Source organism: Bacillus cereus group sp. MYBK5-2 (assembly GCF_051915685.1).
Lineage (GTDB): Bacteria > Bacillota > Bacilli > Bacillales > Bacillaceae_G > Bacillus_A > Bacillus_A cereus.
Genome location: NZ_JBQAFE010000005.1, coordinates 57,672 through 115,342 on the forward strand (window position 1 = coordinate 57,672; position 57,671 = coordinate 115,342).

Here is a 57,671-nt window from a genome sequence, read left to right on the forward strand (position 1 = left end):
GAAGTGCATGTTTTTGAAAAAGAGGGTATGGTTCACTTTGAAGTAAAAGATAATGGACAGGGAATTGAGGAAGAACGTTTAGAACAATTAGGAAAGATGGTAGTTTCGTCAAAGAAAGGGACTGGAACAGCTTTATATAATATTAATGAACGTCTTATTGGATTATTTGGAAAAGAAACGATGCTTCATATCGAAAGTGAATTAAATGAGGGGACAGAGATTACTTTTGTTATTCCAAAAAAAGTAGGGGAGGAAGAGCAGATTGTTAAAAGTACTAGTAGTTGACGATGAAATGTTAGCACGTGATGAACTAAAGTATTTATTAGAGAGAACGAAAGAAGTTGAGATAATTGGTGAGGCTGATTGTGTGGAAGACGCATTAGAAGAACTAATGCAAAGTAGACCAGATATTGTGTTTTTAGATATTCAATTATCCGATGATAACGGATTTGAAATCGCGAATATATTAAAGAAGATGAAAAATCCACCTGCAATTGTATTTGCTACTGCCTATGATCAATATGCGCTGCAAGCATTTGAAGTAGATGCGTTAGACTACATTTTAAAACCATTTGATGAAGAGCGTATTGTGCAGACATTAAAGAAGTATAAAAAACAAAAACAAGCGCAAATAGAAACGAAGCACGAAATAAAGGGGACAGATGTAACAGCAGAGATGCATAAATTAGCATTACCAATTGAAGAATCAATCGTACTTGTGAATATTGAAGATATTATATATGTAGGGCTTGTAGATGGGAAAGTAACAGTAAAAACAATGAGGGAAACGTATGTAACACATGATACACTTGTAATTTTAGAGAGGAAGTTACCACAAGCAAGCTTCATGCGCGTACACCGTAGCTTTATTGCGAATATTAATCATATTACTGAAATTCAGCCATGGTTTAATTCTACTTATAATTTAATCATGAAAGAAGGATCGAAAGTACCTGTTAGCCGTACATATGCAAAAGAACTCAAGAAGCTGCTTCGTATTTAAGAAGCAGCTTTTGTATTTCATCCTTTTATATTTGTAACTGATTCTGTATATTTGACGTTCTGTTATGTAAACGCTTACTTATACGTTTTTATCCTATACAATAAAGGTACCAAATCGAAAGAGGTGGCCAAAATGAGTACGAAAAAAGTATATAGTTTCTTATCACAAGCATTCATATTCTCAGCTATTATGTTAATTTCTAATATTATTGCAACATATTTACCAATTCCAATGCCTTCATCGGTAATCGGGTTAGTTATTTTATTTAGTCTATTATGTTTAAAAGTTATTAAATTGGAGCAAGTTGAATCACTCGGAACAGCTTTAACAGGTATTATTGGATTCTTATTCGTCCCATCAGGTATTTCAGTTATTAATTCTCTTGGTGTAATGGGGCAATACTTTGTACAAATTTTAACTGTAATTGTTGTAGCAACAGTTATTTTACTCGCTGTAACAGGGTTATTTGCACAATTTATTTTAGGAAAAGATGAAAAAGAAACAGAAGATACAAAAGAATTGAAAGTAGTAAATAAAGGACGCAAGCACGGAAAGGTTGCGTAACCATTGCATTTATATATTGTTAGGAGGTAATGAACATGGCAAGCACAATGACTCCATATTTCGGAATCGTCGTTTCATTAATCGCATACGGAATCGGAACATTATTATTCAAGCATTCAAAAGGGTTCTTCCTATTTACGCCATTATTCGTAGCGATGGTATTAGGGATTGTCGTTCTAAAGGTAGGTAACTTTACTTTTGAAGAATATAATACTGGCGGAAAAATGATTAGTTTCTTCTTAGAGCCAGCAACCATTGCATTTGCTATCCCACTCTATAAACAAGTTGATAAGTTGAAAAAATATTGGTGGCAAATTTTATCAGCTATCGTGGTTGGATCTATTTGCTCAGTAATTGTCGTGTTCATTGTTGCAAAAGCAATCGGTTTAGATACAGCAGTAATGAATTCAATGCTACCACAAGCAGCAACAACAGCAATTGCGTTACCAATTTCAGAAAGTATTGGTGGTATTCCAGCAATTACATCGTTTGCAGTTATTTTCAACGCAGTTATCGTATACGCATTAGGAGCATTATTCTTAAAAACATTTAGAGTGAAACATCCGATTGCAAAAGGTTTAGCACTTGGAACAGCGGGTCATGCATTAGGAGTTGCGGTAGGAATTGAAATGGGTGAGGTAGAGGCAGCAATGGCAAGTATTGCTGTAACGGTAGTTGGGGTTGTAACAGTAGTTGTCATCCCAATGTTCATACCATTCATTGGATAGTAAAACTTACTTAAAAAACAAGAAAAGCAAGCTATTTGTAGGACAGATTTCTACTGATAGCTTGCTTTTTATGTTACAGTAGTGGTAAGACCTATTTAAAAAAATGTAAGTTTCCTTAAATCTTCATTAATACTATGTAGAATACGTTTTGAATTAGGTCATTGTATTGTAAAATAAGAAGTAAGCTACTGTATACCTGTTAAGGTAGGCATATAATGAGTTTATAAAAATCTTAATATGAATGAATAATTAAAAGTAGAAAAGAGAGAGAAATCTACTTAGTAACGTTTTAGTTTATAGGACAGGAGAGAGTATTCGTCGATTATGCAAATAAAAAACCTGTTTCAAAGTAAAGGATTTCAGAGGTTACTCGTATTAGTAATACTTGCTCTCGTGTTATACGGGCTGCAAAGTATGTTGAATTTAATATTAATTACGTTTATTCTCACGTATTTAATGGATCGATTCCAAAAGTTTATTTCCCGCAAATTAGATCATTTCATGCCTATTAATCGAAAAATTATTATAGCATTTCTATATGTAATGTTAATTGGTGGAATTGCTATTACGCTATTTAAATATTTACCAGTATTGACGATACAAATTTCACAACTGATTTACCAATTCAATGTATTTTTAAGAAACCCACCAGATAGTGAACTAATTAAGTATGCAGTTAATGCTGTCAATCATATGGAGCTTTCTAAATATGTAGGACAAGGCGTAGACATTTTGTATAAATCGATTACGAATGTTGGTAAATTTGGCCTTCAGGTTTTACTTTCTTTAATTTTGAGTTTGTTTTTCTTATTAGAAAAATCTCGTATTGTCGGTTTTACTGCAAAGTTTAAAGAAAGCAGGCTTGCAATTTTCTATACTGAAATTGAGTACTTCGGAAAGAAATTTGCACGTTCATTTGGAAAGGTAATCGAAGCACAATTTTTAATTGCTGTTGTTAACTGTGTTCTTTCAGTTATCGCATTATGGATATTAGGATTCCCGCAATTATTAGGTTTAGCATTAATGATTTTCTTGCTTGGATTAATTCCAGTAGCGGGGGTTATCATTTCGTTATTCCCACTTTGTATGATTGCTTACAATATTGGCAGTATTATGTACGTTGTTTATATTTTAGTTATCGTAACAGTGATTCATGCGCTTGAAAGTTACGTATTAAATCCGAAGTTTATGTCGCAAAAAACAAATTTACCGATTTTCTATACTTTTATGGTATTAATTTTCTCAGAGCACTTCTTAGGTGTATGGGGACTGATTATCGGTATTCCAATCTTCATTTTCTTACTAGATGTTTTAGACGTGACAAGTGATGAAATGGAGAAGGATGTTGGAAAAAATAAAGTGAAGTAAGAAAAAGCATCGATGTTCGATGCTTTTTCTTTTATAACATGATGTTCCTTATGCCATACTGTAAGAAGAACATAGAATAGGGGTGAAAGAATGGCTGTAAATGAAAAGGTAGAGTTAGCTACATTTGCTGGAGGGTGTTTCTGGTGTATGGTTTCTCCATTTGAAGAGATGGAGGGCATTATACAGGTTATTTCAGGTTATACAGGCGGTCATAAAGAGGACCCAACGTATAAAGAAGTGTGCTCAGAAACAACAGGACATTATGAAGCGGTACAAATTACATTTGATGCAAATAAAATGTCGTATGAGGAATTGTTAAATATATATTGGAGACAAATTGATCCGACCGATATTGGAGGACAATTCCACGACCGCGGACAGTCTTATGAAACAGTGATTTTTTATCATAATGAAGAACAACATAAAAAAGCAGAAGCCTCAAAAGAAGAACTTGAGCAGAGTGGGCGCTTTTCAAAACCAATTGCGACAAAAATACTACCAGCAGCTACATTTTATCCAGCTGAAGAATATCACCAAGGATATCATAAGAAAAACACATTCCGCTATGAGTTATATCGTAAAGGCTCAGGACGAGATGCTTTTATTAAGCAACATTGGCCAAAGGATAATGCTCATTTAAAAGAAAAACTCAATGAGATGCAGTTTTATGTAACGCAGGAAAATGGTACAGAACCACCATTTCGAAATGAGTATTGGAACCATAAAGAGGAAGGTCTTTATGTAGACATCGTTTCAGGTGAGCCGCTATTTACTTCTCTAGACAAATTTGATAGTGGATGTGGATGGCCTAGTTTTACAAAACCAGTTATGTCAGCAAGTGTGAAAGAAAAGATGGATGTGAGTCATAATATGACACGTACAGAAGTGAGAAGTAAAGAAGGAGACTCACATCTTGGGCACGTATTTCCAGACGGTCCAGGACCAAATGGCCTTCGTTACTGTATTAATTCCGCAGCTCTTCGATTTATTCCAAAAGAGGAATTAGAGAAAGAAGGCTATGGTGATTTCCTAATCTTGTTTGGAAATAAAAAATAACCTCGCAGTTAGCGAGGTTATTTTTTGTTATTTTGTTTTTTTCTTTTTAAATTTGCTTAATACTTCATAAACGATTGGAACAATAAGAAGTGTTAATAACGTTGAACTTGTTAATCCACCAATTACCGTTACACCAAGTCCTTTAGAAATTAAGCCACTACCTTCAAATCCTAGTGCAAGCGGGATAAGAGCACCGATTGTTGCAATTGCAGTCATTAAAATTGGACGAAGGCGTGTTGCACCAGCTTCTAATAAAGCTTCACGTGTTGATAGTCCTTCATTTTCTTTATGAATAACGCGGTCGATAAGCACGATTGCGTTTGTTACAACGATACCGATTAACATAAGCGCACCAATCATTGCAGACACACTTAATGTTTCACCGGAGATTAATAAGGCAACAAGAGCTCCGATAATTGTAAATGGTAGCGAGAATAAAATTGCGAATGGTGCAAGGGCACCACCAAATGTAACGACAAGAACGAAGTATACAATGGCAATCGCAGCTAACATCGCTAAGCCAAGTTGCTTAAATGATTCTTCAATATCTTTTGTAACGCCGCCCATAGAAACATCTACGCCAGAAGGAAGATCCATTTTATCTACTTCTTTTTGAACAGCGGCAGATGCTTTTGAAACGTCATCAGATGTTAGTTTTGCACTTACTTCTGCATAAACACGGCCATCGCGGTGTTTCACTGTATTCGAAGTTTCACCTTCTTTTACAGTCATAACATCTTTCACAGCCACTTCATTACCAAGTGGCGTTGTAATTTTACGATTTGTTAAGTCATCGATTGTTTCATAATTTTGTTTTTCAGCTTCTACATATACATTGATATCTTTACCGTCTTTTTTAATTGTTGTCAGAACAGGGCGATCATGTTGATTAGAAAGTCCCATTCCAATTTGAGCAGCCGTTAAGCCCATTTTACTCAGCTTTTCTTGATCTGCGACTAAAGTGTACTCTGCATACGTTTTTGCAATACTAGAATCTATATCTTTTAAGTCTTTATTTTTCTTCATGATATTTTGAATATCTTTTACAACAGGCTTAATGTCTTCTGAGCTATCTCCGTAAACGTATAGTTTAATTTCGTTACTACCGCCACTTGCTCCGAAGTCTTGGTTTTTCCATTCGCCTTTGCCAGACATCTTCTGTAAATCTTTAACGACTTGTTCTTTCTCTTTTTCAAAGTTTTTCGTGTCGTTATCATATTGCACGAAGAACATTGCTTGGTTTGATTGACCAGGACTCATTGGGTTTTCGCCACCTAATGAGAATTGAATTGTTTTGACGTCTTTATTATTTTGGAAGTGCTTCTCAGCTTTTGTTGCAATTTTTTCAACGTCTTCTAACGTTTGACCTGGTTCAGGGTTGTATGTTGCGATAATCATTTTTTCTTCTTCAGAAGGTAAGAAACTTACACCGATAACTGGTACAAGTGCAAGACTACCAACTAATAGAAGGACAGCGATACTTGATGTAATAATTTTGTGATTTAAAGCCCATGCAAGTATGCGTTTATACCCATTTGCTAATTTACTTGGTTTTTCTTCATGATGTACTTCTTTTTCCCTCATGCTCTCTTTCTTAAATAAGGAATGAGCTAGCATCGGTACGATTGTAACTGCTACTAGTAATGATGCTAATAAAGCGAAGACGATAGTTAAGGCAAATGGTAAGAACATTTCACCAATCATACCTTTTACTAGTCCAAGTGGTAAAAATACAGCAATTGTTACGATGGTAGAAGACATAATTGGGATAAACATTTCTTTCGTAGCTTCACGAATTAAATCTTTTCCGCGCAATTTCTCTTCTGATAACGACATACGTCGGTAAATATTTTCAATAACAACAATTGAGTCATCGACAACGCGGCCTATAGCAACGGTCATTGCTCCAAGTGTCATAATGTTAAGCGTAATATCCATTTGCTTTATGACTAAAACAGCAATTAATAAAGAAAGTGGTATTGAAACGACAGAGATTAACGTTGTTCGAATATTTCGTAGGAACAGCATGATAATAACGATCGCAAAGATAGCACCGAAAATTGCTTTGCTTAGCATTGTTTCAACTGATTTTTCAATAGGTGCACCTTGGTCGAATGTTGAAATGATCTCTAAATCTTTATATTTTTTCTCAAGATCTTTTACTTTATCTTTTACTGCATTTACAACATCAACTGTATTTGCATCAGAGGCCTTCACAATTTGAATTCCAATTGCTTCTTTTCCATTTGTTCGAGAAATAGATTCTGCTTTCCCAACTTCTTTAATGTCAGCAATTTCTTCTAATGTAACTGTTGGAATCCCGTTCATAGCAGCTGGATTCATTTGCGGCGTTTGTGCACCAGCGCCAGCATTTTGACTACCTTGACCGTTAGGTGAGGAAGGTATAGCTGGGATTTTAAGTTCTTTTAATGCTTTAATCGTTGTAATATTGCCATCTACAACAACTGATTTTTCCGTGTCTTTAAATGTGTATAAGCCAAGTGGTAAAGATACATCCGATCCCTTAATAACATTTTTTACAGTATCTTCACTTAGTCCTAGTTCTTTCATTTTATCTTTCTTGAAGACAAGCTGTACTTCATCTACTTGTTGGCCAGCAATTTGGACAGATGCAACACCATCAAGTCCTTTTAATCCTGGTACAACATTCTTTTCTACATTTTCAGTTAAGGTAGCTAAAGATTCATTCTTGCTTGCTACGCTTAACGAAATAACAGGAAAGGCATTGAAGTTTACTCGTGAAACTTTAGGATCTTTAACACCTTCTGGGAGCTTTACATTTGTGAGAGCTTCTTTAATTTCTGTTTCTGCTTTTTCCATATTTTTATCAAAATCGTATTCTACTTGAATAGAAGATGCGTTTTGAAAAGATGATGAGCTCACAACGTTAACACCACTTAAATTTTGTAGTTGTTCTTCCATCGGCTTTGAAACTTTATCAGCTACTTCTTCTGGTGTAGCACCAGGATAGACCGTAGTTACTGTCACAATCGGTGTTGTAATATCAGGAATTGTTTCCAGCTTCATATTGAGTCCAGAGTAGATCCCGGCAATAGTAACAATAATGGTTAGTAGCCAAACTGCGAACTTATTTTTTAACGAGAAATTGATGATTTTGTTCATGTTTGCGCTCCCTTTTTATTATATTGACCAACTGGTCAGTCTAATACATAATATAACTGACCGTTCGGTCAATCGTCAATAAAAAGAGATGGTATAATACATTTATAATAAGATGCGAGATTAAATTTAGGAGAGAAGATATGAAAGAAAAAGAGCGTTTGATTATAGAATCGGCTATGAAGTTATTTGCTACTAAGGGTGTAAATGCGACATCAGTGCAGGAAATTGTGACAGCTAGTGGTATATCTAAGGGAGCTTTTTACTTATATTTTAAATCGAAAGATGAGCTTTTATTAGCGACACTTCGATATTATTATGACAAAATCCAAAAGAAAATGCTGGATATTGAACAAGAGTCTTTATTACCACGTGAAAAATTTGCAAAACAATTACATTGTCAGTTTAATGATATACAAAAGCATAAAGAATTTATTATTATGCATGCGAGAGAAAATGCAATTCCGTTTAATAAAGAAGTAGAAGAATTTATGATGCGGATGAAGTTAGAGTCTCATGCATTTTATCGGAATAGTTTATTGTCCATTTATGGTGAAAAGGTTATGCCATATTTATTGGATTTAGTAATTATAGTAGAAGGCATATGCCGTGGTTATTTAGAATTAATTATTTTACAAGCACCAGAAATTGATTTATCGTATGTCGCTGCTTTTATTTTAAAAAGAGTAGATCATTTAGTAGATGGTTTGGTAGAATCTTCGGAAGAACCTATTTTACATGAAGAAAAGCTTGGAGAATTCCTTTGTAAATCAGAGCTTATTAAGGAACAAGTTAAAGAGCATTTTTTAAAAGAAATTATTGTATTTAAGCGTAGTTTAGCTGATCAATTAGAGGATGATGAGTTGTTAGTAACGTTAGATGTTTTAGAGGCGGAAATACGATTGCTTAATCCAAGAATTCCAGTAATTAGAGGTATGTTAGCAAATTTAGAGGCGTATCCGGAATTAAAAGAATTTCGATTACGACTTATAGGATACTACAATATAAAAAATTCTTAATAAAAATAAGTAAAAAACTCCTTGTCTACACAAGGAGTTTTTTCTTAAAGACTATTTACTATTTTGAGACCATTCTTCAACATCCCAAACTTTTGTAATCCAATCTTCATAGAAGTCCGGTTCGTGACATACAAGGAGGATTGTTCCTTTATATGCTTTCATAGCCTTCTTAAGTTCCGCTTTTGCTGTAACATCAAGATGGTTTGTCGGCTCATCAAATAGTAGCCAGTTACTTTCCTCACCCATTAGCTTACATAAACGAACTTTTGCTTGTTCTCCACCACTTAATTGACTTAATGGGCGAGAAATATGTTCATTTTTTAATCCGCATTTTGCTAACATCGCACGAATTTGATGCTGGTCTAAACCAGGGAATGTATTCCATACATCATCAATTGGTGTTATATTGTCAGCTTTAACTTCTTGCTCAAAGTATGCAGGCTCTAAGAAGTCACCAAGGCTTGTTTTACCGCTTAAAGGCTTAATTTTACCTAAGATTGTTTTTAGTAACGTTGATTTACCAACACCGTTACATCCAACAATAGCAATTTTTTCACCACGTTCGATCGTCATTGATAGCTTTGGTAGTAGCGGATGTGTATATCCGATTTCTACATTTTCACCTTCAAAGACGAAGCGACTACTTGCGCGACTTTCTTTAAATGAGAATTCAGGTTTAATTGCTGTTTCTGGGCGATCAATAAGTTCCATGCGATCAAGTTGCTTTTGACGACTCTTTGCACGACCTGTCGTTGAATAACGAGCCTTGTTTTTTGCAATGAAGTCTTCTTGCTTTTTGATAAACTCGCGCTGCTTTTCATAAGCGTTTATATGTTGATTTTTATTGATTTCTGCTAGTTCTAGGAATTTTTCATATGTCGCTGTATAGCGTGTCATTTTTGTGAATTCTAGATGGAAAATAACATCAACACATTTGTTCATAAATTCTGTATCATGAGAAATTAATAAGAATGCATGTGGGTATTCTTTCAAATAATTTGTTAACCAATGAATATGTTCAACGTCTAAATAGTTAGTAGGTTCATCAAGCAATAACACTTCTGGCTGTTCAAGTAATAGCTTTGCAAGCAATACCTTTGTACGTTGTCCACCACTTAGTGCTGAAACATCACGATCTAAACCAATAGCATCAATTCCAAGACCACGTGCAGCCTCTTCAATTTTCATATCTAGTAAATAGAAACCACCTGCTTCAAGTGCATCTTGTATTTCTGCCATTTGTTCAAGAAGTTCTTCTAGTTCTTCTGGTGTAGCAGTTCCCATTTTTTCTGTAACTTCATTTAAAGCTTTTTCCTTTTCGAATAACGGTAAAAATGCATCCGCTAGTACGTCACGGATTGTACGTCCAGGCGTTAAAACAGTATGCTGATCTAAGTAGCCGTAATATGTGCCCGGTGTCCATTCTACACGACCTTGGTCATGAATAAGCTGACCAGTAATGATATTCATGAATGTTGATTTACCAACACCGTTTGCACCAACTAATCCAACGTGCTCACCTGCTAATAATCGCATAGATACATCTTTAAATAATGTACGATCACCAAATGTATGTCCTAATTTTTCAACTGTTAATAAGCTCATAGTATCCTCCGTCCAACTTGAAATAGTACCTTGAATCATGATACTAAATTCTTTCATATAATGCCATCATTTCAAAATGTATATATTTTCAAAACAAGCTAATGTACAAATGTTTATTGCTCATTTCCCAGACTTTTATGGTCCAAATGCAAAAAGCACACTTGTCCATCATACATTAAAGGCAATACTTACAAATAAAATGTCTAGCTTTGTTGGAGATAAAAAGATTGCCCGTGAATATATTTTCACACCAGATGGTGCAAAAGCAATGGTTAAATTAGCTTCACATGATGAGGCTTATGGACAAAATTGGAACATAACAGATTATGTTGTCATTACAGGTGAGGAAATGATTCAACACATACGGGAATTAGCGGGATATACCAAACGAATAATAACTGTAAAAAGAGGAATGATCCAGTTCATTGGTCTGTTTGATAAGCAGATGAAAGAATTTGTGGAAATGCTATATTTGACGGAAAAACCAGTTGTATTAAGTGGAGAGAAATACGAGAAATGTATTGGAGAGTTACCAAAAACTTCTTATTATGATGGGTTAAAAGAAGCAATTATGTATATGAAAAACAGATGTAAATAAAGAAGTTAAGTTCCTTTTCATGATTTTGAAAAGGAACTTAACTTTATACTACCTTTTCACCTGATTTTTGTTTTATAAACCCTAAAACGAATCCACGTATTTGAGGATCAATTACAATTCCGATTATACCGTATAGTATACCAGTAAGAGTTAAAGCAATTAGTGGTGGTAAGTTAATTAATGCAATTCGGTATAAACCGTAACTAATAATAAAGGCTAAGGAATTAAATATAATTCCTTTAACTAATAATTGCATGCCTTTACGAATAAAGAGGGTAAATCCGATTAATAGTGTAATTTCGGTAAGGATAGCTGCGACAGCTGCCCCCATCATTCCATATTTACTACCTAATACAATATAACCTATGATGGCAACAACTAATCCAATAGTCATTGTTGTTGCACGTTTCCATTGCTGGCCAATCGTTGTTAAATTATCGGCTAGTGGATAGTTAATTGATTGTAAAATAACCATAAACGCTAGAATAGCAAGAGCGTCACCGGCGGGAGCGTATTCTTCTCCTAATAAACTAACAATCCAGAAATTTGGATCAGCAATAAAGGGGATAGAAATTCCCATTCCTAAAAAAGACATAAGTTTTAATTCAAAACTTGATAATTTTCTATGTTCTTCAATATTTTTCTCATTACCAAAAGCAAACAGCCTTGGATAAAAGGCAGCTGCAATTACCCCAGGTATTTGATATAGTACAGCAGGTATTTTAGATGCAGCACCAAAGAATCCAACTTGATTATACGTTGAAACCTTTTCTAATATAATAGGGCCCAATTGTGGTAAGAGCATAATGATGATTCCATTGATTGTGAAAATAAGTAGTTGATCTAAAATGCCTTTATCCCAACCCTTATGGACTTTCGTGTAACGTATTGTCATTATAAAGGCGATAACACCTGTTACAAGACTAGATACCCCATACATGGCAGCAACCATCATAAGTGACCATTGGAAAGACATCCCTAGTAATAGGGCAGCAGCAGCTGTTACACCTTGTAGTACAGAAATAATAGCTGTAAATTGCATGCGTTCTGTTACTTGGAAGTAAGCCATTCCAACACCTTGTAAAGTTGCTCCAAACATTGTTGGCAGAACAACCCAATATACCATCGCACGTAAGTAAGCATCGGGATAGAAGAACTGGGCACAAATAGCGAAAAGTACAGAAATTACGATAGCTAATATTAAACGAATACGTAAATAACTACTTATTAGCACGCTAATATTAGCATCGCTTCTCGTTCCTTCACGCATAAACGTATGTGTCAAACCTGCATCTGTAAAGTAACAAATAACAGCTGAAACTGCTAACGCAGTTGTAAACATACCGTAATCACTTGGAGAAACATATCTTGCAAAGAAAATTGTTGCAATAGCCAGTACAAAACGGACAGTAATGTTTCCTACAAAGAGGTAGGATGCGTTTTTTAGAATTTTATTTGTTTTCATGGGAAAAGACCTTTCTATTCTTTAGGACCCGGTTAGCTTGTCCTATTTGTAAATTTGATTTGTTCACAGAAAGAGAGAGTATCGTTATATTTTCAGTTTAAGAAAACAGAAATTTAATTCGTACAAACCAAAGCATTGCATATAGTTTTTTACTACGTTTTCCATTCTTTGAATAGATTTTACGGCAATATTTCTTTATATCTTTTTTGATTAATTGAACTTGTGATTTATCTAATTGAGAGTTTCCCTTAATATATATACAAGCGTTATTGATGACTGTATAAGGGAATAAATAAGTCTCAAGAATCTCAATAAGTGACTGAGGGTCTTTTGTAATGAAATCTTGAGATTTATTATGTACCCAATCTTTCATACGATTGAATACTTCCAACTCTTTTGTCGTTTTTAATTCATAATCTTTATACTTAGAAGAAAGATTCCCTTCTGATAAGATTCTATAGTAAGTTAAGTATTCATCGACATAACATACATTTGTCACACTCATAAGTTTAAATAAAAACTCCAAATCCTCTCCCCAACTACATCCTGGTGTAAAACGAATGTTATGATTCATTACGATGGATCGTTTGAAAATCCAAGTACTTGTTTGAGCAACAACTTGATGTGTTAGGAATGCTTTTGCCATATCACCTTTAATAAAGTTTGTTGTATGTTCAACCTTTTCGCCTGTTTCTTCGTAGAAATTCATATAACCACAATAGCACGCATCCATGTTGTTTTTATGTATACTGTCGACTTGCTTCTCAATTTTAGTTGGATGCCATAAGTCATCACTATCAAGGAAAGCAATATATTCTCCACTAGCGTTTTCAATTCCTGTATTACGAGCTACCGAAACGCCTTGGTTTTTTTGATGAACGTATTTTACTTGCCCTGGGTATTTTTCAGCAAGATTTTTTACGATAGAAGGTGACCGATCTTTACTTCCATCATCTACAATTACAATTTCGATATTTTTATATGTTTGATCCAGTATTGACTGCATTGTCTCTTCAATATATTTCTCTGCATTGTATAGAGGAATAACAACTGAGACAAGCTGGTTTTGTTCCATCATAGAATTTTAACTCCTCAAATTTTTATGTTTTTAAATTAACTCCTTTTATAAGGAATAAAATGAAAAGAATATCTGTATAAGTTTACCGCATATAAACTTTGTAAATCAACTTAATGTATATAATAATTATTATTAAAGGTATAGAAGTTAGATATGAAAGATGGTTATAATAGAAAAATGTATTGTAATAAAAGGGAGGAAACTTTAGAATGTTACAAAAGTATATGCGAAGACCTGAATTAATAATATTAGGTATCATTCTAGTTATTGGCCTAATCTTTCGGTTAATGACTTTAAAAACATATGGTAGTGATTTGACGCTTGGTAGCGATGACTTAATGTATCAAAAAAATGCTGTCAATTTTTTAGAAACAGGTATGTTGACTTATCATGATCCGACAAAACCAACTATTCATATTATGCCTGGACAAGTATTTTTATTAGCAGGCATATTCGCCATATTTGGGCATGGAAGCCTTGGTGTTTTATGTGCAAAATTAGTTATGATAACTTTTGGTGTCTTAAGTATTTATATGACTTATAAGATTGGTACATATATCTTAAATCCAGCAGTAGGATTAATTGCCGCATTGTTATTAGCATTATACCCTCCTGAAGTAGTAGTAGAGAACTTGACGTTGACAGAAAGTCCGTATCTATTTCTATCATTAGGGCTATTATATTGGAGCTTGAAATTAGCAGATACGCATTCAATGAAAGATTTTTATATTATTTTATTATTCTACTTTGTAGCACTATATTTTAGGGTACAAATCGCTTTATATCCAATTTTATTATTTATATATCTTGTATTAAAACGTTATCCAGTACGTCTAATGGTAAAGCAAGCCCTTATTAGTGTATTGGTATTATTTGTTGTGCTTGGTCCTTGGTGGGCACGTAATTACGTTCAATTTCACAAGTTTATCCCGCTTACAGCAGGTTCAGGTAATCCGTTATTACTGGGCACATATCAGGGTGAAGGTTATCCCCCTGGAAAAAGTGTGGAAGAAATTGATGCGGAACTTCTTGCGAAATATCCGGGTATAGAAGCGCATGAATTAATGGCGAAGCAACAAGAAATAGCGATGGACCGTATTAAGGAATGGTGGCATACAGATAAAAAATCAATGTTGAAAAGTTATTTAATTTTAAAACCACAAATTTTCTGGGAAAAAGCATATTATTATCCAGGCACTCCAATTAGTATTTTTGATATATCTGGGGAAGATATGAAGAAAATTTATGATCCAATTAAAACAGGTTTCATAATTTGCTCGATCCTAGCATTTGTATTCTGTTGGAGAAGGTGGAGAGAGTATTCATTTTTATGGATAAACATTTTATTCCAAACCTTTTTCAATAGTTTATACCTTGCGTATGATCGCTATGCGCTCCCATTGATGCCAATGCTTTTTATAATGATAGGTGTAGGTATTGTCGCAACTGTTATGAGGGTTAGCAGACCATTTTTAAAATAGGTAAATGATTTCATTAAGCCTATCAAAAAAATTACATTTAAATGGTATATAAAAATGACCTACTTTCTAAAATAGAAAGTAGGTCATTTTTAATTATGCATCGTGTAAAGAATCATTTTGCTCTTTATTATTTAATTTTTGTTTTAGCAACGCATAATCTTGTGTCAATGTTACAAGTTGGTGATGCTGTTTAGAAACCTTACGAGTTAAATCAAAAATTAAAATAAAACAGAATAAAAGTCCGAACAGGAATAAAACAGATGGTGGGTATTCTACGTGTAATAGCTTCCCAATCCAATTTATAATCTTATCTGTAGAGCTTAAAATCGCCATTGCGATACAAACAAAAATCCAAAGAATGGAATATTTTGTTTCCAAAGCTCCTTTACGTATCGAGTTAATAATCAGGAAAAATAATAATAGAATAAAGATAAATGAAAAGGTAATTATAGGCATGGATTATCAACCTTTCACAATTTTTTGCATTAATATAGCTAAACTTACTTTAATCATGTAATATGCAGATTTCAATGGTGTAATAGAAGATTGTCCACCTTGTCTTTCTTGCATATTAACTGATATTTCATTAATGCGAAGATTTTTCTTTTTTAAGTGAATAAGTACTTCTGGTTCTGGATAATCTTTTGGATAATTGTGTGCGAAAATCTGAATTACTTCGCGATTAATAGCACGGTATCCAGATGTTGGATCCATAAATGTTTGTTTCGTTAGTAACTTTAATAAGGCAGTGAAGTAAAATATTCCAATTCGCCTTGAAAGACTTCCCTTATATGCAGTTTTTTCCGTAAATCGAGACCCTAGCACCATATCGCATTGATTTTCAGCAATAGGTTGGATGATTTTATATAAATCCTCTGGGTTATGTTGTCCATCGGCATCAAATTGAATAGCGATATCATAGTCATTCTCATAAGCATACTTATATCCAGTTTGTACAGCTGACCCAATTCCTAAATTATAAGGTAGATTTACAAGATGGACTGGGAATGTTGTAACAATCTCAGGTGTTTTATCCATTGAACCATCGTTAATTACACAAATATCTAATCCTACAAAATGTTCTTTTAGTTCTAAAAGTCTTGTTAATGTATCTGCAATCGCTTCTTCTTCGTTGTAAGCAGGAATAATAATCAAAGTTTTAGGTATTACAATTGGTACCTCAACAGACATATTGCACCATCCTTCATATAATCGGCATCATTACTTTTATTAAACATCATATACTATACCATTAATAGTATAACAAAATAAAGGACAAGTTAGTGGGCTGTTTTGTAAACTAGGAAGCATATTTAGGTAGTGATAGGTGTTTATAATTAAAATTGAAATAAAAAAGCAAGTAAACATAAAGGAATGTTTACCTGTGTTACATAGTGTTATATGCTCCATGGCTTACTTAAGGTTAATACTTCAGCCATTTCCTTACTTTTCAAACGCCCTTTTTTTCGGTTTTCTGCGCGTTCTGATCCAGTTTGGTGTAGCCAGTGCTCTTCTTCTGTTTCAGGTAGTACTTGTGGTACGGACGAAGGTTTTCCATCTTTTATAGCCACAAATGTAATGAAGCAAGTAGCAGCAATTCTACGCTCGCCTGCTAATAAATTTTCTGCGATTACTTTTACGAAAACTTCCATTGAAGATTTCCCTGTATAACATACAAATGCTTCATAACAAACAGAATCAGCTTGGTGAATTGGAGTTAAAAAATCAACTGAATCAATAGATGCTGTTACGCAATGTTTACGACTATGTCTTGCAGCCGCAATCGAAGCAATACTATCAATTTCTGCTAATAATTTCCCTCCAAAAAGTGTTTGGTGATTATTTAAATCGTTAGGAAAGACACGTGTTGTCTTAATTGCTTTAGATTCTCGCATGAATTTCTTTTCCATATATTCAGCCCCTATAGTCTGTTTTCAATCAGAATAATATGTGTAAGCGGATTACTCATATTAGATATTTAATGAAGTAAAGTGTATTCCAAAAGAGGATTATTTAAATTTCTGTATTTGTATTCATGTAACTGAAAGAAAATTTATTTTATCTAAAATGTAGTGTAAAAGAGGATTCGCTTACATTGCAAGTAAAAAGTAATGACTATGTATTTGTCATAGAAATTCTCTATCAGCCGTGTACCCATTCATGATAGAATCGTTTTGTTATGAATGGAAATAGAGGTGCAATGGACATATGAATCATATACAAACAAATTTTTCATCTTTCTTCAATAAAATTATGATCGGTGCGATGCTCGCATTTTTTGTTTATAGTTGTTGGGCAGCATTTGAGACAAGTAAGCAATTCTTTGGAGGAAGTACAACAAGTGTAACAATCATATTGGCAATTTTCGTCATACTCATTTTGTTAGTGGCATCAATTCTACAATATCGTTTTACAGATAAACAATTTCTTATTTTTCTTATAAGTATATCTATAGTTGTGAGGCTTAGTATGCTGTTATTTGTAGACGCTCCAATAATAGGTGATATGAAAGTGATGTATGAGTCTGCAAAGCAGATTGCAATTGGTAATAATATAGGGACTGTAACTCATTTGCCTTTTATTATATATGAGTCAGTAATTATTCGTATATTTGGTGATACATTATTCGCTTTACAACTATTTAATGTGTTATTTTGCGCAGGAACCACATTTTTTATTTATCGTATTACGGTAATGGTTTTTGGAGAAGAATGCGGTCGTATTGCTTCTATATTTTATGCTCTGTATATTCCAAACATATTCATGAGTTCCGTATTAACTCCTGAGTCACTTGCAATATTTTTATTTTATTTTGCTTGTTACATACTTTTATATAAAGGATTAGATCATCTTTATATGTGGGTGTTTTCAGCGATTTTATTTGCATTTAGTAATATGATTTTCCCAATGGGACTATTTCTTCCTATTTTTATCACGGTATATGTATTATTAATTGAAGTATTTCAATCAGCAACGAAACAGAAAGTGTTACTAAAGATGATAGGGATACTTATTCTGTTTTATAGTGCTCATTTTGGTGTGAATTATGGAATTAAGACAATGGGATTATCACAATATACGATTGCGAATGAGACATATGTTCAATCTGTCTTAATTGGAAAAACGAAACATGGGGAAAAAATATCGAAAAATCAAAGTGTAACAGAGCATATTGATCAAAAGTTAAAAGAGATTGAGGGAGAAAGATTTAAACTTTTAGAACCGATGATAAATCAGTTTTCAGATGAGGGGATAAATTCTATTCTTTTCAAATGTGAAAAACTGATATATATAGCCGTAACATTGTTTATGACTATAGCTCTATTACACTTCCTTATTAAGAAACAACAAAATGAGGGATATATGTTGTTCTTATTTTTAATTAGTGGCTACGTATTGCTAAGGCTCTTCCAAGTAGATATGGTATATTACAATGTAATTATGCCGGCATTGTTTATTTTGCAGAGCTTTGGTGTTTATATGAGTTATGTGTATTGTCAAAAAATATTTTTCAGAAAATAAAAAGAATCCATTCTGGATTCTTTTTTTGATGGAAGATGAAATTTAATAGTCAGTGCAGATGAAAAGTATGCCTGACCTGAATTTTATGCCGCTATTTTCCAGGAAGTAAGACCCCCATGTTAAAATTCAGCGAAAACAAAGAAATTAGGTGGGGCCCTGCTGCCCGTAAAAGCCTGATTAGTGAGGGCTAATAATCAGTGGGAAATGAACAACCCCCCACTGATTAAAGTTTTACTTTATCTTATCGATTTAGTTCTAGTTGCAAATTATCGGCTGTTAGAGCCATTTGTGAGGAATCATCTTGAATTCCTTTCATTACTTGTGAAATAGCTTGTAGTTCGTGTTCAATTTTCTTATTCTGTTCTTTTGAGTTAGACATATCTTTTACAATTTCTTGAAAGTATCGATCTGTTGCCGACATACTATCCGTTCCTTCCGATACGAGAGAGCTAATTTGTTTCACGGAAGACGAGACACGAGTAATTTGTTCATTTGTTTTTTCGACGAGCTTTGTAACGTTAAATATAGATTCTTTCGTTTGCTCTGATAATTTTCGAATTTCACCAGCAACAACAGAAAACCCCTTCCCAAATTCTCCAGCACGTGCAGACTCGATAGCAGCGTTTAGTGCGAGTAAATTTGTTTGCTCCGCAATCGATTTAACAATATCTATGATTTCATTAATTTTGTTAGAAATATTGAGAAGTTCATGAGTATCTGTAATAATCGTTTCCATATTCATTTGAATAGATCCCATTCGTTTATTCTGCTGGTTTAATTGTTCTTTCCCTTTATTTGCTTTTTCTTCAGATGTTGTAGCTAATGATGTACCTGTTTTAGCAATCTCTACAATAGTTTCAGATTTGGCGGTTAGTTTTTGAATAGAAGAGCTTGTTTTTTCAGATACAGCAGCTAGTTCTGTTGCGATATGCGTAATTGTCATAGCAGTTAATTCTTTTTCTTTCTCATGCTCTTTTTGCATTCTTTCATATTCAGATTCATAAGCTGCAAGAACAAGTTCTTGTTCAAGAGTGAATAATTTATTTATGACATTTATAGAATAGGAAAAATCATCGATTGTTGTTATTTTTGTTTGCAAAATCTTCATGATAGAGCGGAATAATTCTTGATAAGCAGCAGTATACCATCTTCGATGTAAACCAATTTGTACATGCCTTTTGGCAATCCTAACACGCTGTTCAATAAAATCTTCATGCATATTGCCGCTGAATAATTCTTTAATATGTGTTTTTAAAGTTTGTTTTAGTTTTGGAATAGAGCTGTAACGTTCAATAATAGTAATTAAATTAGGTTGTTTTGTAATGTTGGCATAGAATTTTTCAGTAATCCAATCAATTTCTGCATAAATAAAAGGCTGTAGTATTTTTACAACTTGTAAATCTTCTTTTGAAATATGTAGCATATCCATTTGAATTTTCAATTCAGAATTAGTAGGTACATTAAAAGTTATTTGTTGCTCTTTACTTAATTCGATTATACTGGCGTTTGTTTTATTAATATTTTTTTTGAAAACCCCAAGCATCATTCTTCCCCCTGTATATAAAACGTTTTCAATTTTAAAACTAATATAGAGTAATTATATATGCTTATATATAATTACTCTATATTAGTTTGTTGAATAGTACATAAATTAAGAGAATTCTATCTAGAATTCTCTTAATGGCCTTTATTAATTTTAGCATGTGTTTTAAAGAAAACAGGGAAATGCACATTATATATTACAGTGACGACACGAATAACGAATGTTACTAATAAACAAACATAGAAAGCTAATACGTGCGCCCCCATAGCGTGTGTGATTAGGAAGCTAATTGCTCCTAAGATAGAAGCGATTGCGTAAATTTCTTTTCGGAATACGTAAGGGATATCTTGAGCACAAATGTCACGCAAAATACCGCCTCCAATACCTGTAATGACTCCCATTGAAACAACTAGAAATGAGGCGTCAACATGATGTGACATTGCCGCATTTGCACCAATAGCTGTAAAAACGCCTAAGCCAACAGCATCAGAAAGCATAATAACGACTTGAAGTTTATTGATGCGTTCAAAAAACATACAAGTAAATAATGCTGATAATACACTTACGAAAAAGTAAATGGGTTTTACAAATGCGACAGGGGGCAGGTTACCGATCATAATATCACGAATAATACCGCCGCCGAGCGCAGTAGCTACAGCTAAACAAAGGACACCAAATAAATCTAAATCTTTTTTTAAACCAACTAATGTACCAGAAATGGCAGCGGCGATAATGCCAAGAAACGTAAATATATCGATTAATAACATGGCCTTAATCCCTTCCTCTTAAAGATGTTCCAGAGAAAAAATATACACTAAAGTATTGGAAATAACAATTACTTTTCGTTACATGTAGAAAAACGGATAAAATACATAAAGAAAGCGTTTGAAAATGTTTAGGGAAAAATGAAGCAAGGTTAACCTTTAGTTGTGGGATAGCTGAGTAGATGTCATTTTGTAATTATTAGATTATATATATTAATATAATAATTAATGAATGTTACTATAATGCTGATAATAAGTAGAAGAGTGTTAGATAGTTTTTATAGAGATAGGGAAGGATAGCTAAAGGATAATATTTTCTAGTACTACTTAAGGTAGAGTGGCTAGTTTCGGTATAAAAATAGTTCTCAATTTAAATATGAGTTATGTTATAATTGCTAGGTGTGTTTTAACGATAATAAATTATGATTAAAAGATAATGTTAAGATTTTGTATGGAGGTCTTGGAATGTTAGCAAATCAAGCTAGGGTTAGATTTGAGCGTTTTTTGCTCTTTTTTATTATTTTACAGCCTGTTTTAGATTTATTAACGTCTCTTAGCATCACTTTATTAAAGTCAAATGCTACCGTTGGAATTTTAGTAAGATTCCTTATTATGGCTGTTGGTGGCATTTACATTTTAATTCAGGCAAAAGAGAAGGAAAATAGAAAGTTTTTAATTTATCTTATATTATTAGCCGGAGTTTTAGGAATAGGATTTATTAATAACAAACTAGTTAAGGATCCTATTGTACTTAGTGAAGAAGTTAAATTCGTTGCGAAAGCATTATATATATATATCATGCTGGGATCATACATTTTAGCTTTAAAATCATTGAAAAAGACAGTTAATATTAGTGATAAGGTTCGAAATAGTATTGTATATTCTACATTAATCATTAACGCAATTATGGTTATTTCTATTTCAACATCTACTGACTTTGGTAGTTATGAATGGATGAAGGTTGGTTCTCGAGGTTGGTTCTATGCAGGGAATGAACTAGGTTCAATCTTAGCTATTATTTTCCCTATTGTGGTACTATATTCTATTCAAAAAACAAAGAGCTGGAAACACATTTTATATTGGATTCCATCACTTTTAATGATTTATTCGCTAATTCAAGTTGGTACAAAAGTAGGGATGGGCTCAATTGGTGCTACGTTAGCAGCAGCAATCGGAATCATTGTACTACAATTATTATTTGATAGAAAAAATCCGAACAAAAAATCCCTTGCGCTTAATGCAGTAATTGCTATTGTCCTATTAGCTGGTGTAGTTGGAACGTTTAAACAAACGCCATTAGCACAAAATATGGGTATTCACAATAATTATTTATCAGAGCAAAATGTGGCGCAGCAAGGTCAAAAAGAAAAAGAAATTAAAGAGAAGCTGAAAAAAGAGCAAGAACTTAAAGAAAAAGAAGAAAATCACCATAAAGTTGAAAAGCCAGAAGAAAAGGCGAAGATAGAAGAGGAAGTTAAGAAAGAGCTTGAGAAAGAGCAAAAGAAAGAAAATCAAGAAAATCTTATTTTCAGTGGACGTCAAGTATATGAAGAAAGACATAAGCAGTTCTTTAAAGAAGCGCCAATGTCACAAAAGTTATTAGGAATGGGTTATGCAGGTAACTTTAAATACAATGAACAAAAGCAGCCAGATCCAAAACTAATTGAAATGGACTTCCATGATTGGTTTTATGATTTCGGGATTATTGGCTTTGTATTACTAATGATTCCATTTATTTATTACGGGCTAAGAATTCTACTAGCATTTGCTACGAGATTTAAGGACATATTTAATATAAAATATGGAATGATTTCAGCAAGCTTATTGTTAGCGTTAGGTATTGCTTATATTGCAGGACATATTTTAACAGCACCAGGAGTTGGTATTTACTTTGTAGTGGTGTTAGCTTATCTAATAGTAGACCTAGAAATTGAATGATAAAAATAAAAGCTAACTTTTGTTAGCTTTTATTTTTTAGTACAGTAAAATAAAAATAGATGGAAACGTAGCGAGGATTTAAAGGAGGAAAAAATATGAGAATATTGCATATGAATGCAGGAGCAGAAGATGGGGGAGGGAAAACACATATTATTTCACTTCTCGATCAGTTTCCAGCTGGTGAAGTAGAATTAGCAGTATTTGAAGATGGAATTGTTGCGAAGGAAGCAAGGGAGTTAGGGATAAAAGTCCATGTGTTTTCACAAAAATCGCGCTATGATTTATCCATTTTAAAGAATATAAGTGAATTTATTAATAAAGAAAAATTTGATGTAGTTCATACACATGGCCCTAGGGCTAATTTCTATGTTTCTTTAATGAAAAAGAGAATAAAGGCAAAATGGGTAACGACTATTCATAGTGATCCATTTCAAGACTTTACTAAACAGGGCTTAAAAGGTTGGATTTTTACGAAATTAAATTTGAAAGCCTTAAAAAATATAGACTTATTTTTCGTTGTAACAAATAGATTGAAAAAAAGCCTGGCAGCATTAGGTATTTCAAATGAAAAGATGCATGTTATTTATAATGGAATTGAATATGATAAGGAAAAAGCAGAAGGCTATAATAAAAAAGAAATGTTCAATATTGATGAAGATGTATTTACGGCAATTCAAGTAGCGCGATTACATCCTGTCAAAGGACATGAAGTTTTATTCGATGCGTTACAACAAACAAAATTAGAGAAAATTAAAGTATTATTAGTTGGCGATGGCCCATTAGAAGAAAATCTAAAGTCATTAGCTACTGAAAAAGGGATTAACGATAAAGTAGAGTTTTTAGGACATCGTCAAGATGTAAAACAATTATTTGCGTCGTCACATGTAAATTTATTAACTTCCCATAGTGAAGGGTTCCCACTAGTTTTATTAGAAGCGGCAAATCAGCGCGTACCATCAATTGTGACTAGGGCTGGAGAAATTGAACCATTAATCGTAGATGAAACTTACGGATGGATTGTGCCGACAGGTGATGGAAAGGCATTAGCATTAGCTTTAGAAGAAGCGTATGATAAGTGGAAAACTGGAGAGTTAGCAGCAATGGGTAAACATATTTATGAGCATGCTACTATGAACTTCTCACTTCAAAAACTATATGAAGATACAAAGGAAACATATAAGCAATTAATAGCGAAAAACTTGTAATGATAGAGAGGATAGTTAACTATGGCAGTACAAACAGTTGATATTCTAGGCGTTCCTTTTTCTACAATGACAATGGATGAAACGGTCCAATATTTAAAAGAACAACTAGAAGCGGAGCGAACTCATACGTTTCAGGTAGTAACAGCAAACCCTGAAATTGTTATGTGCGCAAAAAAGGATGAAAAGTTCTATCAAACATTATTGAATACAGATTTAATTACACCTGATGGTATTGGGGTTGTAAAGGCAAGCGGGATGCTTGGTACACCTTTAAAAGAACGTGTAGCAGGTTTTGATTTAATGTGTAATTTACTTGCGAAATTATCAGAAGATAGTAAGCCGGTATCTGTTTTCTTATTAGGTGCAAAGCCGCATGTTGTACAAGCTGCAGCAGATCATTTAACAAAGACATATTCAGCTGTATCCATCGCTGGTATACAAGATGGTTATTTTAAACAAGAAGACGAAGAGAATATTATTTCTCGCATTCAAGAAGCAAAACCAGATTTATTACTTGTTGCACTTGGTTTCCCGAGACAAGAGAACTTTATCCAAAACAATAAGCATCGTTTAGAAACGAAAATGGCTGTTGGAGTGGGTGGAAGTTTAGACGTATGGGCTGGAGAGGTAAAACGCGCACCAAAATGGATTCAAGCGATTCATTTAGAGTGGTTTTATAGATTATGCAGTAATCCAACACGCTGGCGTCGTCAGTTAGTATTAGCGGAATTTTTAAAAGAAGTAATGCGTTCGAAAAAGTAGCGAAATATCGCTGCTTTTTTTATTTGTTCATTTTTAATAAATTGAAACTTTAATCAGTGAGGCATCCCCACTGATTATTAGCTCTCACCAATCGGGATAGACGTTTTACTTTTTGGGAATGATGAAGGAGAATTTTTTACACAAAAGTATTTTACTTATACAATTCACACATGTAAAATGATGTGTAAAGACACCTGTGTGAGGAGGACTTCTAGTGGGCAAGGTAAAAGAAATTTCGAAGCGCAAACTACTTGGTATAGCTGGGCTTGGATGGCTATTTGATGCAATGGATGTTGGAATGCTTTCATTTGTAATGGTAGCCTTGCAAAAGGATTGGGGATTAAGTACGCAAGAAATGGGCTGGATAGGCAGTATTAACTCAATCGGTATGGCAGTAGGAGCGCTTATTTTTGGGATACTATCAGATAAAATAGGGCGGAAATCAGTCTTTATTATTACATTATTGTTATTTTCTATCGGTAGTGGTTTAACTGCATTAACAACAACACTTGCAATGTTTCTCGTTTTACGCTTTTTAATTGGTATGGGGCTTGGCGGAGAGCTTCCAGTTGCCTCTACACTAGTATCAGAGAGTGTTGAAGCGCATGAGCGTGGGAAAATTGTTGTGTTATTAGAAAGTTTTTGGGCAGGTGGATGGCTAATTGCAGCTCTTATCTCGTATTTTGTTATTCCTAAATATGGTTGGGAAGTTGCGATGGTATTGAGTGCAATTCCAGCACTATATGCTTTATATTTAAGATGGAATTTACCGGATTCCCCAAGGTTCCAAAAAGTTGAAAAAAGGCCATCTGTTATTGAAAATATAAAATCAGTTTGGTCTGGGGAATATCGTAAAGCAACAATTATGCTATGGATTCTATGGTTTTGTGTTGTCTTTTCCTATTATGGAATGTTCCTTTGGTTACCGAGTGTAATGGTGCTAAAAGGATTTAGTTTAATAAAAAGTTTCCAATACGTACTTATTATGACGTTAGCTCAACTTCCAGGATATTTCACCGCTGCTTGGTTTATTGAACGTCTCGGTCGTAAATTTGTTTTGGTTACGTATTTAATTGGGACAGCTTGCAGTGCTTATTTGTTTGGGGTTGCGGATTCATTAACAGTATTAATTGTGGCAGGTATGCTACTATCCTTCTTTAACTTAGGTGCTTGGGGAGCATTATACGCCTATACACCTGAGCAGTATCCAACGGTTATTCGTGGTACAGGTGCAGGAATGGCAGCAGCATTTGGTCGTATTGGTGGTATTCTTGGGCCACTATTAGTGGGATATTTAGTTGCTTCAGAAGCTTCACTATCATTAATATTTACGATTTTCTGTGGATCAATTTTAATTGGTGTATTCGCTGTAATAATACTTGGACAGGAAACGAAGCAACGAGAATTAGTATAAAGTGAAAATTTAAACGTATCCCTGACCGTTTATTATCCTACACTACTCGGCTCTTTATAGGCAGTTAGTGCGGGATAAAAGGGGAGAGGAAACCGAAGTGGTTTCCTTTTTTCTGTTTTTTTAGATAAATAATGGTATAGTAAGAAAAAGGGATTGTTTCTTATAAAAGCGAATGTATACAACAGGACATATGGACAAAGAATTAGGTGGTTGAAGAAATGAAAATTTTACTGATCATGGAAGAGGCAGAAGAGAGAAGAGAGTTAGCTGAAAATTTCACTGAAAATATGAGAAATGTAGAATGTTTTGAAGCAAAGACAGGAACAGAATCTTTATTTATGATGAAAAAACATATACCAGACTTTGTTTTTTTAAGTTCCAAATTACTAGATGGTACTGGTTTTGAATATGCAAGTTTATTACGAGAAATAAATTGCTATACAAAATTTATTTTTGTAGGTGAAAACATAGAAGAATCTATTACAGCCTTTCGTTTCCAAGCATTTTATTATTTATTGCGACCATTTCGTGAAGAAGATTTACAATTTCTTTTATATAAAATAGGTAAAGAACAAGGTGAGAAAGCAAAGAGTTATTTGCGAAAACTACCGATAGAAAGTCAAGAGGGTATACGATATATTCTTCCAGAAGATATCGTATATGTAAGTAAAAATAAAGAAAATAAAACTGTTTCAATTTACACAACGAATAATCAGTATATTTCAACATATACACTTCAGGAATTAGAAAATAAGCTAAATGCATATGATTTTTTACGTGTACATAAAAGCTATTTAATTAATATGTCATATGTAAAAGAACTGAAACCTTATTATAATGGCACGTATAATTTGTATTTAGATAGGTATGATGAGCAACCGATTCCAGTCAGTCGTAATTATGTAAAACGCCTTCGAAATAACATTGAATTATAGTAGGTAATGAGAGTAATTTAACATGATAAACTGAAAATCCTTCATGATAGGGAGGATTCAAGTTAAATATTCAGAAAATTTAGTACAATCTCCACTAAGAAATAGTATTGGGGGAATTGTATGTGAAGACATTGAAATCGATCTTACTTTGGGGCGTTATTACAGCAGTAGGAGCAGGTGCTTTTGGGGTAATAGCTTTATCACAAGGTGAAACCATTAATGCTGTATGGCTCTTAGTAGCTGCCGTATGTGTATATGCAGTTGCTTACCGCTTTTATAGTAGATTTATAGCGAGAAAGGTTTTTAATTTAGATGATAATCGGCAAACACCAGCCCATACATTAAACGATGGGAAAGACTATGTTCCAACAAATAAGTGGGTATTGTTTGGACATCACTTTGCAGCGATTGCTGGGGCGGGACCTTTAGTAGGACCGATTTTAGCAGCACAAATGGGATATTTACCAGGAACCATTTGGATTATTGTTGGGGTAGTTGTTGCGGGGGCTGTCCAAGATTTTGTCATTTTATTTGCTTCGATGAGACGTAATGGTAAATCGTTAGGAGAAATGATTAAAGATGAGATTGGACCTGTTACAGGACTAATTGCAATGATAGGTATTTTAGGAATTATGATTATTTTATTAGCAGTATTAGCATTAGTCGTAGTAAAGGCACTAATCGGAAGTCCATGGGGAATGTTTACGATAGCAGCAACGATTCCTATCGCTATTTTAATGGGAGTTTATATGCGCTATATTAGGCCTGGTCGTGTTGGAGAAGGATCAGTAATTGGTATTATCCTACTTATTTTATCTCTTGTTGGAGGACAGTATGTAGCAGAAAATCCAACACTTGCAAGTATGTTCACATTTAGTGGTGAAACAATTGCTATTATGCTTATTGTATATGGATTTATCGCATCGGCATTACCAGTTTGGATGCTTTTAGCACCACGTGATTATTTAAGTACATTTTTAAAAGTCGGAACAATTGTAGGGTTAGCAATCGGTATCTTAATTGTAGCACCAGATTTACAAATGCCAGCAGTTTCGAAATTTATTGATGGAACTGGTCCTGTGTTTTCTGGAAACTTATTCCCGTTCTTATTTATTACTATTGCTTGTGGTGCAGTGTCTGGATTCCATGCTCTCGTTTCATCAGGTACGACGCCGAAGATGATCGAGCAAGAGGGACACGCACAGCCAATCGGTTATGGAGCAATGTTAATGGAGTCGTTTGTAGCAGCGATGGCGATGATTGCAGCTTGTGTATTAACACCGGGAACGTATTTTGCAATTAATAGCCCCGCAGCACTTATCGGTACAGATGTTTTGCAGGCAGCTCAAGTTATTTCCTCATGGGGATTTGCTATTACACCAAATGAACTAAAAGATCTCGCTGTAAATGTTGGAGAGCAAACAATTTTATCACGTACAGGTGGTGCGCCAACATTAGCGATAGGTATGGCATATATTTTCTCACAAGTAATAGGTGGAACGGCCATGATGGCATTTTGGTATCATTTTGCGATTCTCTTTGAAGCTCTATTCATTTTAACAACAATTGATGCCGGAACGCGTGTCGGCCGATTTATGATTCAAGATATTTTAGGGCATGTATATAAGCCATTTGGGAAAACGGATTCTACATTAGCGAATGTAATCGCTACAACATTATGTGTATTAGGGTGGGGATATTTCTTATACCAAGGGGTAATAGATCCGCTCGGTGGAATTAATACATTATGGCCACTTTTCGGTATTGCAAATCAAATGCTAGCAGGTATTGCATTATTACTTGGAACGACAATTTTGTTTAAAATGGGAAAAAAGGCGTACGTTTGGGTAACACTTATTCCAACTATCGGGTTGCTGATTGTAACGATGACGGCGGGATATCAAAAGCTATTTCATGAAAATCCTAAAATTGGATTTCTATCGCATGCAAAGGTATTTCAGGGAGCATTAGATGAGGGAAAAGTGTTAGCGCCAGCTAAAAATGTCGCTCAAATGAAGCAAATTATTTTCAATGATTATATTGATGCAGCGCTTTGCGGAATTTTTATGATAGTTGTAATCGCTGTGTTAATTTCAGCACTTCGAATTTGGATACAAGTATTAAGAAATAAGCCAATGCCGTTAAAGGAGGCACCATATATTCCGAGAGATGAAAGTGAGTCGAGGAACTATGCTTAAAAAGCTGTGGCAAGTATGGAGGGAAAGAAAACGCTTTATTAGTTTGCTCGTTGGGGTACCAAGTTATGAAGTATATGTGGAGCATATGAAAAAGCATCATCCTGAAGAAGAGGTTGTATGTCAAAAGCAATTTTTTGCTGAGGCACAAGAAGCAAGATTTAACGCAAAGGGTGGAAAAATATCACGCTGTTGTTAATGAAAAAGGGCGAGTTTTCGCCCTTTTTATTTTTTGCTGTTTCACGTGGAACAGCAAAAAATAAATAAAAACTTTGGGAATTATAGGGATTTCGTATACAATAAAGTAAGGAAAGGGATAGATAGAAAAGTAAGGAGATCATTTTATGTTAAAGGACTTATTTGTAAATACAACAATTATTCTTTCCTTTATTTTTGTTGGAGGTCAGCTTTTAAGAGATAAGCCGTTAAAAGAAGGATTCTCTTTTGGGCAGAAATGTGTAGTAGGCATTTTTACTGGGATACTAGGTATATTACTAATGTATTTCGGTGTTCGTGTTGGTACCATCCTATTGGATTTACGCTACTTAGCTGTTATTCTAGCTGTTATTATTGGAGGGCCGATAGCGAGTACCATAACAATTATTATGATTTTAGTAACTAGACTGTTGTTTATGGATTATTCATTAGCTTCTCAAGTGGCCTTTTATACAATCATTGCGATAGGAATAGGGAGTATCTTTATTTCGCGTATGAAGCTTTCTTTAGGGGAAAAGTGGGTATGGTTACACGCATATATTTTATCTATTCTAATCCCAGCGTTATATATATGGTTAATTAAAGAGATCCACATAGTGGGATTATATTTAATTTCTAGTATTATTACAGGTTACATAACATTCATAAGTGCAAATTATGTTTTACAATCCAATGAGCTATTTCAAACGATGAAGCAATACGCAACGATAGATGCATTGACAGGTCTAGGAAACGTAAGACAGTTTGATTTAGAGATGAATCGTCATATTAGTAATAAACACTTGAAAAACGATTCACTTTGTTTACTACTTATAGATATTGACCATTTTAAGCATGTAAATGATACGTATGGGCACCCAGCGGGAGACGAAGTGTTAAAACAAGTAGGGCATATTTTGCGAGAAATGTCAGCATTTCCGGATTTGGTTTTTCGAAAGGGTGGAGAGGAGTTTGCGCTTTTGATACCAAGGAAAGGAATAGCTTATGGAATTCATGTTGGGGAACAAACTCGTATAGCTGTTGAAAAACATTCATTTGAATTGTTAGATGGAACAAAAATAAAAATTACAGTTTCGGTAGGGGTTTCAGAGTATGAAGGGGCATCAGAGCAATTTATTCAAGCGGCGGATGATGCGTTATACTACTCGAAACGAAATGGTAGAAATAAGGTCAGCTCTGTATCTTAAAGATAAGATGACCAGAAGACATAAAGCTTATAAAAAACACTCACAGAGGCAATGTATGAACTTTGTGAGTGTTTTTTATTTATATATTAGACAAGCTCTTTTGATACAACAAATTTACGATATGCACCATGGTGAGTTGGACCTACGTATTCGTTAATTTTGAATGAGTAACGAATAGCAGCCGTGATGAATTCTTTAGCAGTTTTTACTGCTTCTTTCACAGGTTTTCCTTTTGCAAGTTCTGCTGTAATTGCAGCAGAATATGTGCAACCTGCGCCGTGTGTATTTGTCGTATCAATTTTTTCTGATTCTAGAAGGTCGAATGTTTCTCCATCATATAGGACGTCGATTGCAGTTTCCGTACCAAGTTTGCTACCGCCTTTAATTAGGACGTATTTCGCACCTAAAGCATGGATCTTTTTCGCTGCTTCTTTCATGTCTTCAAGAGAATTAATCTTTACGCCACTTAATTGGTAAGCTTCAAATAAGTTTGGTGTTACAACTAATGCCTTTGGCACAAGAACGTCACGTAAGCAGTCATTCGTTTCAGGATGTAATGCTTCATCAGCACCTTTACATACCATAACAGGGTCAACTACTACATTATTGAAATTGTGCTTTTCGATTGTTTCTGCAACCATTTCAATAATTTCTACTGATCCAAGCATACCTGTTTTTAAAGCGTCTACGCCAACACCTTCAATTGTTGTTTCTAATTGTGGTTTTAATGTAGAAGCTGGGATTGGAAATACGTTATGTGCCCAACCGTTATGTGGATCCATCGTTACGATTGTTGTAAGAGATGTCATTCCGTATACGCCCAGTTCTTGGAATGTTTTTAAATCTGCTTGTATACCAGCACCGCCACTTGTGTCAGAACCAGCGATAGTAAGTGCTTTATTTAATGTCATTATGAAAGCCCCCTCGAGTGATATAATGAAAACTATGTTCTCACCATTATATCAATGTTACGAATAAGTACAAAGTGAAAAGTAGATGATTTATTTTAAGAGCTATTTAAAATCTTGTATGCAGGAGACTGAGTATGTTTCGAGATAATCGTACAAATGAATTAGTTATATTAAAGGAAATTGCAGAAACATTAAATACATCAAATGATACATATCATGTATTGCAAGCTGTCCTAGAGAAATTACTAAGTGTAACAGGTTTAACGACAGGATGGATTTTTCTTGCGGATGAAAATGGGAAGTATACGAAGTTAATTGACTATCAATTACCAGAGGCACTGACATATGAAAATAAACGCCCGATGTGCGAAGGTGAATGTTGGTGTTTACGAGGTTTTGTAGATGGAAAATTAGAGAGAGCCGTTAATATTATTGAATGTAAAAGAATTAATAATGCAATTGAATATAATTGGGGAGATACGGAGGGCATTCTTCATCATGCTACGGTTCCTTTAAAAGCTGGGGGAGAAAAATTTGGGGTGTTAAATGTTGCAAGTCCGGGTAAAACACATTTTTCAGAAGAAGAATTAGTATTACTCCAATCGGTTGCTTTCCAAATTGGTACGGCTTTAAAGCGAACAAAATTATATGAAAATGAAAAGAGAAGAGCACATTATTATGTGAAATTAGAGCGTTTCATTCAAGATTTAAAAACGATTCATAAGTTTAATGTACTACCTGAAAAAGTGGTAAATCACGTAGGTGAAGTATTTCAATGGAATCAAGTAGCGCTTTTTATTAGGGAGGAAAAAGAATTATCTCTGCGAGCGTCTTACGTTCAGGAAGAGTTACAAGAGGATGTAAAAGAGGCGGCCAAGAGGGCGTTAGAACAAGATGAACCAGTTCTAATAAAACATCAAATAGGACATAATGTACATCTAAATCGAGCTGTTATTGCTACACCAATACATATTCAAAACCATATATTTGGTGTTTTATGTGTTAGCTTGAATAATGGAGAGTTTGATGCTAATACAATAGACGTAATTCAAGCATTATCGAACCATGTTTCGTTAATAATAGAGAATTTGAGGTTAAACGAGCAGCGCCGTGAACTTGTACGAATGGAAGAAAGAAATCGGTTAGCAAGAGATTTACATGATTCTGTTTCGCAAAAATTATTTTCATTAACCTTCATGACAAAAGGCGCCGAGGCAGTTTTAAAAGGTAAAAATGAAAAGGTAGATCAATCTTTGCATGAGATGCGTGAACTTGCGCAAGGAGCTTTGAAAGAAATGAGGACATTAATTTGGCAGCTTCGTCCGGCAGGATTAGAAAAAGGATTATTGCCAGCTCTAAAGCAGTACGGTGAAAATTTGGGACTGAAAATTAGGGAGCAAGTTACGGGTGTTCGTGATTTACCTCGTGTAGTAGAAGAAGCTTTGTGGCGCATAGGCCAAGAAGCACTGAACAATGTAAGTAAGCATGCAGGTGTAAAAGAAGCGACGATTTATTTTACAGTGAATGAGAAAAATGTATCATTAGAAATAGTTGATCAAGGAAAGGGCTTTGTGGAAAAGAATATAAAAGAAAAGAAATCACTAGGTATGACTACGATGCGTGAAAGAGTAGAATTAGTTGGTGGAACAATTAAAATTGTAAGTAGTAATAAACGAACGAGCGTAAAAGTAAATGTACCATTATGATGTGAAAATGAGGGAAGTTTGTGAAAATAAAAGTATTGTTAGTTGATGATCATACAGTCGTTTTAAAAGGATTAGCATTTTTCTTAAGTACACAGGAAGATTTAGAGTTAGTTGGAGAAGCGAATAATGGGAAAGAAGCGTTAGTGAAAGTAGGAGAAACAAATCCCGATGTTATATTAATGGATTTATATATGCCTGAAATGGATGGTGTTGAGGCGACGGCATATATAAAAAAAGAGTATCCAAATGTGAAAGTAATTGTATTAACTAGCTTTTCTGATCAGGCGCATGTGTTACCTGCATTAAGGGCTGGAGCAAGTGGGTATATTTTAAAAGATGTAGAACCAGATCAGCTTGTTGAGGCTATTCGAAGCGCATATAAAGGTAATATTCAATTACATCCGGATATAGCAAATGCTCTTCTCTCTCAAACATTACCTGTAGAAGAAAAGGAAGAAGAACCTTCTATTCAAGTGGATGTGCTAACAGCGAGAGAAAATGAAGTATTGCAGCTATTAGCGAAAGGGATGAGCAATAAGGAAATTGCATCTGTTTTAGTTATTACAGAAAAGACGGTTAAGGCGCATGTAAGTAGCATTTTGAGTAAGTTGAATTTATCTGATCGTACGCAAGCGGCATTATATGCAGTTAAAAATGGAATTGTATAAGACGAAAGTCGTAAGACCAAGTTCGCCTTTAGAAGGTGGACTTTTTTTATGGAAAAATACGTCTATGTGAGGACGAAATTGTCTTTATATAAAGATAAAATATGTTTGTAAGCAACAAAACAACAATTACAAGGGATACCTTTTTTGAAAGCATATAACAACATAAGAGTGAGTACTAGGAGGAATAAATAATGGCAACAGTTTTATTCGTTAAAGCAAATAACCGTCCAGCGGAACAAGCAGTTAGTGTAAAATTATATGAGGCATTTTTAGTGAACTATAAAGAAGCACACCCAAATGATACAGTAGTAGAACTTGATTTATATAAAGAAGAATTACCATACGTAGGCGTAGACATGGTCAATGGTACATTCAAGGTAGGTAAAGGATTTGATTTAACAGAAGAAGAAGCAAAAGCAGTAGCAGTTGCTGATAAGTATTTAAATCAATTCCTAGAAGCTGATAAAGTTATTTTCGGCTTCCCATTATGGAACTTAACGATTCCAGCAGTATTGCACACATATATTGATTATTTAAACCGTGCTGGTAAAACGTTTAAATATACGCCAGAGGGTCCAGTTGGCCTAATTGGAGATAAGAAGATTGCATTATTAAATGCAAGAGGCGGCGTATATTCAGAAGGTCCAGCAGCTGAGGTAGAAATGGCTGTTAAATATGTAGCAAGTATGATGGGCTTCTTCGGCGTAACAAACATGGAAACAGTAGTTATTGAAGGGCATAACCAATTCCCAGATAAAGCAGAAGAAATCATCGCTGCAGGTCTTGAAGAAGCAGCTAAAGTAGCAAGTAAATTTTAATTAAAATTATAATCGTCACTCGAAAAAAGCAGCATTAACATGTAAACGTTAATGCTGCTTTTTTATATTTTTAGTTCATCAGCAAGCTTTTCTAATGTATTTCGATCTTGTATATAATATGTTCGGCCTTCTTTTCTTAAATAATTTTGTTGGCAAAACTGATTTAATACATATAAAAGATGACGGTAGCTGACATTTAAATATTCCGAGGCCTCGGTATGCTTTTCTATATAACAATTATTTTGCTCTGTTAATAAAATAAAAGCAGCTAATCGATTTTCAAAAGGATAACTATAGTTTTTTGCGTAATTTTCAGTGCGAGTAATTGTCTTTTCTCCAATAAATTTACATAAGTGCTGTAAAAACGTTGCATCTTGTAATAAAAGTTGCTGACAATCTTTAAGAGGAAGTGCCAAACACACACAATCTTCTAGTACTTCAACGGACTTAGTAATATTTTCTACTCCTATTAATCCTAATTCTCCGATAAAAGATGGTGCTTGAATAAAATTAATTAATGAAACCTTCCCGTTTTTATGACTCATATATATTTTGGCTCTCCCAGAAATTAAGTAATAGAGATAAGGAAGAGCATTTCCTTCGCTACATATCATCTCTTTCGTTTGAAAAGAATGCAGCTCTACATATGGCAAGACATGAAATGAAAATAGGGTATGGAATTGATGGATTCGCATGTATTGATAAATTTCTTCCTCATTTTTGCTGATTTTCATATTTTCACCCCTATGTATAGTATGAGATATCTCCTATTATCTTTACAAGAAGGAATGATACGATTTATGTAAATTTGTTTTTGTAGAAAAGAGAGTGTGATGAATTTATGAAAAAATATAAAACATTGTTATTTGATGTAGATGATACATTACTAGACTTCCAAAAGGCTGAAAAAGTGGCTTTACGGGTACTTTTTGAAGAGAAGGGAATCCCTTTAACAGACGAGATAGAGACTCGTTATAAAAAAATAAATAAAGGTCTTTGGGATGCTTTTGAAAAAGGTGAACTATCACGCAATGAAGTTGTAAATACACGATTCTCTCTGTTGTTTAAAGAGTATGGAGAAGAAGTAAATGGAATATTATTCGAAAATAATTATCGTAACTACTTAGAAGAAGGAAATCAACTCATGCAAGGTGCGTTTGAATTTATAAATCAAATTCAAGGGGAGTATGAATTGTATATAGTGACAAATGGTGTTTCTAAGACGCAAGATAAACGTTTGCGTAATGCAGGGTTACATTCATTATTTAAAGATGTCTTTGTTTCGGAAGATACAGGTTTTCAAAAACCGATGAAAGAGTATTTTGATTATGTTTTTGAACGGATTCCTAACTTTGCACCTGAAGAAGGGCTGATTATTGGGGATTCATTAAGCGCTGATATTAAAGGTGGATATGTAGCGGGAATTGATACTTGTTGGTTTAATCCAGAAAGGAAATTAAATGATAGTGGGATTATACCGACATATGAAGTGCATAATTTTGAGGAGTTAGAAGCGTTATTAAAGCAGCATGTGTAATAAAAATAGGCAGTGGAGCTTTCGTCCCCACTGCCTATTTTTATTAATTTTTATTTTCGTTATGTTTTGGGAGTGGAAAGGCATTCCCGATAGCAGCTGCACCAAGCATGGGCAATAGTAAATTAAGCGGGAAAAACATAAGTAATAGTAATGTTATAGCTATTGGCTTTCGTAACGCATAGCTTGAAATTGCTGTCGTTACGATGGCAACAGATGCTACTGGATCTATAGGAAGAATAGATGCTACTGCGTATCCGATACTTGAACCAGAAAATATAATTGGGAAGATATGTCCACCTCGCCACCCTGTGTTCAAACAAACGGCAGTAATGCACAACTTTAAAATCCCTGAAAGAAGTAGTATCCAAAAAGATAAATGGCTCCATTCAACAACTAATTCTTTTAATTGATGTTCCCCTGAAAATAATGTGTACGGAAGAAAAGTTCCCCCAATTCCTAATAAAATACCACCGATAATTCCGAGTGTCAGCTTGTATTCTCTAAAAGGGTGAATTAACTTTTCTAATGTGAATTCTAACTTGAAATAAAAGAAACCAACTATAGCGCCGATACTAGCAAGTGGAAGAAATGCGATCCATTCATTGAAAGAAAGTGCACCTTCCCCGAAATCAACAATAAAGGATCCACGATTATCAAGTTTACTCAGTAGTAAATAAACAGAAAAACCTGCGAAAGTAGTAGCTAAGTATACAATCGCTTTTTTTCCTTTAGAAAAAGCAGCAATTTGTTCCCCCTCATTTTCATTTGGTGCTAAATAACCGAATAATGGTGCGTTAAAAATGATACTTAAAGTAGCGCCAATTCCGATCTCGGTTAGCTCATTCATACCCTTTAAGGCAAATTTAAAGCGATCCCCTACCCATGTGCACAGTCCGCCTATAATTCCAACTAGTGCGGCTTCTGGACCAAGACTAGCACCGAAAATTAAAACAATAATCGCTGTTAAAGTAGCCCGATGGACAAAGCGATATTCGATTCGACCAGTTTTTTTATATTCAGCCATCACTTCAGGCATAAGGCGTGGGTATGTACCGAAATGTTTTTGTGATAGACCAACAAGGACCCCGCCAATTATTGTTACGCAAAGGGTGTAATAAGAGGGAAAAGAGAGAACTTCAGGCAAGTATCCCCAAATAAAGTGGATTCCAATATTTATTGTGACTAAAAATAACCAGACTGTAGCTCCTACTATAGATCCTAGAAGAATGCCATATAGAGCAAGTATGTAATGCATATCTTTTTTATTTGTCATGTTATACCTCCGTTATGTAAATCTTAGTAGGGAAAAAAGTGAAATATACTAGTGAAAAATGGATTGAATATATATAGTATCTTTTTGAGAAGATGGCCTATTCAACATATAGGCTAACTTTTGGGGAATTTGAATTTATAGGTTAAATTACTTATTTAATTTTATAGACTGATTTGAGGTTTTTAAAGGTCTTTTTTGAAATAGACTAGAATATATTTCTTTTGTTGCTTTATATGAAACTGTTAACATTTATTTTAGAACATTCAGAAAAACTGTTTGACATTAGGAAATTATTGCTATAAAATCAACGGTAATTGCATAGTCTTATCAAGAAAAGGTGGAGGGACAGGCCCGATGAAACCTTGGCAACAGCCGTATAACGGAATTGTGCCAAATCCTGCAGGTAGTAATCCTGAGAGATAAGAAAGAGCCTTTAGAGCGTGTTTTCAAACTGCTCCTTTCTTGTTTTCAGGAAAGGGGCAGTTTTTTATTTTGTATAAAAGAAAGGAGAATGAGAGATGGGAGAATCATGGGGAAAAGGAACAATTTGTGTGCAAGGTGGCTATACACCAAAGAATGGTGAACCACGTGTTTTACCACTTTATCAAAGCACAACATATAAATACGATACTTCGGATGATTTAGCAGCTCTATTTAACTTAGAGGCAGAAGGATATATTTATACACGTATTGGAAACCCTACTCTAGCAGCATTTGAGCAGAAGTTATCAGATTTAGAAGGCGGTGTAGGAGCTGTTGCAACGGCTTCTGGGCAAGCAGCTATTATGCTCGCAGTTTTAAATATTTGTAGTAGTGGAGACCATTTACTTTGCTCTTCAACTGTTTACGGGGGAACGTTTAATTTATTTGGGGTGAGTTTACGTAAGCTTGGCATTGATGTTACGTTCTTTAATCCAAATTTAACGGCAGATGAAATCACGGCGCTTGCTAATGACAAGACGAAACTTATCTATGCAGAATCGTTAGGAAATCCAGCGATGAATGTTTTAAATTTTAAAGAATTTTCAGCTGCCGCTAAAGAATTAGAGGTACCTTTTATCGTTGATAATACATTAGCAACTCCTTATTTATGCCAGGCGTTTGAACATGGGGCAAATATTATTGTTCATTCTACGACGAAGTATATCGATGGGCATGCGAGCTCCTTAGGCGGTATTGTAATTGACGGTGGAAACTTTGATTGGACAAATGGAAAGTATCCTGAACTTGTTGAACCAGATCCAAGTTATCACGGTGTAAGTTACGTTCAAAACTTTGGTGCAGCAGCGTATATTGTGAAAGCACGTGTTCAGCTATTAAGAGATTATGGAAATTGTATGAGCCCATTCAATGCATATATTAGCAATATTGGCTTAGAAACATTGCATTTACGAATGGAACGTCATAGTGAAAATGCTCTTGCAGTTGCTAAGTGGCTTGCTAATCATGAACGTATTGAATGGGTGAATTATCCAGGCTTAGATAGTAATGAAAATTACTCATTAGCACAACAGTACTTGAAAAAAGGTGCTAGTGGTGTTTTAACTTTCGGTATTAAAGGCGGATTAGAAGCAGCAAAAGAATTTATCGCAAATGTAAAACTAGCAACTCTTGTAACGCACGTAGCTGATGCACGAACTTGCGTTATACATCCTGCTAGTACGACGCATAGACAATTAAATGCTGAAGATCAGCGTTTAGCGGGTGTTACATCTGATTTAATTCGTTTATCGGTTGGTATAGAAGATGTTTCTGATATTATTGCAGATTTGGAAGCAGCTCTAGTTGGAGGCAAAACACATGCCGATCATAATTGATAAAGATTTACCGGCTCGCAAAGTGTTGCAAAAAGAAAATATTTTTGTAATGACGAAGGAGCGGGCAGAAACACAAGATATACGTGCTTTAAAAATTGCTATATTAAATTTAATGCCAACGAAACAAGATACAGAGGCGCAATTACTTCGCTTAATTGGAAACACACCGTTACAATTAGATGTTCATTTGCTTCATATGGAATCACATCTATCGCGTAATGTAACGCAAGAACATTTAACAAGCTTTTATAAAACGTTTCGTGATATTGAAAATGAAAAGTTTGATGGGCTCATTATTACAGGAGCGCCAGTGGAGACCCTTGCTTTTGAAGAGGTAGATTATTGGGAAGAGCTTAAACATATTATGGAGTATTCAAAAACGAATGTAACATCTACGCTCCATATTTGCTGGGGGGCACAGGCTGGCTTGTACTATCATTATGGTGTTCCAAAGTATCCCCTTAAGGAAAAAGTGTTCGGTGTATTTGAACATGAAGTTTGCGAGCAACATGTGAAATTATTACAAGGATTTGATGAATTGTTTTTTGCTCCGCATTCTCGTCATACAGAAGTACGAGAGAATGATATTAGAGGAGTGAAAGAATTAACATTGTTAGCAAACTCTGAAGAAGCAGGTGTTCACCTTGTTATTGGGCCAGAAGGAAGGCAAGTGTTTGCCCTTGGACATAGCGAATATAGTTGTGAGACGTTAAAACAAGAATACGAACGAGATCGTGACAAGGGATTAAATATTGATGTGCCAAAAAACTATTTTAAACATAATAATCCAGATGAAAAGCCGCTTGTTAGGTGGAGGAGTCATGGTAATTTATTATTTTCTAATTGGTTGAATTATTACGTGTATCAAGAAACCCCTTATATATTGTAAAGAAAGATTGTGTAACACGTGGCAACGTTTTCCTTGTAAAGATTAACCTTTATTTTTCCGAATGTTCAAAATACATTGTTTTTCAGATTTTTTACTCATATAATTTCATCTAAACACAATTTTTGAGGGGTGGACAGTACTATGAAAGAAATTCAAGTTGGGTTATTAGGTCTTGGGACAGTTGGCAGTGGTGTGGTTCGTATTATTACGGATCATCAAGAACGACTCATACACCAAGTAGGTTGTCCAGTGAAGGTAACGAAAGTATTAGTGCAAAACATTGAGAAAGAGAGAGAGGTAGAGGTACCTTCTACTCTATTGACACAAGATGCAAATGAAATTTTAGATAATCCAAATATTGATGTTGTTATTGAAGTGATGGGTGGCATTGATGATGCAAAATCATATATTTTACAAGCTTTAAAAAGCGGAAAGCATGTTGTAACTGCAAATAAAGACTTAATGGCATTACATGGAGCTGAATTATTAGCGACAGCAAAAGATAATAAGGCTGATTTATTCTATGAGGCGAGTGTGGCAGGGGGAATTCCAATTTTACGCAGTATCGTAGAAGGACTTTCTTCAGATCTTATTACGAAAGTAATGGGAATTGTAAATGGAACAACAAATTTTATTTTGACGAAAATGTCAGACGAAGGGAGAGCATATAACGACGTGTTAAAAGAAGCCCAACAACTTGGATTTGCAGAAGCAGATCCAACATCAGATGTAGAAGGTTTAGATGCAGCAAGAAAAATGACGATTTTAGCTACCCTCGGTTTCTCTACAAATGTAGAGCTTGGAGATGTGAAAGTAAAAGGTATTACCTCTATTACAGAGGAAGATATTGAATACAGTAAGAGCTTAGGTTATACAATTAAATTAATCGGTCTTGCAAAACGAGATGGTGAAAAATTGGAGGTTACAGTTGAACCAACTTTACTTCCAAATACACATCCTCTTGCAGCAGTACAAAATGAATATAACGCTGTGTATGTGTACGGTGAAGCAGTTGGGGAAACGATGTTTTATGGACCAGGCGCAGGAAGTTTACCGACAGCTACAGCTGTTGTTTCGGATTTAGTTGCTGTAATGCAAAATATTAGATTAGGGGTAACAGGAAATAGTGCTGTAGTCCCACAATATCAAAAAGTATTAAAAGAGCCAGACGAAATTGTCGTGAAAAAGTTTTTAAGACTGCATGTAAAAGACGAAATTGGTGTATTTGCAAAAATTACTTCATTGTTCTCTGAGCGCGGAGTTAGCTTTGAGAAAATTATTCAAATGCCGCTTGAAGAGAAAGGAAAGGCTGAAATTGTAATTGTAACGCATCGTGCGTCTCTTGCTGATTATGATTATATTCTACATACGTTGCAAGGGTATGAAGAAATAGATTGTTTGAAAGCGAACTATCGAATTGAAGGGGATGCTAAGTAGTATCTCTTACCATAAAACAGAAAGAGCCTATTAAGCAGCTTGCTTAATAGGCTCTTTTCTATTTAAAATCTGCGTACCAACTTGAATAAATGCTTGGATAATCCAACCTGTTGTAAAGGATAAGATGATTGTTCCAAAATAGATAGGTCCATCTAATAAAAAGCTTAACGTTAAAAATAAAAAGGCTAATGAAATCTCTGTTCTTCTAAACGTCCATTTTTTCTTCTCGGCAACCGTTAAAACGAAAGCTTCTTGAGGCGCTGCACAAAGGTTTGTAGAGACGTAAAGACCAATTCCAGCTCCAACGAATAGATTTCCGCAAATAAGTGTTATATATTTTGGAAGAGAGCGGATAGCGTCCATAATAGTTGTAATGGAACCAATCCAATCAACAAAAAGAGAAATAAGAACCATCGTTATAATTGTACCGATTGTAATTTGTTTTTTATTCCAAAAGAGTACGATAAGTGTAAAGGCAAAGTTAATCATGAAAATCCAAAAACCAATACTTATCCCAAAATTTTGATATAGTGCAATAAAGAAGGAATCATAAGGGCTAAGTCCAAAGGAAGTAATTGTCGTCATCATATTAATACCGATGGCAAGAATGAGTAAACCGCCAATGAAAAATATATATTCTAATTTGAATCGAAGCATAGTTGTATATCCTTTCTAAATGTATTTGCTAGGAAAGGATATATTGTGGAAAGCTTACCAGGTCAAGGGAGAATTTTTGTGAAAAGGGGAAAATGAGATGACAAATATAAGAAAGATTGCTGAACTTGCTGGAGTATCTGTTTCAACTGTTTCACGTGTACTAAATAATCATCCGTACGTAAATGAACAGAAACGAAAAGAAATTTTAGCGATTATAGAAGAATTAAATTACACGCAAAACGTGAATGCAATTCATTTAGTGAAAGGAAAAACGAATGTAATTGGCGTTTTATTGCCACACGTAAATGATCAATATTATAGCGCTATTATCGAGGGGATATCAAAAGAGACAGCAAAGAATAATTATAATATGATGCTTTGCCAGACGAATTATAGTGAAGAAAGAGAACTAGAAATTTTGAATATGTTAAAAATGAAAAAGCTTGATGGGGTTATTATTTGTTCTCGGACAAATAGTAAGGAGAAGCTTGAAGAATATACGAAATTCGGCCCGATTGTTATGTGTGAAGAAATAGATTCAAAATGCATTTCAAGTGTACATATCGATTACTACAAAGTATTTTCACGTGGGATGAAAAGCTTAATAGATGCCGGTCATACACGTATTGGATATTGTATTGGAAGAAGTAATAGTGTTAATAGCCAAAGACGAAAGAAGGCGTATGAAGATTCGCTTCAACAGAGTATCGTAACACCGTTAGAGACCTGGAAATTTGAAGGTTGTTTTACAGTGGAAGATGGACGCAATGTAATTAGAGAATGGGCTCATATGTCAGTAAAACCGACAGCGTTCCTTGTATCTTGTAACCATATTGCAGCGGGGATGGTTACAGAAGCAAAAAAACAAGGAATTCGTATTCCAGAGGATATTACGATTATCGGGTGTGATGATCAAGAGGTGGCAGATATATTGGGTATAACGACGATTTCGCATTCTAGTAAAAACGTTGGAGTAAAAGCGTTTGAATTATTATATGAAAAGATTAATGAAGAGAAATTAGATGTGAAGCATATAGAGTTATTACCAGAGTTAATAGATAGAGAAACGACATAATTGAGAAGGTGTGAAAATCGCTTTTCAAAATTTCGTTTGGTATAATTATGGACAATCTATGAGGGCTAAAAGGGGTTTTGATATGAGATCAAAAGTAGTAAAAGTAATTCTACTCATTACAATTGCATCTTTCTGTTTATTTGCATATGGCTTTGTTTCAGGTGTAAATGATGTATTAAATCCGAAAGCTTCAAATTTAATTAAAAAGACCGATGTAGTGGCAAAAGAGAAAAAGAAAACGGGAACGTTACAAATCGTTAGTTTAGGTGATTCATTAACGCGTGGCGTTGGTGATAAAGAAGGAATTGGCTATGTTGGGCGAATGAAAGAGGATTTACAAAAAGATTATAAGCAAAAAATTGCATTAACAAATTTAGCAGTTAGTGGTGCAAAAATGCCCGATTTATTAAAACAAATTGAAAGTAATGGCGCTCAATATTCAATTAAGCAAGCAGATGTAATTGTGTTAACGATTGGTGGAAATGATTTGTTCCCAGGCTGGGAATCACTTGGGAAAATAGATTTAGAGACGTATCGTCCTGACACAGAGACGTTTCAAAATGAAGCAAAGAAAATTATAGAAGAAATTCGTAAATTAAATACAGATAGTCCGATTTTTTGGCTTGGTTTATACAATCCTTTTGAAGATGTAGAAGATTTAAAAGGGTCTTCAAACATTGTTGTGGACTGGAATGCATCTTTAGAGAAATTAGCGCTAAACGATAAAAATGTGTATATTACACCGACATTTGATTTATTCCAAAACCGCGGGAAAGATTTATTATACTCTGATCATTTTCATCCGAACGAAGTAGGTTATACGTATATGGCAGAACGTTTAGTTCAAAATGTTGTAAGTAAATTAAAACTAGAACAAGGAGGGGTAAAATGACGATGATACTTTCCGTACGAGACTTGAAGAAGGTAATTGGAAAGAAGACTCTTGTAGAGAATATTTCCTTTGATGTAAAGCAAGGAGAAGTGTTCGGGTTCTTAGGACCAAATGGTGCTGGAAAGACGACTACCATTCGAATGTTAGTCGGATTGATTAAGGCGACAGAAGGTACGATTTCTATCGGTGGTTATTCGATTAAGGAAAATTTCAGAGAAGCGATGCGTCAAATTGGGAGTATCGTTGAAAACCCAGAGTTGTATACATATTTAACGGGATGGGAAAATTTAAAGCAATTTGCTCGTATGTTAGGTGATATATCAGATGAACGTATTATTGAAATTGCTGAAATGGTTCATTTAGATGAAAGAATTCATGACAAGGTAAAAACGTACTCACTTGGTATGAAACAACGCCTTGGAATTGCGCAGGCGCTCCTTGGAAATCCGAAATTGCTCATATTAGATGAACCAACGAATGGTTTAGATCCAGCAGGGATTAGAGAACTTAGGGAATTTATACATAAGCTTGTAAAAGAAGAAAATATGAGCGTGTTTATTTCAAGCCACTTGCTAAGTGAAGTGCAAATGATATGCGATCGCGTTGCTATTATTCATAAAGGAAAGATGATAACAGTTGCCAAGGTTGAAGAATTAATTAAAACAGCAAGTGATCGTGTAGAATGGATTGTTACACCGATTTCTAAGGCGAAAGATATGCTAGAAGCGGCCGAAGAAGTAAGGGAAGTGAGTGTAGAAGGCGATCGATTACTATGCCGCATGGATATTGCATCTATAAGTAGTTGGAATAAACACTTTGTCGCAAATGAAATAGATGTACATAGCGTTAAGGAGCTTGTATTTACGCTAGAAGATTTATTTATTGAACTCACAAGGGGTGAGCAGCATGCGTGAATTTGCGAATCTAGTTTTAAATGAATCAGAAAAGATTTACCGCAAGAAACGTATTTTTGTTGTCATGCTTATTTTAGCAATCTTGATCCCGCTTTTTGTGTATGCGCAGTATCGTGAAATAGAAACGACACAAAAAAGACTCGGTACAACTGATTGGAAGGTTTCATTGCAACAGCAAATTGTTGATTCTCAGAACCGGTTGAACAATTCTAGGTTGCCAGAAGAATGGCGTGATTGGTTAAAGGTAAGAGTTGAGCAACAACAATATTATTTAGATCATGATATTAATCCGATGGCACCGGGTGCACCGACTTTTGTCAGAGCATTTATTGAACAAGGAATTACATTATTTATTCCGCTTCTCGTAATGATTGTCGCCATTGATATCGTTTCAGGAGAACGAAGTGATGGGACGATGAAGATGTTACTTACGCGGCCGATTCGGCGCTGGAAAATACTCCTTAGTAAATACGTGACGATGTTATTTTTCATTTCGCTCATACTGTTTCTTGTAGGTTTGTTTGCTTACATATTATCAGGGCTTGTATTTGGGTACTCGGGATGGAATTTACCTGTTTTAACAGGATTCGTCATTGATAAGGAAACGTTAAATACGAACTTTGTGCATCTTATTCCGCAGTGGCAATACATCTTAATGGCGTATGGACTAGCCTGGTTTGTTGCTATCGTTGTCGGAACTATATCATTTATGGTCTCTGTTTTAATTCGTAATACACCAGCTGGTATGGGCGTTATGCTAGCTGCATTAATTGCAGGCGGTATTTTAAGCTCGTTCGCAACATCTTGGGAAGGCGCCAAATATATTTTTAGTGTGAATTTATCATTAACGGATTATTTATCAGGAAAATTACCTGCATTACAAGGTTTATCGATGGGATTTTCTTTGATGAATTTAACTGTTTGGGCAGTTGTTTCTCTTGTTATTTCGTTCGTAGTATTTACAAGACAGGATATGGTGAATTAATTAGACAGGAAGTGACAGTATGGAAAATGTTTTAAAGAATGATTGGGAGCCACTATTGGCACCAGAATTCGAGAAAGAGTATTATCTTACTCTATCCAGTTTTTTGACAGAAGAATACAGCACGCATGTTGTTTATCCGAAGGTAGAAGATATTTTTAACGCTCTTCAGTATACAAGTTATGAAAATACAAAGGTTGTCATTTTAGGGCAAGATCCATATCATGGACCGAATCAAGCGCATGGTTTAAGCTTTTCTGTGCAACCTGGTGTTAAAACACCACCGTCATTGTTAAATATGTATAAAGAACTTCGAGATGAATATGGTTATGAAATCCCGAATAACGGTTATTTAGTAAAATGGGCGGAACAAGGAGTATTATTACTAAATACCGTATTAACAGTTCGTCAAGGCGAAGCAAATTCTCATAAGGGAAAAGGATGGGAGCACTTCACAGATCGTGTAATTGAACTGTTGAACGAACGTGAAAAGCCAGTTATTTTCATATTGTGGGGGCGCCATGCGCAGGCGAAGAAGAAATTAATTACGAATCCGAATCATCATATTATCGAATCTGTACATCCAAGCCCATTATCGGCAAGACGTGGTTTCTTTGGTAGTAAGCCATATTCTAAAATAAATACGATTTTAGCTAATATGGGCGAAAGAGAAATTGATTGGGAAATTCCAAATTTATAAATAGAAAAGGTAGTTAACAGTTGTTAACTACCTTTTTATTATCATTGTTGCTCGTTCTTTAATTTTGCATCTAGTACAAAAGTACCAAATGGGATAACTGATGAAACGAATGCTCCAAGTGCCCATAAAATTGATTTACGGTGTACGATTGTTACTTGAATTACTGCAAAGATGAATAGAATAAATAGAACACCATGAGCCATGCCTGTAATTTTAACAGCTGTTGCAAATCCTGCGAAATATTTCAATGGCATTGCTACAAATAATAGTAATAGGAAAGAAATACCCTCAACTAGTCCAATTGCTCTTAATCGTCCGATTGGTGTAGATAACATAAAGTAGCCTCCTTTAACGTATGCTTGTATATAGTAAATTTGTATTCTTTTTCAAAATAAAATAGTCTATTTTGTTTCATTATATACAAAAAGAAAGTTTACACTACGAGAATAGTGCAAAGTTCAAAATATAGTCACAAAAGCATGAGAATTTAAATAAAAACCTATTTGAAGTATTTGACTTCAAATAGGTTTTGTGAATGAAAATATTAAACAAGTACATCCGTTTTTAAAACGAATTTCTCTACAACTTTTGCAACACCATCGTTCATATTTGTATCTGTTACGTAGTTTGCAATTTCTTTAATATCCTCAGGTGCATTTCCCATTGCAACGCCAAGACCAGCAAATTCAATCATTGCTTGGTCGTTATAGCTATCGCCCATTGCGATAACTTCTTCACGCTTAATGCCAAGCTTTTGAATCAGTTTGTTTAAGCTCGTTCCTTTTGTAACACCGGCTTCTGTAAATTCTAAGAAGAATGGTTTCGAACGCATCACGCTTAATTGGCCTTCTAGTTGTTTTTGTAGTTTCTTTTCAACTTCAACAAGGCGTTCAGCCTCTTTATTCATTAATACTTTTACTACAGGCTCTTTAACTGCGGCTTTAAAGTCATCTACTACAACAATTGGCATACCGGTAATATCGCCCTCAATTTCAGTATAAGGATTATTTTCTTCCGTTACGATATCATCGCCCATATAAGTATGAATCCATACATCTTCAGTTTGACTAATTTCAAATAGGTTGTGAACGATTTCAGGAGATAGCGTACTACTAAAGATTTCTTCGTTTGTTTTACAGTTAATAATTTTTGCACCATTAAAAGATAGAATGAAACTGCCGTATTCTTCTAAACGAAGTTCTTTGGCTACATTGCGCATACCAAACGTTGGACGTCCAGAAGCAAGTACAACCTTTACACCTTGCTCTTGTGCAGTCATTAACGCTTCTTTCGTACGAGGTGAAATAGTATGGTCATCACGTAATAAAGTATCATCTAAATCTAAAACAATCATTTTATAAGTCATATAGAAAATTCCTTTCTTTAATTGAAATCAAAATACATGTTCATGAAGATGTTGAGGAATAATAGTAAGACATCAAACCTCTTTGAAAAGAAGTAGATAAATTATTATGAGTTGTTGCTCATAATATTGGTTAATAATCATTGGGGAAGAATAAAACCCCAATGATTAAAGTTTGATTTTATCGTAACAACTCTAAAGGTAGAGTGCAATAATGGAAGTTTTCCAATTTAAGATATTTGTTTTGCAGCGGAACGAGAAAATAGTATTTCTAGCAAGATTGCCATTACAGATCCAAGAACGAGACCATTACTTAAAAACGATGCTAGAAATGGTGGAAGTGTGGAATATGCTCCTGCTGGAACAAACATAACTCCGACTCCTGTAAAGATTGAAAGACCGGCTACTTTAAATAATCGTTCTTTATCCTGGACAGTTTCGTATTCTCGAAAGGCGAGACCAATCATGCTTGCGAATACAGGATAAATAGCGGCATAACCAACTGCAACAGGGATTGCTGCAAAGAATGAAGTAATCTTTGGAAATATACTAACGACAATAATAAAGCTTGACCCTAATATAAACGGGAGACGTTTATAAATATTAGTCGTTGCAATAAAACCTGCTGATCCAGAAATAGCGACAGGCCCAATAGCTGAAAATAGGCCGCCTAGCAATTGGTTGATTCCTGTTATAATGCCAGCTTGTTTAAAACGATCTGATGCAGCGTTTTCTTCATATTTAGAGACAACCTTTTGTACAACGCGAATGCTTGCTAACATATTTGTTAGAAGTAAGAGTGTAACGAAAATGACCGTAATTACCATGTTCCATTCAACACGAGGCATTCCGAAAACAAATAAGGATGGAAAACGGATTATGTCTGTCACTGGTGTTATTGGATTAGATAATCCGAAACATGCGAATAATATCCAGCCGCATACGATACTGAAAAGAACGGAATATTGTCCAATAATAGGTAGCTTCATGATGAAAAAGGATAGTAAAATAACAATGAGTGAAAGAATAAATACGTTAGGTTGTACTTCTGTATGTTTTCCATCAAGGCCAAACATTCCCTTTAAGAAGGAGCCACTAAGCTGCGCGACAAGAAGAAATAAATACGTTCCAATGACTGTCGGTGTAAAATAGCGAACAAGTTTATCAATAAGTCCAAAAATGCTAAGAATAATACAAATAATACCGCTTAATAAGAAAGCATATTGAAGAACTTTAAGTGTCTCATTGCTTGATCCAAATAGCACGACGCCTAAACTTGCGTAAAGGGAGAAAATTCCCCACCAAAGGCCAGCAGGACCTTCTTGAATAGGAAGTTTATGCCCAAATATAGCTTGCAAGAGACCAGCAAAACCTAGAACAAATAACGTTCTTTGTACGAATGCGATAGCTTCAGCACCATCAAGACCATAACTAGTTGCGACACTAATTGGTACAATAAGGCTTCCAGCTAAAATAAATAGTGCCCATTGTAAGGCGGAAAGAAATGTCTTCATTATATCAACCTCTTTCATAGATTCCGTATCTAGTATATACGTATTTTATTTCCACTGGCAAAGATTGTAGATAGAGAAAAGAGTTGAAACACGGTATGAATGCACGTAAGCAATTATGGATAGCAGTTATATGTATGACTTTTGTTGTAATTCTAGGAACGATAGGATTTATGACGATTGAAGAGATTAGTTTGTTTCAAGCATTTTGGATGACAATGATTACTGTATTGACTGTTGGATACGGAGATGCCGTTCCTGTAACGCAAGCGGGGAAAGTATTTGCGCTTCTTATTATTCCTGTTGGCGTAGGTATTGTTACGTATGCAATTGGGGTAGTGGCAGCTATGATTATTGAAGGGAATTTATTTCATGCAGTACGGAGGAAGAAGATGGATAAACAAATAGCGCAGTTGAAAAATCATATTATAGTATGTGGTTGCGGTAGAGTGGGGCTTCAAGTTGTACATGAATTGCAAGAAAAGAATATTCCATTTGTCGTTGTTGATAAAGATGAAAGTATATTGGAGCAGGAAAAGCTTTTATTTGTACATGGAGATGCAACGGAAGATCAAGTATTACATAATGCCGGAATTTTAAAAGCGGCTGGTTTAGTTGCTATTGTTGCAAATGATGCCGAAAATGTATTTATTACATTAACAGCAAGAGGATTAAACGATACGATTAAAATTGTTGCGAGATCTGAAAAGCCAGAAACTGAAGAGAAATTAAGGCGCGCCGGTGCAAATAAGGTTATTAATCCATCTAGTATGGCAGGTATTCATATCGCAAAAGGTATTGCAAATCCATTAACCGTTCATTATATTGATACAGTGTTGTATGGAGTAGAACAGTCATTTGTCATTGAAGAAATTCTAGTTGGAAAAGATTCAATATTAGTTGGTAAATCGTTACTAGAGAGTAATGTAAGGAATCAGTTTGATGTAACAATATTAGCGATTTCAAGAAATGGGAATATTATACATAATCCGACAGGGCAGGAAAAATTGAAAGAACGTGATATGATAATAGTATTTGGTTCAGTAGAGAAATTGGGACAATTCGAGAAAGAATTACAAAGTACGAGGTGATAAGGAATGCAAATATCTAGCGACAAGATTTTAAATAAAATGGCGAATGAAATTGCGAAGGCGAAAAGTAGTGAAGGACAAAAGTCAAAAGAACATTTATTAGTTGTGCGTGCTTTATGTGACTTATTATTAGATGAACAAGTTGAAACATCTACATATAGAGAACCGCAAATTCCATCGCAAGTAATTGGATCACAACCAGTAACAACTATGCAACCAATTGCACCTGTTTCTGGGGAGCCGGTATATATAAAAGAAAGTGATGCAAACGGTAATTCTTTATTTGATTTTTAGAAGATAAATCGTTTGGCTTATATGCAAAAATTGCTTATGATAAAGGTAAAAAAGGGGAATTAAGATGAAAATTTTCTTTTTACTAGGTTGTATTGCAGCGGGGCTATCTGTTGCATTAGGGGCCTTTGGAGCACACGGTTTAGAAAATAAAATTTCTGCAAAAATGTTAGAAGTGTGGAAAACAGGCGTTACATATCAAATGTTTCATGCAGGTGGACTATTCGTAGTTGCTTTATTGATGGATAAGGTTCAATCATCACTTTTAACTACTGCTGGTTGGCTAATGGTAGCTGGAATTATTATGTTCTCAGGTAGTTTGTATGCATTAAGTACGACAGGTATTAAGTTCTTTGGTCCAATTACACCTCTTGGTGGTGTAGCGTTTATTGTGGCGTGGATTCTAGTAGGGACTGCAGTTGTAAAAGGATTATAAAAAAACAAAAGCTGGCATTTGCCAGCTTTTTTTATGGTCTTGGAGTATAAGTTGCTTGTTGACTAGGTAAATACGTAATTTCTTCTGGAAATTCTACGTAATCTAAGTAGATCATTAGTAGTAAATAGCGTTTTCCTGATTGCGGTTCACTAATAACGATATGGTCACGGCCAGCTGCTTCAATAATACCTGTATAAGATTGTGTGCCAAGGGAACTGCCACGTTCATAGGTCATTACAACCGTAGCTTGCTTACCTTTGTTTAAACGAAGGATATTTTCAATATAGGATTGCTCTAGAGGTAACATGCCTTGAGAAATTGCATATTGAGCTTGCGCAGCTTGAGCTGTTTGTTGTTGCATCGCTTGCTGCTGTTGTTGAGTCATTTGTTGCGGTTGTACATAAGTTCCAGATGGTTGATAAAAACCTGTTCCATAGTACGGATTTTGTTGCTGTGCCATTCAAAAATCCCTCCTCATTTTTATTCCTTAATATACGCTAGGGCAGTCTCCAGCAGATGGCTGGAAGAAGCAGTGCTTTTTAAAGCGACCAGAGTTTTGTTGGTTATACCAAGTTGGTGGACATGCACCTTCAGGTCTAAAGAACCATAAGGCAAAGTTGGCAGGCCAAAAACGTTGCCCTTGAATGGTCCGTCTCGCTAGGGCAATATCTTGTTCGCGTGCCCGTTGATAAAAATATCCTTTTTGCGTTGCTTCAAAACCGCCGGGGTTTTGATAAACCATTTGACGTAAATTACGAATGCTTTTAAAGTCTAAACAATTTCCGCGGACACGATTTACCCCAACGTTTCCGACCATTAACATTCCTTGTTGCCCTTCTCCTTCGGCTTCAGCACGCATCAGTCTAGCCAACAACTTTACATCTTCTTCGTTATAAGCAATAACGCCCATTATGTGTCACCTCTCTTTTTGTAATACCTTTTGGAAAGAGGTTTATCCCGCATTAACGGGCAGTAAGACTCCTGCCCTAAAATTTGGTTGAAGTAAAGAAATTAGATGGGAGATCAAACTGCCCGTAAACGCCCGATTGGTTCAACTAATAATCAGCGGGGGATTCCCCCACTGATTAAAGTTTCACTTTATCTCTAGATGAAGTGTGTAACAATTACTAGTTCATACGTATGAGGAAAAGGACTCAGATATGACAACCAAACGAAGTTTTACATTGAGAGTGGAAAATAAAAAAAGCTAGCGTGAGCCAGCTTTTTTATTAAAAAACTTTAGACCATAAGTTTGAGAAGAAATCACCAATAGAGCGCATTGTTAACACAAACCAATTTGCTTTTTCAACTTCCTCTGTCGTTTTTGCAGTAACTTTCATACTTTTACTACCGTCTAAGAAACCATATTTATCAGTTGATTCTAAAGTAATTGAGCCTACTTTGGTGTCTTTCTTAATAGGAGCAACTAAATGTCCATCTTCAGAAAGAGATTTATCTAATTCAGTTCCAATTTTATAAGGCTCTTTGCTACCTTTTTTCGCAATTACTGTTATTTCTTTTTCGGGTGCAACAGTTACTTGGTCTTCTTTCCCTTTTACTACAGAGATTGTATTGTTTTTATTAACTTTTAGTTTTTGTTTTTCAAAGTTATTAAATCCATATTCGATTAATTCACGAGATTCCGTGAAACGTTCATCCATTGATTTTGTTTTAATAATAACCGAGATAAGACGTACATCACCACGTTTAGCAGTAATGGTAAATCCGTATCCAGCTGTATCAGAACTTCCGGTTTTTAAACCATCAGTACCTTCATAAGCGAAAGCAGCTCCTGGTAACATCCAATTCCAGTTTTCCATACGAATTGGTTTTGGGTGATTGTCTGGGAAGTTTCTAAATCTTTGTTTTGTATCCTCTAGCATTTCTGGATACTTTGTAATCATTGCTTTTGAAAGCATACCCATATCACGAGCTGACATAGAGTTTTCTGCATTTGGATCAGTACCCTCAGGATGTTTTCCTTTTAAGTCAGCGTTATTTAAGCCAGTAGCGTTTACAAATTTATATTTCTTTAATCCTAGCTTTTTAGCATGTTCATTTGCAAGATTTAAGAAGTTTTTCTCACTTCCTGCAAGAAGTTCTGCTAAAGCAATACTAGATCCATTTGCAGAGAATATAACAATAGAATGATATAATTCTTTTACAGTATATTGACGTCCTTTTTCGAACGGTACATTAGAGAATTCATTATTACGAGAGACTTCATAAGCGTAATCAGAAATATTTACTTTCGTATCCCATGTGATTTTTCCTTCTTTAATTGCTTCTAAAACAGCGTAAACAACAATTAATTTTGACATACTAGCAATAGCTAGCAATTCATCTGGATTTTGCTCGTGAAGTATTTTTCCTGTATCTGCATCAAATAAAAGTGCAGCAGCCGCCTCAATATGTATTTTTTCTTCCGCATGGGATGTTGTTACTCCTAAGGAAGAAATTGACAATACAAGCAATAGTAAAATAGACAAGATTTTTTTCATATAGATTATCACCTTCGCATCGTTATTTAGCATATAGCTCGTATCATTTTAGCATATCTTTACATATAAAAAGGTTACAATTTTACAAGAAATTTGAAAAAATGTTGGTTTTTCTTCAAAAGTGCAGAAAAAAGGAGATTTTTGAGGATAAATATAGAGAAGAATAAAAAAAGGAACGAATTTCGTTCCTTTTCACCATTTTATATGTGTAAAAATTTCTCTACTTTTTCGTCTGGTAAAATGTTTCCAACGAAGAATGTTCCAAATTCACCATAACGAGCACTTACTTCATCGAAGCGCATTTCGTATATAAGTTTCTTAAATTGAAGAACATCGTCAGCGAATAATGTTACGCCCCATTCGAAATCGTCGAATCCAACAGATCCTGAAATCACTTGGCGTACTTTACCTGCGTATTGACGACCAATTTTACTATGGCTGTACATCATTTTTTTACGTTCTTCCATAGGAAGCATGTACCAGTTGTCATCACCTTGGCGACGCTTATCCATTGGATAGAAGCAAATATGATTTGCTTTCGGTAATTCAGGATATAAACGAGCTAAAATTTGCGGGTTTTGGTATGGATCCTCATCAGCTGGAAGGTAGTTGCTTAATTCAACAACAGATACGTAAGAATATGCAGGAACCATATATTCAGCTAAAGTTGTTTTATTCAATTCTGTCTCAATTTCATTTAACTCTTCCATTGTTGGACGTAAAATCATAAGCATAATATCAGCTTTTTGGCCAACAACTGTATACATTGCGTGACTACCTTTTTTCGCAGTAGCTACTTCGTTCCATTTTTCAACGACATTTAAAAATTCAGACACTGCTTGTCCGCGTTCGTCGCTAGATAATGTTTTCCATGCAGCCCAATCAATAGAACGTAAATCATGTAAACAATACCAGCCATCTAACGTTGTTGTTGCTTCACTCATTCTATTCACCTCAGTTAATGATAGTTTTACACGTTAACTATAGCATATATAGTTTTAAAATCATCTATATAAAACCTTGGCGCATAAAATTGTCACATTTAAGTGTTTAAGCAAGGTGAATTTAACGGCTGAATTTTATGAAAATATAATCATTTTTATTTTATCTATTTTTTGGGAGCTATAAGTTTAAAATATAGAAGAAAAGCAGTATTCTTAAAGATAGAGTTTTTTTAACATATGTAGGAGGGTTTATTCGTGAGCAACTTATTTACAACAGTAAAAGAAAAAGTTCAAGGAAAAGGCATTTCTATCGTACTTCCTGAAGGAACTGATGAAAGAATTTTAGGCGCTGCAGAGCGTTTAGCAAAAGAAGAGTTAGTAAAACCAATCTTAGTTGGTAATAAGGAAGAAATTAGCGCAAAAGCTGCTAGCATGAATTTAACATTAGCAGGCGTTGATATTTACGACCCAGCTACATACGAAGAAATGGATGCAATGGTAGCATCTTTCGTTGAACGCCGTAAAGGTAAAGCAACTGAAGAAGACGCTCGCAAAATCCTTAAAGACGAAAACTACTTCGGTACAATGCTTGTATACATGGGCAAAGCACACGGTTTAGTAAGTGGTGCAGCTCACTCTACAGCTGATACAGTTCGTCCAGCACTTCAAATTATTAAAACAAAACCAGGCGTTACAAAAACTTCTGGCGTATTCATCATGGTACGTGAAGAAGAGAAATATGTATTCGCTGATTGCGCAATTAACATTGCACCAAACAGCCAAGATTTAGCTGAAATCGGTATCGAAAGTGCGAAAACTGCTGAGTTATTCGGCATTGATCCACGTGTTGCTATGTTAAGCTTCTCTACAAAAGGTTCTGCGAAATCTCCAGAAACAGAAAAAGTTGTAGAAGCAACTCGCATTGCAAAAGAAATGGCTCCTGAGTTAACTTTAGATGGAGAATTCCAATTCGATGCTGCATTCGTACCATCTGTAGCTGAGAAAAAAGCTCCAGGTTCTACAATTAAAGGTGATGCTAACGTATTCGTATTCCCAAGCTTAGAAGCTGGTAATATCGGCTACAAAATCGCTCAACGTTTAGGTAACTTCGAAGCAGTAGGACCAATCTTACAAGGCTTAAACATGCCTGTAAATGATCTGTCTCGTGGATGTAACGAAGAAGAAGTGTACAAGTTAGCTTTAATTACAGCAGCTCAAGCACTTTAATTCTATAATGAATTGAAATAAAGAACGTCGCTATTATAGCGACGTTCTTTATTTTTCTAAGCCAAGTGCTTTATTATTACGATCAATAATACGTTGTAAATTCGTCTCATATAAAGGAATCTCGTCTATTGTTAATTGAGATGTTGTTAACTTTGGAGCGAATTGCTGCAATGTTTTTAAAAGACGCATCATTAAATCTTGTACTGTAATGGTTTCGCCAAGTAATTCTGAGAGTGAGGCCATCGTACTTGGTACAATTTCAGGGTACGTAAAGCGTGTTTCTTCCCCTTGAATTGCTAGGTTGTAGAAATCACGAACGAGTGCGGCACGCTCAGAGCCACTTCCGGTAGCACAGAGGTAAATTTGGACAGCGATACCCCCGCGAATACGACGTTGTGAAATACCAGCGAATTTTTGATCGCGAATACTTAAGTCATAACTACCAGGACAGTAAGAGCCAACAATTTCTTTTGCCTCGATAGTAACGTCGTAATCCTTTAACATCTCCTTAATCAAATGCCACATTGTATCGTATCCAAGATCGATATCGATACCTTTTTCTGTTTCTTGAAATAAAAGTGATACATTTAAAACACCTTCATCAAGCACGACCGCAAGCCCGCCAGAATTACGAACAATGACATTGAAGTTGTTTTGTTTTAAAAAAGAAATACCTTCTTCTAAATGCGGAAGGCGTGAATCTTGAATGCCAAGGACAATTGTATTGTGATGAACCCAAGAACGCATTGTTGCGGCTGACTTGCCATTTCCAATGCTTGTGCATAATGTGTCATCCATTGCGAATGACTGAAGTGCATGGAATGTTGGTCCTAAACTAGATTGATCTACAATGCGCCACTCTGGCTGAGATAAAATGGAACGGGAATTGCTCATATAACTAACCCCTTATCTTTAAAATGACAATCTCTATTATAGCAAAAAATGAAGAATGGAGTTTTCTCACATATAAAGGGGGAGCTTAGAGGTGAAATAATAAAAAGGATGCATTACATGCATCCTTTTTATTCTGCAATTTTTTCTAAATTACCGTTTCGGTCCATTCGGAAAGATGTTTGAGAACGTTCTTCGTCATCCATGACTGCCAATTTACGAGCACGGTTCATAATGTTCATAAGTGTTTCGTAATCTTCTTGTACAGTATGAGATTGCTTTTCTAATTTTTCTAGTTTCTTTTCTAGTTCCTCATTCCGAAGGATTTGTGCTTTAATTTCTTGTTTCAATCT

General features: G+C 34.9%; 55 protein-coding genes, 2 pseudogenes and 1 riboswitch (2 of these 58 cut by a window edge). Of the genes and pseudogenes, 34 read left to right on the forward strand and 23 right to left on the reverse strand.

Going from position 1 to position 57,671, the window contains the following annotated elements:
* From lytS to msrB, 6 genes are all read left to right on the forward strand, one after another.
* Window positions 1–285, forward strand: the 3' portion of a protein-coding gene (lytS, locus tag ACTFP3_RS18165) for a two-component system sensor histidine kinase LytS (RefSeq protein ID WP_000933589.1). 1,485 nt of this gene lie to the left of the window's left edge; the window shows 285 of its 1,770 coding nt (coding positions 1,486–1,770); the start codon falls outside the window, past its left edge; it ends in the stop codon at window positions 283–285.
* Window positions 263–1,003, forward strand: a complete 741-nt coding sequence (locus ACTFP3_RS18170) for a LytR/AlgR family response regulator transcription factor (RefSeq protein WP_075676724.1) — start codon at window positions 263–265, stop codon at window positions 1,001–1,003. The genes lytS and ACTFP3_RS18170 overlap by 23 nt, the downstream gene beginning before the upstream one ends.
* Before the next feature lie 132 nt (window positions 1,004–1,135).
* Window positions 1,136–1,567, forward strand: a complete 432-nt coding sequence (gene lrgA / locus ACTFP3_RS18175; protein WP_059304286.1) for an antiholin-like murein hydrolase modulator LrgA — start codon at window positions 1,136–1,138, stop codon at window positions 1,565–1,567.
* 35 nt (window positions 1,568–1,602) lie between these two features.
* Complete coding sequence (gene lrgB, locus ACTFP3_RS18180) at window positions 1,603–2,295, forward strand: antiholin-like protein LrgB (protein WP_326035746.1); 693 nt, start codon at window positions 1,603–1,605, stop codon at window positions 2,293–2,295.
* Between the two features lie 324 nt (window positions 2,296–2,619).
* On the forward strand, window positions 2,620–3,663 hold the full coding sequence (locus tag ACTFP3_RS18185) for an AI-2E family transporter (protein ID WP_326035747.1): 1,044 nt from the start codon (window positions 2,620–2,622) through the stop codon (window positions 3,661–3,663).
* A 90-nt stretch (window positions 3,664–3,753) separates the two neighbouring features.
* Complete coding sequence (msrB, locus tag ACTFP3_RS18190; protein ID WP_000290174.1) at window positions 3,754–4,719, forward strand: peptide-methionine (R)-S-oxide reductase MsrB; 966 nt, start codon at window positions 3,754–3,756, stop codon at window positions 4,717–4,719.
* Window positions 4,720–4,746: 27 nt separating this feature from the next.
* On the opposite strand, the gene ACTFP3_RS18195 is transcribed toward msrB, so the two are convergent.
* The gene (locus tag ACTFP3_RS18195) at window positions 4,747–7,863 is read right to left on the reverse strand and encodes an efflux RND transporter permease subunit (protein WP_070758279.1); all 3,117 of its coding nucleotides are present in this window, start codon (window positions 7,861–7,863) and stop codon (window positions 4,747–4,749) included.
* A gap of 140 nt (window positions 7,864–8,003) precedes the next feature.
* Between ACTFP3_RS18195 and ACTFP3_RS18200 the strand changes: the two genes are divergently transcribed.
* Entirely contained in the window at window positions 8,004–8,879 is an 876-nt protein-coding gene (locus ACTFP3_RS18200) for a TetR/AcrR family transcriptional regulator (protein WP_000659645.1), read from the forward strand.
* A 51-nt stretch (window positions 8,880–8,930) separates the two neighbouring features.
* Here ACTFP3_RS18200 and ACTFP3_RS18205 read toward each other — a convergent pair whose 3' ends face one another.
* Window positions 8,931–10,484, reverse strand: a complete 1,554-nt coding sequence (locus tag ACTFP3_RS18205; protein WP_440011027.1) for an ABC-F family ATP-binding cassette domain-containing protein — start codon at window positions 10,482–10,484, stop codon at window positions 8,931–8,933.
* An 88-nt stretch (window positions 10,485–10,572) separates the two neighbouring features.
* Between ACTFP3_RS18205 and ACTFP3_RS18210 the strand changes: the two are divergent.
* Window positions 10,573–11,082, forward strand: a pseudogene (locus tag ACTFP3_RS18210) (NAD-dependent epimerase/dehydratase family protein); the annotation flags it as partial.
* A 43-nt stretch (window positions 11,083–11,125) separates the two neighbouring features.
* Here ACTFP3_RS18210 and ACTFP3_RS18215 read toward each other — a convergent pair.
* Entirely contained in the window at window positions 11,126–12,547 is a 1,422-nt protein-coding gene (locus tag ACTFP3_RS18215) for an oligosaccharide flippase family protein (RefSeq protein ID WP_075676720.1), read from the reverse strand.
* Window positions 12,548–12,644: 97 nt separating this feature from the next.
* Window positions 12,645–13,625: a glycosyltransferase family 2 protein gene (locus ACTFP3_RS18220; protein WP_000970540.1), complete on the reverse strand. Its 981-nt coding sequence runs from the start codon at window positions 13,623–13,625 to the stop codon at window positions 12,645–12,647.
* A gap of 209 nt (window positions 13,626–13,834) precedes the next feature.
* Between ACTFP3_RS18220 and ACTFP3_RS18225 the strand changes: the two genes are divergently transcribed.
* Entirely contained in the window at window positions 13,835–15,106 is a 1,272-nt protein-coding gene (locus tag ACTFP3_RS18225; RefSeq protein WP_000939653.1) for a glycosyltransferase family 39 protein, read from the forward strand.
* A gap of 93 nt (window positions 15,107–15,199) precedes the next feature.
* On the opposite strand, the gene ACTFP3_RS18230 is transcribed toward ACTFP3_RS18225, so the two are convergent.
* From ACTFP3_RS18230 to ACTFP3_RS18240, 3 genes are all read right to left on the reverse strand, one after another.
* Window positions 15,200–15,562 carry a DUF2304 domain-containing protein gene (locus ACTFP3_RS18230; RefSeq protein WP_001121765.1) on the reverse strand — a complete coding sequence of 121 codons (363 nt, stop codon included), beginning with the start codon at window positions 15,560–15,562 and terminating at the stop codon, window positions 15,200–15,202.
* A gap of 6 nt (window positions 15,563–15,568) precedes the next feature.
* Complete coding sequence (locus ACTFP3_RS18235) at window positions 15,569–16,297, reverse strand: glycosyltransferase family 2 protein (protein WP_000110207.1); 729 nt, start codon at window positions 16,295–16,297, stop codon at window positions 15,569–15,571.
* 206 nt (window positions 16,298–16,503) lie between these two features.
* A complete protein-coding gene (locus ACTFP3_RS18240) occupies window positions 16,504–17,016 on the reverse strand; it encodes an acyl-CoA thioesterase (RefSeq protein ID WP_000412119.1) in 513 nt (170 codons plus the stop codon).
* 298 nt (window positions 17,017–17,314) lie between these two features.
* On the opposite strand from ACTFP3_RS18240, the gene ACTFP3_RS18245 reads away from it, so the two are divergent.
* Window positions 17,315–18,628 carry a glycosyltransferase family 39 protein gene (locus ACTFP3_RS18245; RefSeq protein ID WP_326035748.1) on the forward strand — a complete coding sequence of 438 codons (1,314 nt, stop codon included), beginning with the start codon at window positions 17,315–17,317 and terminating at the stop codon, window positions 18,626–18,628.
* 241 nt (window positions 18,629–18,869) lie between these two features.
* Here the strand turns inward: ACTFP3_RS18245 and ACTFP3_RS18250 are convergent, their stop codons facing one another.
* The 3 genes and pseudogenes from ACTFP3_RS18250 to ACTFP3_RS18260 form a co-directional block, all read right to left on the reverse strand.
* Window positions 18,870–19,610 (reverse strand): methyl-accepting chemotaxis protein, encoded by a 741-nt coding sequence (locus ACTFP3_RS18250; protein ID WP_370512974.1) that lies wholly within the window; start codon window positions 19,608–19,610, stop codon window positions 18,870–18,872.
* Window positions 19,611–19,625: 15 nt separating this feature from the next.
* Window positions 19,626–20,174, reverse strand: a pseudogene (locus tag ACTFP3_RS18255) (protoglobin family protein); the annotation flags it as partial.
* Between the two features lie 131 nt (window positions 20,175–20,305).
* On the reverse strand, window positions 20,306–20,938 hold the full coding sequence (locus tag ACTFP3_RS18260) for a trimeric intracellular cation channel family protein (protein WP_000924371.1): 633 nt from the start codon (window positions 20,936–20,938) through the stop codon (window positions 20,306–20,308).
* 462 nt (window positions 20,939–21,400) lie between these two features.
* Here ACTFP3_RS18260 and ACTFP3_RS18265 point away from each other — a divergent pair, with 462 nt between their 5' ends.
* From ACTFP3_RS18265 to ACTFP3_RS18300, 8 genes are all read left to right on the forward strand, one after another.
* Window positions 21,401–22,873: an O-antigen ligase family protein gene (locus tag ACTFP3_RS18265; protein ID WP_000880764.1), complete on the forward strand. Its 1,473-nt coding sequence runs from the start codon at window positions 21,401–21,403 to the stop codon at window positions 22,871–22,873.
* A gap of 95 nt (window positions 22,874–22,968) precedes the next feature.
* Window positions 22,969–24,078, forward strand: a complete 1,110-nt coding sequence (locus ACTFP3_RS18270) for a glycosyltransferase family 4 protein (protein WP_001221215.1) — start codon at window positions 22,969–22,971, stop codon at window positions 24,076–24,078.
* A 21-nt stretch (window positions 24,079–24,099) separates the two neighbouring features.
* Window positions 24,100–24,840: a WecB/TagA/CpsF family glycosyltransferase gene (locus ACTFP3_RS18275; RefSeq protein WP_000290748.1), complete on the forward strand. Its 741-nt coding sequence runs from the start codon at window positions 24,100–24,102 to the stop codon at window positions 24,838–24,840.
* Between the two features lie 214 nt (window positions 24,841–25,054).
* Window positions 25,055–26,254 carry an MFS transporter gene (locus tag ACTFP3_RS18280; RefSeq protein ID WP_000521075.1) on the forward strand — a complete coding sequence of 400 codons (1,200 nt, stop codon included), beginning with the start codon at window positions 25,055–25,057 and terminating at the stop codon, window positions 26,252–26,254.
* Between the two features lie 218 nt (window positions 26,255–26,472).
* Window positions 26,473–27,189 carry a LytR/AlgR family response regulator transcription factor gene (locus ACTFP3_RS18285; RefSeq protein ID WP_000698256.1) on the forward strand — a complete coding sequence of 239 codons (717 nt, stop codon included), beginning with the start codon at window positions 26,473–26,475 and terminating at the stop codon, window positions 27,187–27,189.
* Between the two features lie 122 nt (window positions 27,190–27,311).
* Entirely contained in the window at window positions 27,312–29,387 is a 2,076-nt protein-coding gene (cstA, locus tag ACTFP3_RS18290) for a carbon starvation protein CstA (RefSeq protein ID WP_326035749.1), read from the forward strand.
* On the forward strand, window positions 29,380–29,583 hold the full coding sequence (locus tag ACTFP3_RS18295) for a YbdD/YjiX family protein (RefSeq protein ID WP_243820885.1): 204 nt from the start codon (window positions 29,380–29,382) through the stop codon (window positions 29,581–29,583). Before cstA ends, ACTFP3_RS18295 begins: the two co-directional genes overlap by 8 nt.
* A 145-nt stretch (window positions 29,584–29,728) precedes the next feature.
* Window positions 29,729–30,787 (forward strand): GGDEF domain-containing protein, encoded by a 1,059-nt coding sequence (locus tag ACTFP3_RS18300; protein ID WP_000910191.1) that lies wholly within the window; start codon window positions 29,729–29,731, stop codon window positions 30,785–30,787.
* 86 nt (window positions 30,788–30,873) lie between these two features.
* On the opposite strand, the gene pdxK is transcribed toward ACTFP3_RS18300, so the two are convergent.
* Window positions 30,874–31,698: a pyridoxine/pyridoxal/pyridoxamine kinase gene (pdxK, locus tag ACTFP3_RS18305; protein ID WP_000174264.1), complete on the reverse strand. Its 825-nt coding sequence runs from the start codon at window positions 31,696–31,698 to the stop codon at window positions 30,874–30,876.
* A gap of 134 nt (window positions 31,699–31,832) precedes the next feature.
* On the opposite strand from pdxK, the gene ACTFP3_RS18310 reads away from it, so the two are divergent.
* The 3 genes from ACTFP3_RS18310 (at window position 31,833) to ACTFP3_RS18320 (ending at window position 34,890) form a co-directional block, all read left to right on the forward strand.
* On the forward strand, window positions 31,833–33,404 hold the full coding sequence (locus tag ACTFP3_RS18310; RefSeq protein WP_000488144.1) for a GAF domain-containing sensor histidine kinase: 1,572 nt from the start codon (window positions 31,833–31,835) through the stop codon (window positions 33,402–33,404).
* Between the two features lie 20 nt (window positions 33,405–33,424).
* On the forward strand, window positions 33,425–34,072 hold the full coding sequence (locus tag ACTFP3_RS18315; protein WP_000695799.1) for a response regulator: 648 nt from the start codon (window positions 33,425–33,427) through the stop codon (window positions 34,070–34,072).
* A 191-nt stretch (window positions 34,073–34,263) separates the two neighbouring features.
* Window positions 34,264–34,890 (forward strand): FMN-dependent NADH-azoreductase, encoded by a 627-nt coding sequence (locus ACTFP3_RS18320; protein ID WP_440010949.1) that lies wholly within the window; start codon window positions 34,264–34,266, stop codon window positions 34,888–34,890.
* Window positions 34,891–34,952: 62 nt separating this feature from the next.
* Here the strand turns inward: ACTFP3_RS18320 and ACTFP3_RS18325 are convergent, their stop codons facing one another.
* On the reverse strand, window positions 34,953–35,624 hold the full coding sequence (locus ACTFP3_RS18325) for a transcriptional regulator YeiL (RefSeq protein ID WP_000703327.1): 672 nt from the start codon (window positions 35,622–35,624) through the stop codon (window positions 34,953–34,955).
* A gap of 107 nt (window positions 35,625–35,731) precedes the next feature.
* On the opposite strand from ACTFP3_RS18325, the gene ACTFP3_RS18330 reads away from it, so the two are divergent.
* Window positions 35,732–36,427, forward strand: a complete 696-nt coding sequence (locus ACTFP3_RS18330) for a YjjG family noncanonical pyrimidine nucleotidase (RefSeq protein WP_069604551.1) — start codon at window positions 35,732–35,734, stop codon at window positions 36,425–36,427.
* Between the two features lie 43 nt (window positions 36,428–36,470).
* Here the strand turns inward: ACTFP3_RS18330 and ACTFP3_RS18335 are convergent, their stop codons facing one another.
* A complete protein-coding gene (locus ACTFP3_RS18335; protein ID WP_440010951.1) occupies window positions 36,471–37,700 on the reverse strand; it encodes a chloride channel protein in 1,230 nt (409 codons plus the stop codon).
* Between the two features lie 321 nt (window positions 37,701–38,021).
* Window positions 38,022–38,126: riboswitch (SAM riboswitch) on the forward strand.
* 92 nt (window positions 38,127–38,218) lie between these two features.
* Here ACTFP3_RS18335 and ACTFP3_RS18340 point away from each other — a divergent pair.
* From ACTFP3_RS18340 to ACTFP3_RS18350, 3 genes are all read left to right on the forward strand, one after another.
* A complete protein-coding gene (locus tag ACTFP3_RS18340) occupies window positions 38,219–39,517 on the forward strand; it encodes a bifunctional O-acetylhomoserine aminocarboxypropyltransferase/cysteine synthase (protein WP_000504780.1) in 1,299 nt (432 codons plus the stop codon).
* Window positions 39,501–40,406: a homoserine O-acetyltransferase MetA gene (gene metA / locus ACTFP3_RS18345; RefSeq protein WP_001121540.1), complete on the forward strand. Its 906-nt coding sequence runs from the start codon at window positions 39,501–39,503 to the stop codon at window positions 40,404–40,406. The genes ACTFP3_RS18340 and metA overlap by 17 nt, the downstream gene beginning before the upstream one ends.
* Before the next feature lie 141 nt (window positions 40,407–40,547).
* Complete coding sequence (locus tag ACTFP3_RS18350; RefSeq protein WP_000659109.1) at window positions 40,548–41,843, forward strand: homoserine dehydrogenase; 1,296 nt, start codon at window positions 40,548–40,550, stop codon at window positions 41,841–41,843.
* Between the two features lie 30 nt (window positions 41,844–41,873).
* Here ACTFP3_RS18350 and ACTFP3_RS18355 read toward each other — a convergent pair whose 3' ends face one another.
* Window positions 41,874–42,500, reverse strand: coding sequence for a YczE/YyaS/YitT family protein (locus ACTFP3_RS18355; RefSeq protein ID WP_149150095.1), 627 nt, complete (start codon window positions 42,498–42,500; stop codon window positions 41,874–41,876).
* Between the two features lie 97 nt (window positions 42,501–42,597).
* Between ACTFP3_RS18355 and ACTFP3_RS18360 the strand changes: the two genes are divergently transcribed.
* The 5 genes from ACTFP3_RS18360 to ACTFP3_RS18380 are packed head-to-tail and all read left to right on the forward strand — an operon-like array spanning window position 42,598 to window position 47,063.
* The gene (locus tag ACTFP3_RS18360; RefSeq protein WP_000181975.1) at window positions 42,598–43,575 is read left to right on the forward strand and encodes a LacI family DNA-binding transcriptional regulator; all 978 of its coding nucleotides are present in this window, start codon (window positions 42,598–42,600) and stop codon (window positions 43,573–43,575) included.
* A 10-nt stretch (window positions 43,576–43,585) separates the two neighbouring features.
* Window positions 43,586–44,467, forward strand: coding sequence for an SGNH/GDSL hydrolase family protein (locus tag ACTFP3_RS18365; RefSeq protein ID WP_002022849.1), 882 nt, complete (start codon window positions 43,586–43,588; stop codon window positions 44,465–44,467).
* Window positions 44,464–45,381: an ABC transporter ATP-binding protein gene (locus tag ACTFP3_RS18370; protein ID WP_000177827.1), complete on the forward strand. Its 918-nt coding sequence runs from the start codon at window positions 44,464–44,466 to the stop codon at window positions 45,379–45,381. The genes ACTFP3_RS18365 and ACTFP3_RS18370 overlap by 4 nt, the downstream gene beginning before the upstream one ends.
* Window positions 45,374–46,366, forward strand: coding sequence for an ABC transporter permease subunit (locus tag ACTFP3_RS18375; protein ID WP_001206477.1), 993 nt, complete (start codon window positions 45,374–45,376; stop codon window positions 46,364–46,366). Before ACTFP3_RS18370 ends, ACTFP3_RS18375 begins: the two co-directional genes overlap by 8 nt.
* Before the next feature lie 19 nt (window positions 46,367–46,385).
* Entirely contained in the window at window positions 46,386–47,063 is a 678-nt protein-coding gene (locus tag ACTFP3_RS18380; RefSeq protein ID WP_000432519.1) for a uracil-DNA glycosylase, read from the forward strand.
* 41 nt (window positions 47,064–47,104) lie between these two features.
* Here the strand turns inward: ACTFP3_RS18380 and ACTFP3_RS18385 are convergent, their stop codons facing one another.
* The 3 genes from ACTFP3_RS18385 to ACTFP3_RS18395 all read right to left on the reverse strand — a co-directional run bounded on the left by ACTFP3_RS18385 (window position 47,105) and on the right by ACTFP3_RS18395 (window position 49,940).
* A complete protein-coding gene (locus ACTFP3_RS18385) occupies window positions 47,105–47,398 on the reverse strand; it encodes a DUF3817 domain-containing protein (RefSeq protein WP_000953396.1) in 294 nt (97 codons plus the stop codon).
* Window positions 47,399–47,607: 209 nt separating this feature from the next.
* Window positions 47,608–48,429 carry a Cof-type HAD-IIB family hydrolase gene (locus ACTFP3_RS18390; RefSeq protein ID WP_000221397.1) on the reverse strand — a complete coding sequence of 274 codons (822 nt, stop codon included), beginning with the start codon at window positions 48,427–48,429 and terminating at the stop codon, window positions 47,608–47,610.
* A gap of 227 nt (window positions 48,430–48,656) precedes the next feature.
* A complete protein-coding gene (locus tag ACTFP3_RS18395; protein WP_326035752.1) occupies window positions 48,657–49,940 on the reverse strand; it encodes a purine/pyrimidine permease in 1,284 nt (427 codons plus the stop codon).
* Window positions 49,941–50,035: 95 nt separating this feature from the next.
* Between ACTFP3_RS18395 and ACTFP3_RS18400 the strand changes: the two genes are divergently transcribed.
* From ACTFP3_RS18400 to ACTFP3_RS18410, 3 genes are all read left to right on the forward strand, one after another.
* Window positions 50,036–51,028 (forward strand): potassium channel family protein, encoded by a 993-nt coding sequence (locus tag ACTFP3_RS18400; RefSeq protein ID WP_000993984.1) that lies wholly within the window; start codon window positions 50,036–50,038, stop codon window positions 51,026–51,028.
* Between the two features lie 6 nt (window positions 51,029–51,034).
* Entirely contained in the window at window positions 51,035–51,322 is a 288-nt protein-coding gene (locus tag ACTFP3_RS18405) for a YwdI family protein (protein WP_001167352.1), read from the forward strand.
* Between the two features lie 64 nt (window positions 51,323–51,386).
* Complete coding sequence (locus ACTFP3_RS18410) at window positions 51,387–51,755, forward strand: DUF423 domain-containing protein (protein ID WP_000688315.1); 369 nt, start codon at window positions 51,387–51,389, stop codon at window positions 51,753–51,755.
* Between the two features lie 31 nt (window positions 51,756–51,786).
* On the opposite strand, the gene gerQ is transcribed toward ACTFP3_RS18410, so the two are convergent.
* From gerQ to hemQ, 4 genes are all read right to left on the reverse strand, one after another.
* Window positions 51,787–52,215, reverse strand: coding sequence for a spore coat protein GerQ (gene gerQ / locus ACTFP3_RS18415; RefSeq protein ID WP_000068652.1), 429 nt, complete (start codon window positions 52,213–52,215; stop codon window positions 51,787–51,789).
* A gap of 27 nt (window positions 52,216–52,242) precedes the next feature.
* Complete coding sequence (gene cwlJ / locus ACTFP3_RS18420) at window positions 52,243–52,665, reverse strand: cell wall hydrolase CwlJ (RefSeq protein ID WP_000538167.1); 423 nt, start codon at window positions 52,663–52,665, stop codon at window positions 52,243–52,245.
* A gap of 319 nt (window positions 52,666–52,984) precedes the next feature.
* Window positions 52,985–54,256: a serine hydrolase gene (locus ACTFP3_RS18425; RefSeq protein ID WP_000722870.1), complete on the reverse strand. Its 1,272-nt coding sequence runs from the start codon at window positions 54,254–54,256 to the stop codon at window positions 52,985–52,987.
* 200 nt (window positions 54,257–54,456) lie between these two features.
* Window positions 54,457–55,200 (reverse strand): hydrogen peroxide-dependent heme synthase, encoded by a 744-nt coding sequence (gene hemQ / locus ACTFP3_RS18430; RefSeq protein WP_001287595.1) that lies wholly within the window; start codon window positions 55,198–55,200, stop codon window positions 54,457–54,459.
* 255 nt (window positions 55,201–55,455) lie between these two features.
* Between hemQ and pta the strand changes: the two genes are divergently transcribed.
* Entirely contained in the window at window positions 55,456–56,427 is a 972-nt protein-coding gene (pta, locus tag ACTFP3_RS18435; protein WP_000067215.1) for a phosphate acetyltransferase, read from the forward strand.
* Window positions 56,428–56,475: 48 nt separating this feature from the next.
* Here the strand turns inward: pta and ACTFP3_RS18440 are convergent, their stop codons facing one another.
* Both ACTFP3_RS18440 and ACTFP3_RS18445 read right to left on the reverse strand, forming a co-directional pair.
* Window positions 56,476–57,321 carry a lipoate--protein ligase family protein gene (locus ACTFP3_RS18440; protein ID WP_440010956.1) on the reverse strand — a complete coding sequence of 282 codons (846 nt, stop codon included), beginning with the start codon at window positions 57,319–57,321 and terminating at the stop codon, window positions 56,476–56,478.
* Between the two features lie 128 nt (window positions 57,322–57,449).
* Window positions 57,450–57,671, reverse strand: partial view of an RsfA family transcriptional regulator gene (locus ACTFP3_RS18445; protein WP_000868358.1) — the 3' portion only. Its footprint extends 471 nt past the window's final position; 222 of the gene's 693 nt are visible here — the last part of the coding sequence; its start codon lies off the right edge, out of view; it ends in the stop codon at window positions 57,450–57,452.

Coding starts and splice junctions, on each gene's coding strand:
- lrgA (WP_059304286.1), top strand. CDS start 1,136: ATGAGTACGAAAAAAGTATATAGTTTCTTATCACAAGCATTCATATTC.
- lrgB (WP_326035746.1), top strand. CDS start 1,603: ATGGCAAGCACAATGACTCCATATTTCGGAATCGTCGTTTCATTAATC.
- ACTFP3_RS18185 (WP_326035747.1), top strand. CDS start 2,620: ATGCAAATAAAAAACCTGTTTCAAAGTAAAGGATTTCAGAGGTTACTC.
- msrB (WP_000290174.1), top strand. CDS start 3,754: ATGGCTGTAAATGAAAAGGTAGAGTTAGCTACATTTGCTGGAGGGTGT.
- ACTFP3_RS18195 (WP_070758279.1), bottom strand. CDS start 7,863: ATGAACAAAATCATCAATTTCTCGTTAAAAAATAAGTTCGCAGTTTGG.
- ACTFP3_RS18200 (WP_000659645.1), top strand. CDS start 8,004: ATGAAAGAAAAAGAGCGTTTGATTATAGAATCGGCTATGAAGTTATTT.
- ACTFP3_RS18205 (WP_440011027.1), bottom strand. CDS start 10,484: ATGAGCTTATTAACAGTTGAAAAATTAGGACATACATTTGGTGATCGT.
- ACTFP3_RS18215 (WP_075676720.1), bottom strand. CDS start 12,547: ATGAAAACAAATAAAATTCTAAAAAACGCATCCTACCTCTTTGTAGGA.
- ACTFP3_RS18220 (WP_000970540.1), bottom strand. CDS start 13,625: ATGATGGAACAAAACCAGCTTGTCTCAGTTGTTATTCCTCTATACAAT.
- ACTFP3_RS18225 (WP_000939653.1), top strand. CDS start 13,835: ATGTTACAAAAGTATATGCGAAGACCTGAATTAATAATATTAGGTATC.
- ACTFP3_RS18230 (WP_001121765.1), bottom strand. CDS start 15,562: ATGCCTATAATTACCTTTTCATTTATCTTTATTCTATTATTATTTTTC.
- ACTFP3_RS18235 (WP_000110207.1), bottom strand. CDS start 16,297: ATGTCTGTTGAGGTACCAATTGTAATACCTAAAACTTTGATTATTATT.
- ACTFP3_RS18240 (WP_000412119.1), bottom strand. CDS start 17,016: ATGGAAAAGAAATTCATGCGAGAATCTAAAGCAATTAAGACAACACGT.
- ACTFP3_RS18245 (WP_326035748.1), top strand. CDS start 17,315: ATGAATCATATACAAACAAATTTTTCATCTTTCTTCAATAAAATTATG.
- ACTFP3_RS18250 (WP_370512974.1), bottom strand. CDS start 19,610: ATGCAAAAAGAGCATGAGAAAGAAAAAGAATTAACTGCTATGACAATT.
- ACTFP3_RS18260 (WP_000924371.1), bottom strand. CDS start 20,938: ATGTTATTAATCGATATATTTACGTTTCTTGGCATTATCGCCGCTGCC.
- ACTFP3_RS18265 (WP_000880764.1), top strand. CDS start 21,401: ATGTTAGCAAATCAAGCTAGGGTTAGATTTGAGCGTTTTTTGCTCTTT.
- ACTFP3_RS18270 (WP_001221215.1), top strand. CDS start 22,969: ATGAGAATATTGCATATGAATGCAGGAGCAGAAGATGGGGGAGGGAAA.
- ACTFP3_RS18275 (WP_000290748.1), top strand. CDS start 24,100: ATGGCAGTACAAACAGTTGATATTCTAGGCGTTCCTTTTTCTACAATG.
- ACTFP3_RS18285 (WP_000698256.1), top strand. CDS start 26,473: ATGAAAATTTTACTGATCATGGAAGAGGCAGAAGAGAGAAGAGAGTTA.
- ACTFP3_RS18295 (WP_243820885.1), top strand. CDS start 29,380: ATGCTTAAAAAGCTGTGGCAAGTATGGAGGGAAAGAAAACGCTTTATT.
- ACTFP3_RS18300 (WP_000910191.1), top strand. CDS start 29,729: ATGTTAAAGGACTTATTTGTAAATACAACAATTATTCTTTCCTTTATT.
- pdxK (WP_000174264.1), bottom strand. CDS start 31,698: ATGACATTAAATAAAGCACTTACTATCGCTGGTTCTGACACAAGTGGC.
- ACTFP3_RS18310 (WP_000488144.1), top strand. CDS start 31,833: ATGTTTCGAGATAATCGTACAAATGAATTAGTTATATTAAAGGAAATT.
- ACTFP3_RS18320 (WP_440010949.1), top strand. CDS start 34,264: ATGGCAACAGTTTTATTCGTTAAAGCAAATAACCGTCCAGCGGAACAA.
- ACTFP3_RS18325 (WP_000703327.1), bottom strand. CDS start 35,624: ATGAAAATCAGCAAAAATGAGGAAGAAATTTATCAATACATGCGAATC.
- ACTFP3_RS18330 (WP_069604551.1), top strand. CDS start 35,732: ATGAAAAAATATAAAACATTGTTATTTGATGTAGATGATACATTACTA.
- ACTFP3_RS18335 (WP_440010951.1), bottom strand. CDS start 37,700: ATGACAAATAAAAAAGATATGCATTACATACTTGCTCTATATGGCATT.
- ACTFP3_RS18340 (WP_000504780.1), top strand. CDS start 38,219: ATGGGAGAATCATGGGGAAAAGGAACAATTTGTGTGCAAGGTGGCTAT.
- metA (WP_001121540.1), top strand. CDS start 39,501: ATGCCGATCATAATTGATAAAGATTTACCGGCTCGCAAAGTGTTGCAA.
- ACTFP3_RS18350 (WP_000659109.1), top strand. CDS start 40,548: ATGAAAGAAATTCAAGTTGGGTTATTAGGTCTTGGGACAGTTGGCAGT.
- ACTFP3_RS18355 (WP_149150095.1), bottom strand. CDS start 42,500: ATGCTTCGATTCAAATTAGAATATATATTTTTCATTGGCGGTTTACTC.
- ACTFP3_RS18360 (WP_000181975.1), top strand. CDS start 42,598: ATGACAAATATAAGAAAGATTGCTGAACTTGCTGGAGTATCTGTTTCA.
- ACTFP3_RS18370 (WP_000177827.1), top strand. CDS start 44,464: ATGACGATGATACTTTCCGTACGAGACTTGAAGAAGGTAATTGGAAAG.
- ACTFP3_RS18375 (WP_001206477.1), top strand. CDS start 45,374: ATGCGTGAATTTGCGAATCTAGTTTTAAATGAATCAGAAAAGATTTAC.
- ACTFP3_RS18380 (WP_000432519.1), top strand. CDS start 46,386: ATGGAAAATGTTTTAAAGAATGATTGGGAGCCACTATTGGCACCAGAA.
- ACTFP3_RS18385 (WP_000953396.1), bottom strand. CDS start 47,398: ATGTTATCTACACCAATCGGACGATTAAGAGCAATTGGACTAGTTGAG.
- ACTFP3_RS18390 (WP_000221397.1), bottom strand. CDS start 48,429: ATGACTTATAAAATGATTGTTTTAGATTTAGATGATACTTTATTACGT.
- ACTFP3_RS18395 (WP_326035752.1), bottom strand. CDS start 49,940: ATGAAGACATTTCTTTCCGCCTTACAATGGGCACTATTTATTTTAGCT.
- ACTFP3_RS18400 (WP_000993984.1), top strand. CDS start 50,036: ATGAATGCACGTAAGCAATTATGGATAGCAGTTATATGTATGACTTTT.
- ACTFP3_RS18405 (WP_001167352.1), top strand. CDS start 51,035: ATGCAAATATCTAGCGACAAGATTTTAAATAAAATGGCGAATGAAATT.
- ACTFP3_RS18410 (WP_000688315.1), top strand. CDS start 51,387: ATGAAAATTTTCTTTTTACTAGGTTGTATTGCAGCGGGGCTATCTGTT.
- gerQ (WP_000068652.1), bottom strand. CDS start 52,215: ATGGCACAGCAACAAAATCCGTACTATGGAACAGGTTTTTATCAACCA.
- cwlJ (WP_000538167.1), bottom strand. CDS start 52,665: ATGGGCGTTATTGCTTATAACGAAGAAGATGTAAAGTTGTTGGCTAGA.
- ACTFP3_RS18425 (WP_000722870.1), bottom strand. CDS start 54,256: ATGAAAAAAATCTTGTCTATTTTACTATTGCTTGTATTGTCAATTTCT.
- hemQ (WP_001287595.1), bottom strand. CDS start 55,200: ATGAGTGAAGCAACAACAACGTTAGATGGCTGGTATTGTTTACATGAT.
- ACTFP3_RS18440 (WP_440010956.1), bottom strand. CDS start 57,321: ATGAGCAATTCCCGTTCCATTTTATCTCAGCCAGAGTGGCGCATTGTA.